The sequence below is a fragment of the Pseudoalteromonas sp. SG43-3 genome (assembly GCF_014164385.1).
Classification (GTDB): Bacteria; Pseudomonadota; Gammaproteobacteria; order Enterobacterales; family Alteromonadaceae; genus Pseudoalteromonas; species Pseudoalteromonas distincta.
This window is the reverse complement of record NZ_JACJFC010000006.1, coordinates 173,014-230,684: the sequence shown is the minus strand read 5'-3', so window position 1 is coordinate 230,684 and position 57,671 is coordinate 173,014. Positions and strand designations below refer to the sequence as shown.

The window sequence follows — 57,671 nt, the reverse complement described above, 5'->3', positions numbered from 1 at the left end:
ATTATAGCCAACTACAATTTGCCGCTTAAAACGGCGTTAGGGTTTTCTGGAGTCACGGATGAAATTTAAACTACCTTTTATTTTCCTCGTATTTATTTCAACATTCGCGTATTCGAATGAAATTGATGAATTCTGGAATACAGAAGCTGCATATAAAAACAAAGCTGAAAGTTATATTTCTCAACTGTACAGCAATAAGCCTGAACTTCTTGTTCTTGAATTTTCTATTAAACGCAACCCAACGAAAATTGAATCTGAATTAGAGCACTATGTATTTTTTAAGGCGCTCGACAAAGCGAGTATCGTTGATACTAAAGATCCTGCTATTCTAGAATGGGCTAAATCTAATGGTATAAGTGCTAAAGATATAACCATCTATGACGTAGTTTTCGAGTTGCCTAAAACTAATAATATCAGTCCAGTAATAATGTCAGTTGGGCAAGAGACTGGCTTTTTAAACAACAAATGGGCAGAGTTAATAAAACCTTAAAAGCACTTAAAATGCAACAAAAACAGTTACTCAGGTTCCGCTTCGCTTCACATTTTAACCAGCTATTTTTGTCCGCTTAAGTGGGCGTTGAGGCTGTAGAATTACTCTTTTTTAAGAAAACAGCCTGTTTTATGGTTTCCAAATGCATTACCTAATGCTTTTAAAGCGCTTAGAGTTGATTTGAGGAACTCGTTTTTTAATTGAATTTGGTTGTTGGAGTTATTCTACAGCCTCGTTAGTTGGCTTAAATTCACCCTGTAGTATGGAATAGATTTTTGGAGTTTTAAAAATGGAGTTTCTCATAGGTTTAATTCTTTTTTTATTCTTCTTTGTTCTAGTAAATTATGTACAAAGCATTGTTGGATTTTACCCTAAACTAGCAAAAGAGTACAAAACGGATTTATGTATTTCTGAACGTTCACTTTTTAAATCAAAAAGTATTAACCTGACAAATGTTGCGGACTTTTCTCAGGAGAAAAACAGTGAATATAGAAATTTTCTAAATATAAAACCATGTAAACAAGGTTTGTTTATAGGTCAAAATAAGATGTTGATTCTACTATTTCCCAATAAATTTTTAATTCCTTGGGGGCAAATCAACCTAATAAAAGAAAAAACTAATTTTTTAAAAAATCAATATCTTTATAAAGTAGAAAGTAAAAAAGAGCCTATTTATATCATTTCTAAATTCGATCTGTTTAAAAGCACAACTAACAAGAATTTAAAGCGGGACTGCTAACAGTTTGCTCAGTTTCGCTTCGCTACACATTTTAGCAAACTATTATCAGCCCCTTAAATGGGTGTTAAATGCAAAGGAATCTCCAGCAATGGATGCGCTCGAAAAATTAGCGGAGAGAAACCGCCAACATAATAAAATAAAAAAGGATGAAAAATTCTCAACGTATTTTCTTTTGTTAGGCTTATTGTCTTTTTACACAGATCTCATTTATTCTAAATTTGTTGTTGGTTTAGAGTTTCCTGAAAGCTTTGGGTATTTTCTGCAATCACTGGCTGGGAATTGTATATTCGCTTTTCCTGTTTTAGGTATGGGGAGTCTTTTACTTTTTCCTCGGTTACTGAAATTGTTTACTTTAATTGTTATTCAAACTTGGTTTACATATTTTTGGGTATTCCATGACTTAACTTGGGTTGGCTTTTTCCCTTTAGTAATTGTGTATATAACTTTTCAAATACAATTACCAAAAATAAAGCAACGTGCCGCAGAAGAAGATGGCATATAACAAGATAATTGGACTCCCAACTTCTACACTTAAGTAGAAATTATTTTTCGGAGTTCAATTATGAATAAGTTAAGAATTGGTGTCGATTTAGCTCATAAATTAATACAAGTTTGTAGTTCTACAAATAATAAAGTGCACTCAAATAATGAGATGACACTGCAACAATTTAGTGAGTACTTGGTATCGCTTAGTCCTTCAACGATTATTTTTGAGGCCTGTGCGAGTGCTAATTATTGGCATCAATTTGCAACTTCACTTGGTCATAATTCCTTACTAATATCTGCGCGATTAGTTATGTCTGTTCGTCAAAGTCAAAAAACAGATAAAAATGATGCTTTGGCTGTTTTACAAGCATCGCTGTTACCAGATGTTCACTTTATTACTGCAAAATCAATTAATGAACAGCAAGCGCAATCAATGCTCAAATTGAGAGAGCACAGTGTTAAACAAAAAGTAGCGCTTAAAAATCAACTCACAGGTTTACTGCGTGAATTTAATACTCACAGGTTTACTGCGTGAATTTAATATAAGCAGTGGTCGCTCAATAAGTCAGTTTGTAGGTACAGTCCAAGATACATTGGAAGATGCCGAGAATGGTTTTTGTGATGCATTTAGAAAAATGCTTAAAGTATCATTGGATTTATATTTAACGTTAACTGAAGCAATCGCGACCTATGATTTAGCATTGGCTAAATGGGTTGATGAAACACCAAGCTGTAAAAAACTAATGCGCCTAGAAGGGGTTGGGATTTTAAATGCCATTCATCTTTTTATTAATTTGTCGTAGGGTGAATTAGCCAGGTTTAAAGCGGGCAAAGATGCCGCTGCTTGTATAGGTTTGACACCGACTCAGCACAGCTCTGGTGGTAAAGTAAGTTTAGGTAGAATAAGTCGGCGTCGAAATACAACATTACGTAGTTTACTGATTACAGGTGCAATGGCTGTCATCCAACAAGTTGTTAAGCGAGAGCCAAAAACAAGTAAAGAGCGCTGGCTTAAAGCGTTAATAGAACGACGAGGAAAAAAGTGTGCAGCAGTCGCATTAGCCAATAAAACGGTTAGAACCGCTTTTTCTTTAATCAATAATAAAACAGAATATAAAGCTGTTTTATTATAAAAAATCAAACATCAGCTTTAGCTAAATTAACAACATGTTAGACGACACAGTATAGTCACAAGAGCGAAAAGCTCGTTAACAAGAAGAGTGTTCTAACACGCGAAATTATCTTGGAGTCGAGGTAGCGCCTCATTTAGAACTCGTACATAAGAAAGCGAATTTATTTAGTTAAAATAGTTGTTGATAAATGGGACTCCACATAAGGGATTATAGTGTCAATTCCTAATTTTAAACCATTTTAGGATCCCACATGACACCATCTCTCACCAGAGAATTAATGATTACTATAAGCTTTCTTATACAGGCAATAATAGCCACTTTTTTAGATTTCCCTGCCGCGGCTAGCCGATGATAAATAGCTTTAAATTTAGGGTTACATTGGATAGCTGACATCATTACCATATACATTGCGGTTCTAATTTTTTGCCGTCCACCTCGTATCATTCGTTTACTCTGATAGGCTCCACTTTCTCGATTAAATAATGGCAAACGACTCGGCTGTATCGAACCGGCTTTCCTTTAAATAAAAAGCGGAACATTACAGTGAATAAAGGGGTGAACAAACTGACCTTACGAGGTCAGATGAAAACGAATGCCTTTACTTTATTGTGTGGCAACTGTATTGCCTTGTTCATAAAATAGAAAAGTTGCAAAACACGATGCATTAAGAAGGGTAAGCCCTTTTACCCTAAATTAAAGCTACTCAACCAGCCGCAACCCCTTCTAAAACGTCAATTAAAACAATATCAAACACTTCTATATTTTGCGTAAAAATACAGTAATCAATTGAACCAAAATAGGAACTCAGCTATGGTTTGTTTATCAATAAAAATAAATAAAAAACGAGTTAATCTAAAGGCTCGTTATGTTGCTCATGAAGAATATGGGCTATTCTACTCAAAATAAGGATTTTTTATGAGTTTATTTAAATTAGTTAGTTTATTGATCAAGTTTAGCTGTTTGTTATTGCTTTTAAGTGCCCCAAAATATCTTCTCGCTGAAGATAAAGCCTACCCTCAATTTAGCGTTTATTCACCTAAATCTAAGTTAACAATAAACTTTGAACCTGTGGATATATTATTAGAATCGAATGTTCTTGATATGGGTCCATCCAGAAGAAAAAATGCTAAACTTGACGAACCTCCGATAGGTACTAAGTTAAGAAATGTTTTTCCCAGTGCTACCCATAATGAAAGTAACAGATTCACATATGAGTTGATAAAATCCCCTAAACAAAAAAGTTTAGTCAATGATGTTAAAAAATATTTAGAATCATTGCCCGAGAAAAACAACCTTAATTTATATTCAAAACAAGAGCAATTGGCCTATTGGCTTAATCTTTATAACATTACTTTAATTAACGAAATTGTTAAGCGGTATCCAATAGTTAGTTTAGAAAAAATATTAACTGGTCCTGACTCACTATTGGATAAAAAGCTAGTAAATATTGGTAGTCTTCAGTTGAGTCTCAGTGACATACAGTATGGGATTTTAGATAAAAACTATAGTAAAGAACCTTTAATTATTTATGGATTATATCAAGGGTATATCGGCAGCCCAAATATCAATAAAAAAGCCTTTTCAGGTAAAAATGTATATAAGTTATTAAAAAATAATGCAACAGATTTTGTCAATTCGAATAGAGGTACAAAAATTGATTCTCTAAATAGTTTAGAGGTCTCTAGTTATTATGCGAGAAATGCTGATTATTTTCCTAATTTTAGCAATGACCTCAAACTTCATCTGTTGCAATTTGCTGATGAAACAACCCATGAAATAATAAATAAGTCGGATAAAATTGAACCCATTATAAATAATTGGGCAATTGCTGATCTATTTGGAAGTAAAAGAGTCTTTGGTGGGGGCATGTCTACTAACTCAGCAGCATCAATAGGAATATCAAGAAATTATGCATTGACCGATAAAGTCACTAAAGACGCGAACACAGGTGGAAAGTTCAGACTTTCACCTAGAGAAATAACCAGGTTAAAGGAGTTAATGAAAGTAAGAGCTAAGAATTACGGTGAGACATCCGTAACGATAACAGACCTAGAATTACAAGATGAAAACTAAAATTTACAATATGAACAGTAGCTCAGTATGATGAGCAAAATTAGGATGACACCCATCCTAACTATTACGAAAAAGGCCAATAAAAACAGTATGAAGAGTGCATTGTTATAAATAATGAATCACGTAAAAAGCTTAACTATGTAGACAAAAGGGAAGAAAAAATAGACAGTTCAATCGGACGACAATAGCTGTTTATTAAAGAATGGCAAACGACTCAGCTGTATCGAACCGGCTTTCTTTTAAATAAAAAGCGGAACATTACAGTGAATAAAAGGATGAATAAATTGACCTTACGAGGTCAAATGAAAGTGAATGCCTTTACTTTATTGTGTGGCAACTGTATTGCCTTGTTCATAATATAGAAAAGCTGCAAAACACGATGCATTAAGAAGGGTAAGCCCTTTTACCCTAAATAAAAGCCACTCAAACACCCGTAATCCCTTCCAAAACGCCAATTAAAACAATATCAAAGACTTCAATATTGTGCGTAAAAATACAGTAATCAATTGAACCAAAATAGGAACTCAGCTATGGTTTGTTTATCAATAAAAACAAATTTAAAAACGAGTTAATCTACAGGCTCGTTATGTAACCAAGGAAGAATCGTGAAATTCTGGAGAAACTCGTCCACAGAACATTATCCAATGTGGAAAGCATTCTTGATGTACATCTGGGTAATACCTGGAGTTCCGATAGGAACCTTTTTAGGTGTTTATTTCTTAGAGGCTCGTAATAGGAGTGATGATGAATTATTACTTAGCTTACTTAACTATCGTTTAGATTTTACTTTGATTATTTTATTTGGTGTTGGTTTTATCCTTTGGGTTTGGTCTATTAGAGCTTTAAGTAAGCCTGTTTTTCAAATTCATCAAAATAGGTTGTACTTTTACGGTTATGGCTTTTTTAAAGATGACATTGCACTTGATTCACTTCAAGAAATACGCTCCTATAATCTTGGTCCGCTGGGTCACCTAATAGACTTTAAATCTAAAGTTGGTATTACCTTTAGATCTTTTGCTTTTCTATCAAACATTAATAAAAGTAAATTAGAAAAGTTTTTTGAGGAAAGTGGTATAAAGGTTACATAACAAGCCAACTAAGCAGGACTATAGCTAGGGAAAGTATGCAGAAAATTTTAGTTTTAGCGGTTTTTTTAGTTTCTGGTTTTGTGAAAGCAGAATCTGATCCTTGTGAGTCAACCCAATATCCAGTTAAATGGGAATCTGAATTAGTGCATCCCGAATCTTATGAGCTTCCAGCCATTTTCTACAAAACTAATTATTCAAAGGTAATTTTACCTGTATCAAAAGCGATAGACTTTGTTAAAAATAATATGGCAAACCATAAGGCATATTTAAAAGACGCTAAAGCTTACATACTTGAAAGCTTATCTAAATTGCCAAAAAAAAACTTATAGACCACTCAAACCTCTTAATTGCAACAGATGGCTTGCAAGGACGAGAGTTGAGTAAAGCTATTCATGTTATGGCTGGATATCAAGGGCTATTCGAGGGATTACTATTAAAAAATGAGGCGTCAGTTAGTATTAATGGTAATTGGGTAAATTCATCAAGCGTTACTTACATGGTAGGCAATAATCCTGCTCCCTTGGATGACTTGAGTTTTGTTCATAAGTTAATTGTTTCTAATTCAAACCAAGTAGTGTTTGAAAAATGTTGGCTAGATAGAAAATAGCCATATAACAAAACGCCCTGAGGTGGGCGACTAGTAAAATTGGCTATTAATTGTGGGAAGCTGAAAATAGTAAGTAATATTTAAAAACTTTATAACAAGGAACGTATATGAATATATTTGAAGACAAAACCGTAATTGAGTTTGAAATATCAGAAACAGGCCACCAAATTGTTGAAGCTAAAATTAACGGTAAATTGTTACGTTTTATTTTAGATACTGGCGCTGGAACGTCAGTTTTAGACAGGGGATGCCTAAGTGAGTTAAGCATTGAAGAAACACTCAATGTTGAGAATGCAGCAGGCTTGGGCACTTCGGATCACGCTATGGGTGATATAGAAGTTCATTCAATAGAGTTTGGAAATGCCTTGTTTGAAAGTCCTGACTTTGTGTCACTTAATCTTGACCATGTTCAGGTAGCGGGTGGTGAAAAGGGAGTACATGGTTTGTTAGGCTCTCCTTTTTTTACTCAATACCAAGCAGTTATCGATTTTTCAAAAAATAGGTTAGAGCTTTTTAATAAAAAAATTAAATATCTAACCTAAATTTTGTTAGTAGATTTTAACTAACGCACCATGTTTATGGATTTTACTATGGCATGGTGCGACAGCTGTTATTGTTTACAATTTGTATTTTAAAGCTACTTTTCTAATTCTCTTTTAGTAATTCTTTTCTTATAATTTCTGCCCCTGCGCTCAAGGCATTTAATTTGCCGTTAGCTATATGGTGAGGTAGTGGAGCCATGCCGCAGTTTGTACATGGGTAGAGTTTGTCGGCATCTACAAATTGGAGTGCTTTACGTAGCGTATTAGCTACTTCTTCTGGCGTTTCGATAGTATGATTTGCTACATCAATAGCGCCTACCATTACTTTTTTACCGCGAATGAGTTCTAGTAAATCCATTGGTACATGTGAGTTATGGCACTCTAATGAGATAATATCGATATTAGATTGCTGAAGCTTAGGGAATGCTTCTTCGTACTGGCGCCATTCGCTTCCTAGTGTTTTTTTCCAATCTGTATTGGCTTTAATGCCGTAGCCATAGCAAATATGCACGGCGGTTTCGCATTTGAGCCCTTCAATTGCGCGCTCTAAACAGGCAATTCCCCAGTCGTTTACTTCATCAAAAAATACATTAAACGCGGGCTCGTCAAATTGAATAATATCAACGCCTGCGGCTTCTAACTCTTTTGCTTCTTGATTTAGAATTATGGCAAATTCCCACGCTAGTTTTTCGCGGCTTTTATAATGATCGTCGTATAACGTGTCGATCATGGTCATTGGGCCTGGCAATGCCCATTTTATTGGTTGCTTGGTTTGCTGGCGTAAAAATTTAGCGTCTTCAACAAACACAGACTTTTGACGGCTCACAGGGCCAACAACAGTGGGTACGCTTGCATCGTATCGGTCACGAATTTTTACTGTTTTACGTTTTTCAAAGTCAACGCCATTTAGGTGCTCTATAAATGTAGTTACAAAATGCTGCCTTGTTTGCTCGCCATCGCTAACAATATCAATGCCTGCTTGTTGTTGGTCGAATAATGACAAGCGTAGGGCGTCGTGTTTGCCTTGGGTTAATTCGTCACCTTGTAATTTCCAAGGTGACCAAAGTGTTTCTGGCTCTGCAAGCCATAAAGGCTTAGGTAAACTGCCAGCGGTAGATGTAGGTAGTAATTTTTTCATAATAAATAATGCCGTATATTTTAGTTAATTATTAAACGTTACGTTAAGCGCGTTATTACTGGTTGTTACTATTAGTTGTTATGACAGATAACTAGTAGAGAATTGCTCAAGAACCGTTTGGTACGGCTTGATAAAATGCTCTTGTGCAAACTTGCCTTGCTCGTTTGCTAACTTGCCGCGCTCTTCTCGGTCATACACAATTTGAGTTAGTGAGTGATCCAAGTTTTTTAAGTTTGGTTTATATGATTTACCCGCTGTTGCGTTGGCATTATAAATCTCTGGTCTGTAGATTTTTTGAAACGTTTCCATCGTACTAATGGTGCTTATAAGCTCAAGATTGCTGTAATCATTAAGTAAATCACCAAAGAAAAACAATGCTAAAGGCGCGGCACTATTTGGTGGCATAAAATAACGTACCTGTAAGCCCATTTTTTTGAAGTATTGCTCAGTTAAAGACGATTCATTTGGTTCGTATTCAACGCCAAGTACCGGGTGTTGGTTTTCGGTGCGGTTGTAGGTTTTGTTATCTGACACACTTAGGCATATAACCGGTGGTTTTTTAAAGTTTTGTTTGTATGTATCTGAATTCACGAATGACTGAAATAGCTTGCCATGTAAAACCCCAAAGTCATCAGGAATACTAAATTGAGGCTTTCCTTTATTGTGCTCTTGTAGGAGTACGCTAAAGTCGTAGTCGCGCACATACGATGAAAAGTTGTTTCCTACAATGCCTTCAATGCGCTTATTAGTTTTATGATCAACAATATTTGTTTTTAATATTTCGATTGATGGGAAGCTTTCGCCGCCGTCTTCAATACCTATCTCAACAGAGACAATTTCAAGCTCAACAGCATAACGCTCACCTTTGGTGTTATCCCAGTGGGCTAGGGCATTAAAACGGTTGTTAATCATGTTTAAGGCGTTACGCAAGTTTGCTTTGCGGTATTCACCTCTGGCTAAATTAGCAAAGTTGGTTGTGATACGCGTATTAGTTGATGGATGATAATTTTCGTCGAGTGAAACGCTCTTAATATTAAATGTAAAATCTTTTTTCATCGTGTTTATATCCAATTTTATAATTTAAACCTGATTGATGCTCTGCGCTTTATTAGCCTTGCAACTTACTTAGCTGGTTTTGTTATTCAGCGGCTTTAAGTTGTTAGTAATAGTGTTTAGCGCTAAGGGATGAGTAATTTATACGTGGATTGGCATATGAAGAAAAACGGTTTAATTTCACATAAAACATGAGTCATATTCATTACACATTATTGTTAGATGCGATTACGTAGTAATTGACGAAAAAAAGGCATAAATCGATAAAAATAAAGGATGGATGTTTAGCCGTTTAGACTTCCTTTTCGTTGGTGTGTACTTTATTCATGTTAAACATGAGGAATATTCAAAGAGTTTTTTTATAGCTATATCAGTGTATTAGTTGGTTTTTAGCATATTGCATCGCTGTTTATAATAAATGTCATCACGGGTAAGTTCCATCTAGCTATATAAGTAGATACCTTAGCTAATCTAATCTCAAAAGATAAACCGACTTTTCTGAGTACGTATATAAATGCCTGTAAATTAATAAAAGGCTATATAATAGCAATGGTAGTACGTTAACTAAGTTATACTCGTTTTTCATCACCTCACCTATTGAGTATTCGTGGATATCAAAGGCACTTGTATTGCATCAACTATTGATGAGCATGGCCCTGTTTATGTATATCAAACAAAAAAGAATCTTATTCTCAGCTTTGACGGAAAAATTTATCAAAGCTGTATTAAATTAAATAATATTAACGGGTTAAGCTTAGCTTATACGCAAGCTATGATGGCTGCGCTTTTTTTTATACCGCACTTAAAAACCGCGATGATAATGGGACTTGGGGCGGGCTCTATAGCAAAAAGTCTTTATCATGCGTTTCCCGCGCTGACTATACATACAGTTGAATATCGTAAAGCCGTTGCTGATATGGCTATAAAATATTTTGAAGTCCCAGTATCAGAACGTTTGTTTATTCATATTGATGATGCGGCAAACTACATGAAAAACACGCAGATAAAAACGGATGTTATTTTTTCTGATTTATACAGCTCAGAAGGGATGGAGTCAGATCAGGTGCAATCATCCTACTTACGCGATTGTAAAAATGCGCTCACTTTTGATGGTGTTTTAGTACTTAATATTTGCCATACCAAAATTGGGCAGAGGGAAGTGTTTGATCAACTACTTGAGAAAGAATTTGCAGGAAAGATTCTTAGTTTTATTATTGAAGGCGGTAATAAAATTGTGTTCGCTTTTAACAATAAAATGCCTGCACTTAGTGAGGATGAATTACTGGTAAAAGCTCACGCGTTACAAAAATTAATAAACGTACCAATGACGCGCTATGCAGAGCTTTTATTTAATTAAAAATGGTTAGTTTGATGTACTGTTAAATGGCGCGTTTAAATCCATCCATCTATCTGTTGTTCATTTAAACTTGGTTAAACTAATCATTCTCTGAATAAAAATAATAAAGTACGTACCCGTACGGAAACACTCATACATGGATTACTGTAAAAATATAATCGCTAAGTTTATAAGCTCGATGCAAAAGCGGCCTGGATTATTGGCTGTGCTGGCGTTTTTGTCGGGCGTTGCTAGCTTTGCACTTGTAGATAGAAAAGAGTCTTTTTCGCAATTTATTGCGTTATTTTTACTTATTAGTTGGTTGTGGCTAATTATTGATAATTGGCTTCGTGATAAAGTAGAAGAAAAGTTTGGTGTGGCTTTATCTCCTAATGTAATGCGTTTTGCGCTACAAATGGTGCAACAAGAAAGCCTATTTTTTGCGTTGCCATTTTTTTTAGCGGTTACGCAGTGGGATCATCCTCAAGCAATTTTTACTTCCCTTATTGCTTTGTGTGCAGTTATATCGGTTATCGATCCCTTTTATTATAAAAAACTTGCCAGAAACCGCACGCTATTTAGCGTGTTTCATAACTTTGCTTTATTTGTTGTTTTGCTTGTTACGTTACCTATTTTGTTAAACCTTACAACGAGCCAAAGTTTAGCTGCCGCACTTGTAACTGCTGTAGTGATTACTCTTCCGAGTTTAAACAATTTAATGCCTAATGCTCGCTGGTGGCGTTTTCCTATTCTTGTATTGATTTTATGTGCTTTAAGCACAGCAGTGTGGCAATTAAGAAGCTATGTGCCTCCTGCAGCACTGCGATTAACCGATATTACGTTAGCTCATGAAGTTGATTTACAGCATAAAAAGCCAGTAGGGAGTATTAAACACTTAGATTCATATACTCTCCACCATCAAGGTTTATATAGTTGGACTGCTGTTAAAGCACCAAGAGGCTTAAACGAAAAAATATTTCATGTGTGGCTTCATAATAAAAAAGAAGTTGATCGGATCACGTTAAATATAAACGGCGGGAGAGAACTAGGTTATAGAGCGTGGACACACAAAGTAAACTTTCCTAAAGACTCTGTTGGTAAGTGGCAAGTAAAAGTAGTCACCGAATCAGGTCAGTTAATAGGTTTAACGAAATTTACTGTTACACCTTAATGATAGTAATAAGTTTGTAATCGAATAAATATTTGATAGGCTATTTTTACAGTGTTTATTGGATGAACGTTATGAGTTTTGCATTTGATCTGTTTATTTGGTTAATGGTAGAGACTATTTTAGGTTTTTTTATTTACTCAACAGGTTGTACTATTTTAAAAATAGTTACCTTTGGTAAGTTTAAATGTGATATTACCGATTACGTATCGTTTAAGGCGAATAAAGCTAAAAATGTTTATTTAATTTGTGTGCTCGGGTTTAGCTTTTACGTGCTATTAATTGGCTTTGTTGCCTACATGAGTCATTAAATTATAATTACATGAATAACAATACGTTATTTACAGCAGGCATTTTAAGCTTTATAGCATCACTTTTACATGTAGCCTGTGTTTTTGGAGGGCCTGATTGGTATCGCCTTTTGGGTGCTGGTGAGCAAATGGCTCAAATGGCAGAGCAGGGCAGTATGTATCCTACTTATGTAACTTTAGCTATTTCAGTTATTATTGCTATTTGGGGCTTTTATGCTCTCTCTGGTGCAGGCGCCATTTTAAAACTGCCATTTTTAAAAACTGCACTCGTATTAATAACCGCAGTGTATTTAATACGAGGTATTGCCGGTTTAATCATTCCTTTTTTAACTTCAAGCCAAATCGTTCATCAGAATTCTATTCAATTTTGGATTATAAGCTCGATAATCTGCTGCATTTATGGGTCATTTTACTTATTTGGTACCCTTAAATGGTGGCGAATAAAAAATGTATGAATGCTAGATTTCCTGATCTTTTAAATTCAAATTATTAAATACTGATAGCTTATTTTTATATTGCGAAATACTATGTGCGACTATTTTTTACGCGCATATATTTTGGCTTTAGGTATCTATAAATGAATAAAACGTTATTGAGTACTTTGCTTGCAGCTCTTATTTGTGCATCTCTTTTAGCTAAAGTGCAGGCCCAAGACGTTCATGCACTTGAGCCTGAATTAGGTGTTGGCGGAAATATTAAGCTAGATGAGGCAAGTACAGCTTATGTTGATGACGGTTTTGATTTTCATGTGCATCCACTTTGGGAAAGTCGATATGTAAGTGAGGGCCGTGACAATTTAGCGGGTAAAGGTATTGCCTCAATCGCAACTGAATTCAATTATAATGAAATAGCTATTATTCCGTGGGTTGCAACGGGTGTTGATAGCGATTATACCGAGTTTAACTTAAATGCTATTTATGCAACTCAGTTATTTAATACCGTTGATATGTTTATTGGTTACAACCATTTAAGATCGCGTGAAAATACCTCTAATGCTCTCGACAATGAGGTTAGCTTAGATTTTTCGTATTTTTACGATGATAAATTTCAGCTCACTAGCAGCGCATATTATTCGTTTGATTCTCAAGGCACATTTATAGAGCTTACGATAAATAAAGGCTACGAGATAAATGAAGCTGTTAATATCGATTTTCAAACGGGGCTAGGGTTTAATGCAGGTTATGTAAGTGATGGCCATAATGGTATTAACAACCTTAAGCTTACAGCTAACGTATCGTATCAAGTTATTAAGCAGCTTGAAGTATACGCATATACTAGCTACACCATGGCAATTAATAAAAATGCTGAGCGCTTTGTGGGTGATCAAACCTTAAAAAACGTGTTTTGGAGTGGTATTGGTCTGAGCTATCTATATCGTTAAAAGTTAGCAGCACAATAAAATGGTTGTGCTGCTTATTAAGAGTTTATCAATAAAAATTAGCCCTAAATTTACATAGCTTTATTAACGTTGGTTTTTAAATCACTCTTTTCTTTTTCGTGAGTGTGGCTTTTTATAGGGGCGGAAATTCCATTATCAATTTTTTGAATCGGTTGGCTTCGTACACACATTAAATCATCAGCCATATACTGGCAGCTGCCAATATATAAATCGTTATGGCCGCCTTCGTATTTACATGATTGAGATTTTACTTTATCTGCGCATGCTTTAACTGCAACACCATTTAACGGCCCTGAATGAGCATTTAAAAATGTGGGTGCTGCAAGTAAAGCCATACCAAACACGCTTAAACAACTACTTTTTATAAACATAACAACTCCTTTTTAATGCTTTTCAGGATCATTTCCTGGCGGTGGACCATTATGATCACCCGGTGGCCCACCTGCAGGCCTAACTGATTCTCCATGTAGGCACCCTATAAACATATTTTCACTAGGACTGGCTGCGTGGTAGTGATAACCCCTTACTTCATCTGTATTACCTCGGCATTCATCAAGTGACTCTTCTTTACCGCTTGTATCACGCATTGCATAAATACCATAACCGTCTATTGCATAACCTATAAGAGGTGCATGTCCACCTTCTGTAGCAGCTGAGTCAGTACAACCAGTGGTAGAGTGATAGTGATAACCTTGGTGTAAATTTATATGGCCACCACAATCATCAAATGCCGCAATGGTATAGCTCTCTAAAATTGCATTAATTGGAGCAGGCCCTGATAGCTCAGTACCGTCTAGTGCTATACCTACTGTTCTTAAGCGGCCAGTATCAGATGCTGGAATAGGTGTAACAGGAATTAAATACGTTAATGAAAAACTATCTTCTAAATACGAAAGTTCACACTCAATACAATTTTGTTTATATTGCTCTTCAACATCAGGGCGAGCTGCACCAGCGCAAGACTCTTTTGTAGCTGTATATCTAATTTCATTTGTTTTAGTGTCGTAAAGTACCCACTTTTCATCGCCGTAGTATTCATCAAGCTTCAGGACAAATTGGCCTGTTAAATCAACTAAATCACCAGTACCTTCTTTACTAAACCAACTGCCAGTTACATCAGCGCCATCGGTCGATGTGCGCGGGCAAAATGGACCCGGCTCTCTACCTGCAGGTGCTCCTGATGTAATTAACTCATAACACTTAGTTTTAGTTCCTTGCGCCGTTTCGCAATCAACAATGTTAGGCTCAGATAAAAAGGCCCCTTTTTTAAACATAGATAAATTTATTGTTTGATTCGTTTTTTGTACTTCACTAAGGGAGCTACTAACTTGCTTAGTATTTTTATTAGTTGGTGAGTCGTCGCAGCCACTTAGAGTTAAAACTGTTGCGGTAATAATGATTGCAAACGCGCTGTAATTATTTGAGCCCATTACTTGTATCCTTTTCAGTATAGGTTTTGGTGTACTTATACTGTGGCATATTACTGGCTAAATGTGCAAAAAGTATGGAGAACGACAAAATAAGCACATGATAAAAAACCTTTAACAGTGTGTGGTTGCTAAAGCGCAGTTTTAAATTTAATTATTAGTGTTCAAAATTAATAAAAACGGATATGTGTAATACACATAAGCTAAAAGTGTTAGTGTTTAGATGTTATTCAAATACATATGAGGATTACATATGAAGTTTTTAGTGTTCTTAGGGACAGTGCGTAACAGCACGCCACCAAAACCTGCTCGCTTAGGTGAGAGAGTGTCTAAAGCCTGCATGGAGTGCTTAAACGAGCAATTCTCCGAACATGAGTTTGAGCTTATAGATGCACTTGATTACCCAAGTGATCAAGTTTTTAAACCACATTTTGCCTATGCTCAAGGTAAGGCGCCTTCAATGCTAAATACTTTAGCTGATAAAATTAAAGCGGCTGATGGATATGTAATGGTTAGCCCTGAATATAATCACAGTATGAGCCCAGCTCTCGCTGACTTACTTAATCACTTTGGTAGCTCACTATTTTCATATAAGCCCAGTGCTATTGTTACTTACTCTGCTGGGCAGTGGGGTGGACTCAGAGCGGCAATTAGTATGCGCTCGTTTTTATCAGAGCTTGGCTGCTTACCTGTATCAGCAATGATCCACGTACCAAAAGCACAAGAAGTATTTAATGATAATGGCTCTGTGCAAGCTGGTGAAGAGCAGTCACCGTGGTTTAATTATTTTCACCGTACTTTTGGGCAGTTGGTTTGGTGGGCAAAAGCTGCAAAAGAGCATAGTGAAAATGTAGATCCTCATCAAATGATAAAAAGCTTTAAATCAAATCCATCGCAGCGTAATGCCCCTTAACGAATACTTTTAAAATATAACTAATTTAGCCCTTAACTGGGCTAAATTTGTTTCTTTTATAGAAACTTAAAATATATAAATGTTACTATTAACATCTACTTATAAAAAAGGATGTTATATCTTGAAATACCTTACTCTTTTAAGTGTATTAACACTTAGTGCTTGCAGCTCTGTACAAAACTTAACGGCGCTAGGCGAAGGGACTACTGCTAATATGAATTTAATAGCTCTTTCGGAGCAGAGCGCGCCACAAGGTGTTAGCGGTACATTTAAGTTTTATATTAAAACTGCAGGCTCTCAGTTCGGTGACGTATTTTTAAATACCGAAGCTGACTATCGTGATCGACGTGCTATTACAATTTCAATTGATTCAAAAGTAGCTGCTAAACTCACCGAAAAATACGGACAATCAGCCAACACATTTTTTATAGGTAAAACAATTGAAGTAACAGGTGAAGCGAAGCGGGTAACTATCGATTTTTTAAGTAAAGGCAGAAAAACCAATAAATATTACTATCAAACACATGTTGCTGTTAACTCAATAAATCAACTTCGCATTGTTGAGTAACATCAGCCAGCTTGTTGAGGCATCGGATTAATTACTAAGATACTTATTGGCTAAGGGTATGTTTTACAGTGGTACTGTTCTTATATACAGTACCACTGTAAATCTCAATGAATACTAAAATAATAAACTTACACTTAATCGAGCTGTTCGTGGCTCTATTGGATGAAAGTGGTTATCTTCAACGCCTTGTGCTGATTCGCCAGGTAAACGCGATGCATAATAGTAATCTATATCGTGGTCGGTGCTATTAAATAAGTTAAGTAATTCAAAGTTTACTTTCCAGTGAGTCTGCTCATAGCTAATTGCGCTATTTACTACTGTTAAAGGCTCCGAACGCTCGTCACCATCGCTAGTTAATGTACGTTTGCCAATATGGCGAACTCTAACTGATGACTGCCATTGCTCACTTAAGTGCCAATTTAAACCTGTACTTGCAACAACAGGAACAGCACCTTCTATATAATCATTATTGTCATTAATATCTAAACGTGAATGCGTGAACGAGGTTTCTGCGTCGATACTAAAGCTGTCGTTAATCCAATAATAAGCGCTTATTTCTAATCCGTAACGTTTAGATGCATCACTTGGTTCTGTGTTACCCGCATCGCCAACAAATAAAAGCTCTGAGTCGAGTGTTAGCCACCAAAGTGCAGCTGATAGATTAAACTTTTGCTCATCAGCAAATCGGACGCCTATTTCAGCGCCTTCACTTTTAACTAATAAGTCAACTTGCTCTGCTTGCTCACCGGTAACAGGGTCAATATTAATAGTAGATCCGCGCGCATCATTTGAATGAAAAGATTGTCCCCAATTAGCATATGCAGCTACTAAATTTGTAAAACGGTAATTTAAACTCCCTTTAAAACTTACTAAATCATCCTTTGCTTTTCCTGAATTTACGGCGGTAATACTAGTCACGTTTGTATCAAAATAGTCGTACCTAACGCCAACGGTTGCTTCAAGTTTTGGAGTAAGTAAAAGTTTAGACTCCCAAAAGCTTGAGTAGCTCGTTTGCTTTAGTTCATCTTGCCTAACCGTACTAAGTCGCTCTCTTGCTTGTGTGTTATAAAGCCCTACGTTATCTATGTCGTCGTGGCGAAGCTCAATACCTACGGTATGTTGTATGTTTATATCTGATGTTTTGGTTTCAAACTGGTAGCTTATATCTGTTCCATAAATATTTCGGCTATCTTGCTGATTAAACTGATCGCCATTAATTGGATCATTTAAAAAATAACTAAAATTAGAATACAGGTTTAAATCGTAATTAATTACATAAGCGCTGGCTTTTATATGCTCGCCCTGCCAGTTACTCGATAAGCTATAACGGCTAGAGCTACCGCCAAGTGTGGTGTCAAGAGAGCCTAATTGAGTAATTAAATTTTGTGATATAGCGCGCTGTGGAATTTGATCTGCTGAATTCCATGTATTGTCGTATGCCATGGCACTTATTGATAAGTCACCATCAAAAGCTTTACCAACATAGCGCAGTAGGGCATTCTTTTTATTTACATCTTCGTTTATATCATCCCATGGGCCGTCATAGCCTTGCCATTCTGCCGCTGCAATGAGCTTACCTGTTGCAATGTTAGTAGATCCCAGTACAACAGCGCGTCTATAATTATCTTCTCCTATACTGAGTTCAACTTGGTGATGTTTTAGGTTATCAGTAAGTTGAAATTGAGCACTACCAGCGGTTGAAAAGTCACCTTGGCTTGCGCTATATGAGCCTTTTTGATAGTTAATAGTTGAAATAGACTCAGGGATTATAAAGTTTAGGTCGGTGTAACCTTGTCCGTGGCCATGGCTGCGCATATTAATTGGCATGCCATCTATGCTGGTGGCAAAGTCGGTGCCGTGATCTAAATTAAACCCCCTAATAAAGTACTGATTAGCTTTACCAGAGCCGCTATGTTGAGTGACCGCCATACCTGGGATTAACTCTAACATTTCGGCGCTTCTTAACATTGGGCGCTGCTGAATTTCACCTTGACCAATAATACCGCTAGATGCGCTGATTGACTCACCAATTAACCCATCTCTGTGACCATAAACGGTTAATTTTTCTATGTTTGCATAGCTATAACCACTATACAAAGCGCCTAGCGCTAAAATTGCTAATGTTTTCATGACTAAAATCCCTATCTAATGTATTTGTTATTAATGCAGCTATGTTAAATACGGCTTAGATAATTTATTGGATGCAACATTTGTTGGTTATTTGTAACTATTTAGGGGTGAGTAAAGATGGGTAACTTAAAAACTACGCCGCACGCTATTGTAATCTTATTACATAAAACTAATAATCGAGTGCTTTAAATAACTGTATAACACTAACAAGACAGAGAGCCCGTATTGAAAGCCAAAGAAATCCGCAATTTTTACATTAACGAAGAGCAATCTGTTTATTTGCTTTCGCACCGCGATGCTAAAAAGCACCGTCAGTGGCTTAATATTTGTATTAAGCAGTTAACAGTGTTGGGCTATAAAAACGTTGAAATGATTGGCTCGGGTGCTTTTGGCTTTGTGTTTGCAGGAGATGACGATAACGGCTTACCTTGGGTATTTAAGTTTTCGCGTATTACTCTTGCTCAAAGTGTGCGTGACCGCCTAGAAGACGAAGCGTATATGCTTTCGCAAATTAATAACCCCTTAGTGCCTACCTTTTATGCTTTTGAACGTATTAAAAAACAAGGGATTTTAATGATGGCACGCGCCATTGGAGAGGACCTTGAAAAAGTATCGCTTAAAACAGGGCGCTTTAGTGCCGCGCAAATAATGGCGCTCGCGGTTAGGCTTCGTAATGTACTGGTTGATTTACGCAGTCATAAAAATGGCATTAGCCCACAACCTATAGTGCATGGCGATATAAAACCTTCAAACCTTGTATGGGATGCAAACACTGATGCGCTGTCGTTAGTGGATTGGGGGAGCTCTGTGTATGCACAGTTAGATAGTGATGGTAATCCTGTTGCGAGTAACTTTATGGATTTAATGTCGGGCGATTTAAGTACAACGAATGCGCGTATGGGCGATGTGTACTTTATTGGTGAAGCGCAAATGTCGGGGGAGCAATCATCCCCACGATTTGACGAACAAGGTGTAGCCGCTACGTTGTATGCGCTAGCGTCGGCGCAGTCATGTCGCTTTGGTGCACAAGCTATCCCAGCAAGCAGCTTAGGGCTTCCAAAAGAGCTGGCTAAAGTCATTGACGGTATGCTTTCTAAAAGTAAAGCTCAACGTGATGGTGCTGGTGATTACTTTATGCGCAACATTACAACTATGGCGAAAGCGTATTTACCTGAGTTTGCTAAAAAACCAAAAAAAGCAGATATCCCTTTTTGGTATGGCAACGACGAGCAGCCCGACACGGTGGTATATAGTTCACGAAAACAGTTTTTACGCCAAGCCGATCATAACCAGCAATTACTAGATATAAACGACGCGCAACTTGACCGCTATTATAAAGAGTTTTTATTTGATACAGGCGATACCGAAAAAGCATTTTTAGCATCAATAAGCCGATTAGCTAAGTACCCTGTAGTAGGTGGGCTTAGTTTTCATTGGAAGGATGAGTCAATGTTTGTTGAATCATCTTTAATTATGCATGACGAATCATTGGGTGATGCGTTTAGCGATGCGATTAATAACACGGTAATGCTTGCTCAAGCGATTAATCAAAAAGGGTTATTTAAGTGTTGTTTGTTTGATGCCCGTAAAACCATTCAGTTAGAGCGAGATGGCACCGGTGCATTTAAGTTTGATAGCCTACCAGAGCTTGAATACGAAGTTGTAAGCATGAAAGCTAACGACATAACCCGCCCACATTCATACTTTGAAGACGGTAAAGACCCTGATGAGCAACTACAGCTACCTAAAAAAGTTATTAAATGCGTATTTGAGCTTAACCAAATTCATCATACGGGGTGTATTATTTTTGAAGCACTGCCGGACAGAATGAAGATTCATCATTACTACCGTTTACTCGATTCGAGCAAAGAGGTTGAGTTTAAACGCCTTCTTAATAAACTTATGCAATATGCGGTAAATATTACGGACGTGGGTGTTGCGGGCTTTATGAAGTTGCCATATAAAAACACCCGTGAGTTTAGTTTATGTGAGCAGCAACAAGAGCATTACTTTCCTAAAAATCCTAAGCTTGTATCTTTATAGAAAGAACCCTTCACTAAAGAGTGTTAAATAAGAAGACAAAGATAAAAAGAGCACAAATTGGTTTAACTTGTACTCTTTGCCACTTAATTATTTAGGTAAGTATTACTAATTATTAAATACCTTACTAAAGGGCGACGTTGGTGATAGCTCAAATTGATGAGTTAGCTTTTGCGTTTTATTAGTCGCTGTAATTTGATAATGCTGCTTGTGCTCATTGTTACTAAATAGCTTAACGTTAAAGTTAACTTTGGTTAGTTTACTAGGCAAAGAGTAGCGCCCAGTAATGGTTACTTGGTCTATATTGTCGCTTTTATGTTTATGCGACGCTTCTGGGTTTAGCAAAAGTCCGTCAATAGTAAATTTATACTGATGATCCGCTAAATAAACGTTCTTTTTAACTCGTTTAGTTATTAGCTTTTTATGAGCGTTAAACTCAATTATTGACACTTTGCCATCCTTGTTTTCATCAACCCCTTTAAAAGCCGGCATAGGGATTGAAAGTACAATAAACACGTTATTATCAACAAAATTCAGCGTACCGTGCTCTGCAACTATTAAATGCGCGTTTGCTAATGTTGATGTGCTCAATAAGCCCAATGTGGTTACACTTAACAGATAATTTTTTATATAAGGCATAACTTACTCCTAATTAAACTTCGCCTTTAACGCAGCGTTGAAAAAACGGGTAAGTGTCTGTTGCGTAGTAGTGGTATATCCCATCAGGAAACTCAGGTGTTACGCCAACGCGGCCATTACATTCATCTAAATCACCAGAGCCTGCTACGTATTCCCAATCTTGTGCAAATGTACCTAATGGGTATATATCGGTAGAAGGGCGGTTTGCGCTTACAGATGTTATGTGTTGGTAGCTACCGGTCATTACGGTTAGCGCTGAAGTTGCATCATTTGAGTCTGCATAGCCGTAACGTGCATATATAGGAAAGCCATCTGCTGCCCAGCCTATTAAAGTCATAGTGGAGCTATTGCCACCTCGCAGTGTTACAAAGCCTTCAGGCATACCATGATAATGATATGTGCCATCGGGTTGTACGTGTGCATTGTTGTCGTCTGTTCCAAAACTAAACGTGTCTTGGCTTAAAGCTTCTATATTCCAATTACCGCTGTTGTCGCCTAAATCACAATCGGTGCCTGAATCATCGCAACTTCCGCCTGTGCCGGCGTCTATTTTAATGCCGTTAAGTACAACACCTATCATTCCACGAGGACCCCCAAGCATGGTTGCTTGTGTTGTTTCTACAGGCTCAAGTGTGTAGCTTTCATTTACTGATTGTTCAGAAATAGTATTTGGGTTATCGGCATTAGGGAATGTACCTACTTCGTGATCAGGTATGCCATTAGCGACTATGTCGCGTGTAGTTCCTGTGCATGACCAATCTGCCACGCTGGTGGCCTGTACTGATACTGACTCGTTATATTCACTGTAGCTATATTCACAAAGCACGCCTTGGGTTGAGCTACTCGTACCTGTACCGTTATCTAAGGTGGTTGGTGATGAATCTGTAGTTGTTGAGGTATCAACTATGCCTTCGCCATCTCCGCAAGCAACTAACGATGAAACAACTAGAGCCAAGGTGCTTAGTTTTATAGCATTTACCCTATTTCGATTATTATTAAGTGCGTGTAGTTTCATTGCTGCTTACCTGATCAATTAAGTTACTCAAACAATAATCAGCAATTGTGCAAATAATGATGACAAATTAGCAATGATGTAAATAGACGAAGTATTAAAGCTAAGTTGAGATTTAACTTTATTGGATTGTGTTTTATTTTAAAATTTCAAAAGTTAAACTAATGCAAAAATAGCTAATATAAAAGGTTACCTTAATGGCTAAAACAAAACCTGTAGTGACGTTACAAAGTCACGGTATTTACTCTAAGTGGGATAGCGAAAGTAAAGCACTGCCACAAATAGAGCAATTTACAACAAATGTAATAGCTGAGGTAGATGTTGAGTTTGGCTTAATCGTAAATATTAAAAAGGGTAAAGGCGAAAAGCTTCACTATTGTATATATCATCCAGATATTCCAGACAGTCACGGTGATGTAATGGACCCCTTTGAAGGCGATGTATACGTTAAAAACAGTGATTGGAACTTTTATTTAGGCGACACGCTTTGGTTGCCAATAGAGAATAAATTGGGTGATTGGCGTATGACGATTGAGCTAAATGGGAAAATTATTGCTGATAAAACTTTTAAGGTGGCATTAGAGGTAGAGCGTACTGAAACAGATTTTTGGAAAAACCGAGGGTATTGATTTCTATTTGTTAGCTATATGGTGTGGATGTAATAAAAATTAATAAAAGAGAGTTGTAGAGCCATTTAAAATAGCTCTACAAAATTAAATCAGCGTGTTTAGTTACCCCAAGGGTTACTAGAATTAGAGCGTTGTTTGCGATCACGAGCACGTTGCTTTGATGCTTTTTTTTCCATAATACGTTTTGCATCACTAAAACTTAACTCACATGGCTCACCAGGTTTATGATCAGCTGGGATCACGCGATCACGTGGCGGTAATTCGTATTGCACATCATCAGGTCTAGGTAAGTTTTTTAGGCGATAAAGGTAAAAGTTATCTACTTTTTCTTGTGCCCATTGTGTTTTACGTAAAAATTTAACCGCTGACTTTATATCAGGATTGTTTTTAAAGCAGTTAAGTTGTAAATAAGCGTGTAGGAGCTCCCACCCGTATTGTTCAACCAGCTCTTCAACCACTTGTTCTAATTTAACGCCTTGCAGTGGATTATTACTGAAAAGTTCTTGGTTGCTCATAGGTGTTGCCTCGTTATTAAAATACAAATTGCATTATAAATTTAATAACGAGGCTTTAACAGAGTAAATAGCTTAACTTTGACAATTAACTACAACACGACCGCGAATTTTGCCTTGCATAAGTAGCTCTGCGTTATCAATTACGTGTTCTAGTGATATTTCTGTCGAAATTTTATGTAAGTAATCAGCGTTTACTAATTTTGCTAAACGATCCCACGCTTCAATTCTGTCGGATTTAGGGCGCATTACGCTATCAATGCCTATTAGTGACACACCACGTAATATAAATGGGGCAACTGAGGCAGGTAAATCCATGCCTTGGGCAAGTCCGCAGGCGGTTACTACACCCCCATACTTTAATGATGCACAAATATTAGCAAGTGTATGGCTACCTACTGAATCTATTGCCGCTGCAAAGCGCTCTTTTTGCAAAGGCTTACCAGGATTTGAAAGCTCGTTTCTGTCAATTACCTGTTTAGCACCTAACTCTTTTAAATATTCACTTTGATCTAATCGACCCGTAGCTGCTGTTACGTTGTAGCCAAGCTGGTTTAATAAATAAATAGCAAAGCTGCCTACGCCACCATTGGCACCTGTTACAAGTATTTCGCCAGATTCAGGGTTTATTCCTTGTTTTTCCAGAGCTATAACACTTAGCATAGCGGTATAACCGGCTGTACCTATTTGCATCGCTTGTTTTGGAGAAATACCTGCAGGCAAGGGGATTAGCCAATCGCTATTAAGTGCCGCTTTTTGAGCAAGCCCGCCCCAATGTTTTTCGCCTACACCAAAGCCATTTAATATTACGGTATCGCCATTTTTAAATTCATCGCTGGTGGAATTTGTAACCGTACCCACTAAATCGATACCTGGCACCATAGGAAAACTGCGTACAACAGGGCCTTTACCCGTAATTGCTAAACCATCTTTATAGTTAAGTGTGCTGTATAGCACGTCGATAGAAACGTTTTCGTTTGGTAAATCACTGCTTTCGATAGTCGATAATGAGGCGCTGTAGTTATTATCTTCTTTATTAATAACAATGGCTTTAATTGGGTTATTCATAGGATATCCTTTTAGACCGATCGTCTTTTAATTGGTAAATAAAAACGCATTAGGTTAGTAATGCGCGTAAAAACATTTCTGTATATAAAGTAAGTGGGGTATTTGATTTTGTGAGCTTGGCGCGCATAACCGCACCTTCCCAGCCAATCCAAAAGTACTCACTCATCAATTTTGTATTTACATGACTTGCAATAGTGCCTTGTTGCTTAGCTTGGTTTAAGCAAACCTCTACATGGTTTTGCCAAGCGGTGTAGCTTTGCATTAATCTGGTTTTAAACTCATCACTTAAATGGTTAAGCTCTTGATTTAAGTTACCGACTAAACAGCCACGTTTGTAATCGTATTTTTTCATTCCTTTAATTGCGCTTTGGGTAAAATTAACGATTCGCTCAAGTGGGGGAATATCTTCTTGCTGTAGGTAATGGGTAAGCTTTGCAATAAAGTAACTGTCGTATGCATCAACGAGGGCAATGCCGTAGGCTTCTTTACTTTTAAAGTAATGATAAAAGGAGCCTTTAGGTACAGCCGCTTTTTTTAAAATAGTATCGAGCCCCGTGGCGCTAAAGCCAAATTCAGTTAAGGTTTCTAGGCCCGTGCGAATAAGTAACGCTTTGGTATCGGCGTTCTCTCTGGCTATTTTAGGTGGGCGACCACGGCGTATTGGTGTTGATGTATTTTTGTCCATGTACATATATTAGACCGATCGACTTTAAATAATCAAGCATAAATTTAAATTGTTTAAAAATACTTCAAGTTAGGGGCGGGCTACTAATTTAAGATTAATGAAATAAAAGTGTCACGATTACATTTTTGTTTGGAACTTAGTCAATATTAGTCGGTCACAAATAAAGCACATAAGTGCTTTTTAGCGATTATTGAGTCGCATTTTATTTAGCATAAAACCGGTCAAATTAAATGTTGTATGACCACTTACTTTTTTAAATGTTAATTCATTTTTGCATCAGCAGCTTAGTTAAAGTCAAACAATTTAATTGCTTTTACGATTTGAATTTTACATTTTTATTAACTATTCATTAAATGTAGATTTCACTAATGCTACACAATATACAAATAAAAAGGTGAGGATATTACCGATGAAGAGACAGAAAAGAGATCGTTTAGAAAGAGCTCATTCTCAAGGTTTTAAAGCAGGTTTAGCAGGTCGCTCAAAAGAGCTATGCCCTTATCAACAAGTAGATCCCAAATCAGAGTGGTTAGGAGGTTGGCGTGAAGCGATTGAAAACCGCAACATGTACAAAACCTAAAATCAATAATAGAATTTAAGCAAAAAGGCCTCCACGTTGGAGGCCTTTTTGTACGCATTTAAAAATTAAAACGCGCTAGTGTCTTGGAACAAGCCCACTTTTAAATCTTTTGCTTCGTAAATTACTCGGCCATCTACTTCTACAGTGCCATCTGCAACGCCCATGAACAATTTACGTTTAATTACGCGTTTCATTACAAGGCGGTAAGTTACTTTTTTATTAGTTGGTAAAATTTGGCCAGTAAATTTAACTTCACCCACACCTAGCGCACGGCCAAGACCAGGGCCACCAGACCAACCTAAGTAAAAACCAACTAGTTGCCACATAGCATCTAAGCCTAAACAACCTGGCATTACTGGGTCGCCTTTAAAATGACAATCGAAAAACCAAAGGCTAGGGTCAATATCAAGCTCAGCAACAATTTCGCCTTTCCCATGAATACCGCCATCAGCAGTAATAGAGGTAATGCGATCCATCATTAACATGTTGTCACTTGGTAAACGGCAGTTACCTTCACCAAACATTTCACCTTGACCACACAGGATCAACTCTTCTTTTGTATAGCTATTTTTAGGTTCCATAACACTTATCTTCGCTTAGAAATTGCCAAGTACTTTAGCGTACACTTGTACGCTAAACAACTCGGAGCAGTTAAAAAATCAAAATATTGCATATTAAATAATCAATCAATCAACGCGATTGGTTTTTGCACTATAAAACCGCGCAATTACAATCAGAAATCATTATAATTAACGCTGTCTTATAACCAGTTTAAAGGAAGTTTATGATCCTTTTTGTTAACTCACTAACTGTGATTGATTTTTCTTACTTATGTAACAAACGCGGCGCCGTTGGCGAGAGCTGGATTGTTGATTTAACTTTGCACGGTAAACTTAACGAAGAGTCTATGGTTTTAGACTTTGGTTTAGTTAAAAAGCAAATTAAAGGCATTATAGATGAGTGTATTGATCACCGTTTAGCAATTCCTACAGGGCTTAATGGTACTGTATCTGAATTTGACGAGCATAAAACACTCGACTGTACATTTGGTGAAAATATTCACTTAGCTATGAGCGCTCCTCATCAAGCTTATTGCATGATTAACGCAGATGAAGTAACTGTTGAATCGGTTACCGAATTTTTAATTGCGACTATTTTACCGAAGCTACCAGATAACATCGAAAAAATTGAGCTGTCTCTTAAGCCTGAACACAGCCAAAGTTTTTACTATCATTACAGCCATGGCCTTAAAAAGCATGACGGTAATTGCCAGCGTATTATTCATGGGCATCGTTCTCAAATTGGTATTAGCCTAGATGGTATTTCTATGCCGCGCTTGCAAAAAGAATGGTCTCAAAAGTGGGAAGATATTTACTTAGCCACCAGTGAAGATCAAATTAACGCTGCTGATTTAAAACACATAACAGCCAAAGCGGGTGATGTATGTTTTGCTTATACATCGGCACAAGGCTATTTTGAAATGGCTATAAGCGAGTCTCGTTGCGACATTTTGCCAGTAGATACCACTGTAGAATGTATTGCTGAACATGTAGCTGGCCAAATTAAAGCCCAATACCCAGAAAAAGCAGTGAAAGTAACGGCTTATGAAGGTGTTGGAAAAGGATCGATTAGTTATGTTTAAAACACTTTTAGCAACAGCGCTTGTTGCCTCTGCTAGCTTTAGTGCTATGGCGCTTGAGTTAAAAGGACATTTAACACAAGGCGGTTTAGTTACTGGAAAGCTAGAAAACGCTAAATCAGTAAGCTTAGATGGCAAAAGCTTAAAACTTTCACCAAAGGGTGACTTTGTATTTGGTTTTGGTCGTGACGCTGAAACTACTCATACTTTAAAATGGGTAGATAACAATGGTAAATCGCATTCACAGCCAATAGCTATCACAAAGCGCGAATATAAAATTGATAAAATTACCGGTGTAGCTAAAAAATATGTCTCTCCGCCAAAAGAAGTTAGTGCGCGTATAAGCCGCGAAGCAGTTGCTGTGCGAAAAGCCAGAGAAGTAGACTCTGATTTATTGTACTTTTTAGACCCGGTTTTGAAGCCCGCAAAAGGGCGCATATCGGGTGTTTATGGTAGTCAGCGCTATTTTAATGGCGAGCCTCGTCGTCCGCACTTTGGCTTAGATATCGCGAATAAAACGGGCTCTCCTGTTTACGCGCCTATTAGTGGTACCGTGGTATTTGCTGAACCTGATTTATACTACTCTGGCGGAACATTAATTATTGATCATGGCCATGGTATTACCTCAACTTACATTCACTTAAGTAAGCTTGATGTAAAAGTGGGTGATAAAATTGAGCAAGGTAACAAAGTGGCTGAAATTGGTGCAACTGGACGTGTAACTGGTCCTCACCTAGATTGGCGTTTTAACTGGAAAGGCGAACGCCTTGATCCTGCATTACTAATGCAAGATACATTAGCAAACAAAAAGTAGAGATTATGACTGACGTAAATCGCGATGCAATAATTGCTCAGCGTATTGAAGACTCAACCACATCGGTAACTAAAACCGTGTTTCCAGGGCGTACTAATCATCACAATACTTTATTTGGTGGTGATGCACTGGCGTGGATGGATGAAGTGGCATTTATAGCAGCGACTCGTTTTTGTCGAAAGCCTTTGGTAACTATATCTTCTGATAGAGTCGACTTTAAAGAAGCCATACCAGCAGGTACTTTTGCAGAGTTAATAGCTAAAGTAGTGCATGTAGGTAACACCAGCTTAAAAGTTGACGTAGATATATTATTAGAAACTATGCACAAAGACGATAAGCATTCAGCCATTAGTGGCAGCTTTACCTTTGTTGCAGTTGATGATAACCACAGACCGACTCCGGTAGTATGCGACAAAATGATTTATGGTTTTGATTAACTTAAAGCTTTGAATATGCGCTAAAGCAAATTTATATAAGCACCTTAATTGGTGCTTATATAACCCCATTAAAAGAACACATCATACTAAATATTCATAAAGTATAACCTCAACAACAGAGTGAGTATTAACTAAAAAAGTAATCAAACTGAAGGGAATTGATAGGGGTGAGAGTTGTTGGATTTGGATACTAAAAAGGTATGCTTTTAACATACCTTTTTGGTTATATTTAGCTTTTAATTACATTTATTAATACTTACATAAATACTTTTTAAAGTACCATTGCTGCAATCCAGCCAAATATCAGCAGCGGTATGTTAAAGTGAATAAACGTTGGAATAACAGAGTCTCTAATGTGGTCGTGCTGGCCATCGGCATTTAAACCCGATGTTGGGCCAAGCGTTGAGTCTGAAGCAGGAGAGCCTGCATCACCTAAAGCGCCCGCAGTACCAACAAGCGCAGCGGTAGCCATAACAGAAAAGCCAAGGTCTAAACATAAAGGAACAAACAAAGTTGCAATAATAGGCACTGTTGAAAACGAACTGCCAATTCCCATTGTAATTAATAACCCGACTAACAAAATAACACCGGCGGCCAAAGGTTTATTACCATCAAAAAGGGCGGCTGCGCTGTGTATTAAGCTTGCTACATCGCCAGTGGCTTGCATAACCGATGCAAAACCTTGTGCCGATATCATAATAAAGCCAATCATGGCCATCATCGCAACGCCTTTACTAAATACGTCGCCGTTTTCTTCCCACTTAACTACACCAAAAACACTAAATATCATTACACCTACTAAGCCACCTAAAATCATTGAGCCACTTAGGTTTTGTGCAACAAGTGAGGCAAGTACTGCAAAAAGCCCCACAATCATTACTTTTTTAGGGTTTTCTACCTCAGCAGATTTACTCACAGTTGTTAATGGGAGCTCGGTGTATTCGCGGCGTTTTTTGTAAGTAATAAATACCGCAATAAGCAATCCAATAAACATACCTAATGCAGGAATTATCATCGCCACAGGGACTTGGGTATTTACAATGTCTAGGCCGTTATCAACTAGGTTTTTGTGCAAAATCGAATATAAGTAAATACCCCCAAAACCATAAGGAAGCACCATGTAAGACGTTGCTAATCCAAATGTTAAAATACACGCTATAGCACGCCTGTCTAATCTTAACTGATTAAAAACAACAAGTAACGGCGGGATCAAAATAGGAATAAACGCTATGTGTACAGGGACTAAGTTTTGCGAAGAAATTGCACAACCTAAAATAATTAATAAAATGAAGTAACTTAAAAATGTTTCATTACCGCTGCCTTTTGCATTTACTTTAGCAAGTAGCTTATCAGCGAGAATGCGTGTTAAACCCGACTTAGAAATAGCAACGGCAAACGCGCCGAGCATAGCATAACTTAGTGCAATTTCAGCTCCAGCTGAAAGGCCAGAATTAAACGCATCAACACTTTCTTTTATGCCCAAGCCTGCAGTAAGACCTGCAACTAACGCGCTTATGATCATGGCAACAATGACGTTAACGCGAGCCAGAGATAGCCCGAGCATTAAAATAACGCCTATAACAACAGCATTCATAGTATTCTCTATTTGGAAATTTTAATTAATTTTATCAGATCTTTAGCCTGAGTTTTACGCTCTTTCGTAAAAGGTTTTTTACCATAGCGTACTTGGTTAAATAACTGCCTAAAAGTGTTTATAGATTGTGCAGAACGAGGAAGTTGATCAGCAAAAAAGTCTAACTGCTGACTCGGTGTTAAATTATCGGGTGTATTTATTTTTTGTTTTTTAGCCCATGCTTTTACTTCATAAAACTCTTTAACCATAGGCGCTAATTTAGACGGGCGTTTCGGCAAGTTTAAATAAATAAAATAACCTATAAAACAAAAACCAGCTGTTAGTAAAACCATTAATGGTACAAGCCAAATATTTTTACTACCAAAAATTGATTTTAAAAAATCATTTTGTTTTTCTTCGTCAAAACCAAGTACCCAGCTAGACCATTGATAATCGAGGTTTTCAAGTTCCAACCTTAACCAATTAATAGCGGGGAAATTACTTAAACTCACTAAACCAAAATCAAGGTTACTTTTAAATTCGTCATTCAGCTCTTTGTTTTGCGAAAGTGAGCCATTTAAACGCTCTGGTGCAACAACGGCGGTTGCATCAAAAATAACCCAACCCTCGTTTTGTAAATATACTTCTACCCATGCGTGTGCGTCGTATTGGCGAACAGTGAGCGTATTATTATCTTGATTTAATTCGCCACCTAAATAGCCACTTACTAGTCGAGCGGGTATACCTGCGGTTCTAAAAATGTACGCAGCGGCACTGGCATAGTGGCCACAAAAGCCACGTTGATTATCAAATATAAATTGATCTATGGTGTTATCGCCGCTCATAGGCGTGGGTGTTAATGTGTAAGTAAATCCCGTACCTGCAAAGTATTGTAATAAGCGGTTATAAAAATCGCGATCAGAGTGTGTATTTTGCTTTAAGTTTTTAGCAAGTAATGATGTTTTTATATTCTTTTTATAAGCGAGGTATTTGTAGCGTTTTTCTTCAAATTCGCCAAGCGGTAAAGCTGTGAAGTTAAAGCTATTTACATCGTATTGTAAGCTTTTAGCTTGGCGACTTTTTTTACGCAATAAACCTAGCGAATTACCTTCAACATTTGGTGAGTTACTACTGGAATACGCTAAACCATAGAGCCATTTTTGTGTCGCAGGCTCTGTAATAACTGAGTAGCTTGCAATAAGTTGCTCATCATTTTCGCTCTGCGTATTTGTTTTTACATTATTATATTTTAAAAAGTCAGACGTAAGCCACGCATTACCATTAAACTCATCATGGACTATTGCTCGCCAATAATAAGGCGCTACAGGTTTTTCTTCGTTAAATTTAGCTCTAAACACAAGTTCATCTGAGTTTGAAAGCTTTGCAATATCGAATGGATCGACTTGTTCAGAAAGCCCTGTTTTAGCAAGCTTAGGCCCAGGAAGCTGCCAAAAGGCGGGCATTTTTGGCAAAAAAAGCAGTAAAAATATAGCTAAAGGAAGCGCTAAAAGTAGCAGTTTACCGCTTTGTTTAGAGGCTATTTTTAAATTATGTTTGGACTCGAGTAAGCCAAGTACTGCAAAGTTTAATATGTATAAACCACTTACAGTTAAAGTTGTTAAAATGCTTTGGTTAAATAAATACACCGATGAGAGTGAAAAAAACGTAAGCGTTGTAATTACATGATAGTGTTTTTTGGTTTTAGCCTGTAGCAGTTTAAATAAACTAGCAAGTAGCAGCATGGCCACAAATAAAATAACCGTATCCGACATGCCTACTGTGTAGAGCATTAAACCCAGTGACATACCTGCGAGTATATTTGCCAGCCAAGCATTTGGCTTTGGTTTATTACTCAGCGTTATGTAAAAGTTCCATGCACAAATAAGTGAAAGTACACCTACAAAAACAAGCGGTAAATGTGATACAAAAAATACAATCAAACATGCATATATAAAAGACAGCGAATAATTTATTACTTTTTCGTTTTTAAGTATGTCCATTACGCATCACCATTAAATGAGCATAATACTTCTAAGCATTGCTGCTTATGATGCTGTCCGGTATTTGTATTTATTGTTTTATTCGGTAGCTTTAACATAAAAGGGGTGTTTTTCTCGGTTGCTTCACACACTAAAAAGCATAACTGGCTTAACCGTTGTTCTGTATCTCCATTCATTAACGTAAAATCGAAGAGTGCATTTGCTGTTTTAAAGTCTACAAATTCTTTAACTAACAACTGCTGTGTTTTTGCGTAATGCTTCCACGACACTCTTTGCAAGCCCATCTCAGGTAAATGTGGGATAAGAGACTCAAACTCTTCGCTACCAAATTGTGTAGAAATACCTTTATCGGCTTGCTCATCAAGCATAGAAACATGCGCATCACAGTGAACCTGTTCAAGTGACGGGTACACAAATACTTCTTCTTGTAATTGAATGTAGCTCCAAACAGTTATCAAACCAAAGGGATAGTTACTCGCTATTTTAATACGTTGCACTGAGTACTTACCGCGTGAGCTGTAGGGTAAGTTGAGTGTAAGTAACTGAGGTTTACTATCAACTTGGCCGGTATATTTGTGAGTTTGCTCACTCCCTTGATATGTTAAATTAATAGATTGGGTTACTGAAGGGCTTTGTAATTCAAAGATAATACTCGGTTTTTGAGGAGCGTAGCTATTAAATGCATCTTTAAATTTAACTGTTAAGCCTTTAGCGTTACTGTAGCCCATTAATACAGCAATAATCATTACCACAAACATAAGATAAGACATTATTAAAATTAAATTATTTTGATAATTAATGCCCATCACAAAGTTTAAAATAGCTACAACTATAAAATACCAACCAAGGGATGATGGCAATACATAAATTGTTCTGTGTTCAAGTGTAATTGAGTTTTTTAAATGTTTATTTTTTAATAACTTATTAAATACACTTTGCTTAAATGATTTAAATAAAGAAGGGCGCTTAGCTGTTTTTTTTGGCATAAAAGTTTATACCGGAACTAATACGTTTTTTAAAATATCGTTTACTTGCGCTTCACCTGACTCATTATGCAAACCTAATCGATGCTGACACACACTTGCAAATACGGCTTGAACATCTTCTGGCATTACAAAATCACGACCATCAATAAAGGCCCACGACCTAGCCGCTTTAGCCAGAGCCATACTAGCACGAGGTGATAACGATGATGCAAAAGCGTTGCTTGTGCGTGTGTAATTAACAAGCTCTATAATGTAGTCAATAACCGGGCTACTTAAAGTAATTTGGCTTATCTGGGATTGAATTGCCGCTAACTCTTGTTGGTTAATACGCTTAGGTAATTGGCTGTAATCTCGTTTTTGCATATTCAAAATTAAGCGTTTTTCGGCTTCTTTAGGTGGAAAACCTAAGCTAATGCGCATTAAAAATCTGTCTAATTGCGACTCAGGTAACGGGTAGGTACCTGATTGATAAAGCGGGTTTTGTGTTGCTATCACAAAAAATGGATTTGGCAGCGTATATTTTTTTCCATCAACTGTCACTTGTTGCTCTTCCATTGCTTCAAGCAACGCACTTTGTGTTTTGGGCCCTGCGCGGTTTATTTCATCAGCTAAAACAACTTGGCTAAAAATAGGGCCTTTATGAAATGTAAAACTGTGCTCAGTAGAATTAAACACGTTAGTACCCAAAATATCAGCAGGGAGAAGATCACTGGTAAATTGTATACGCTGATACGATAAGCCTAACACAGCTGACAATGCATGAGAAAGAGTGGTTTTTCCCATGCCAGGCAAATCTTCAATGAGTAAATGCCCTTCGCTAAATAAGCATGTAAGTGCCAGTTTTATTTGTTGTTGTTTACCAAATATAACACTCGAAAGATCGTCTATAATCGCAGTAACAGTACTATGCATGCTAACCTTATTATTATTCTATTATTTCAAGACGCTTCATTACAGTGTCTACTTTTTTTGTATTAAAAGGTTTTGCAATAAAACCTTTAGCGCCCATTTCCCACGTGTTTTGTACGTTTTCGAGACTATTGTGGCCCGAACACATAACAACATGAGTGTGCGGGTAAGCACTATTAATGTATTCCAATATCTCTGCACCGTTAGAGTCTGGTAAATCTACATCTACAAATATAACGCCTGGCGGTTTATTGTCCATAATAGGTTTGGCAGAGCTAAAATCAGCACTTTCTAATATATCTTCAAACCCTAAGTCAGTTAAAATTTGGTTTAGATAATCACGAATTTCCTTAACGTCATCAATAATGAGGATGGGCTCTAGCGGGCGAACAAATTCCATATGTAGGTTACTTCTATTTTGAATACATCTAAGTGCTTTAATACTAAGCTAACCCCATCATAAGCTCAAGAACGTTACTTAAAAAACACCAATAAATAAACTGTTTATAGGTTTGCCCAACAACGTATTTTTAAAGGATTATCTGCTCTCATATCTTCTACTAACTTATATTTTCATTAATTGTAATGAACAATAATGACGTATTCATAAGAAATTCCTTAATCCAATACAACATTCCATCAAAATTTGATGTAACAAATTTGCTACTTAACTTATTGATTCAAAAATATTTACATATGAATTAGATTTTTTGTAAACGTTTTGTAATAAAAAATCGTTGACCTTCTAAATTCATTCTGTGATTATGCTCAGCAGATGGGCTTATGCTCACAAGTGCAGTTTCATTAACCACTTAATGTTTTGCTCAGTCAGCCTCATCTATACACACTGAATTAATACCAATTTCATTAAATGAAAATGCAATTTAATAAAGTTGGCATCACACACCACACTAAATAAAGAGCTTATTATGTTGAATAATAAAAAGACTAAATTTGCAATTTCTCTCATAGCGGCAGCTATGGCTACATCGGCTCCAGCACAGGCTGATATTTCTGAATATTTAGATCGCGTTGACGTAGACTTTTTACTAATGCAAAACTTTCAGTCAATTCAGGCTAAAGATGGTGCATTTCGTCCAGAAGATGAAGAACAAGAATCAGGATTTGGCCGTATTAGAGCTAATCTAATGCTTAAATTTCATATTAACGAGTTCATCACTGCCGATATAGATATTGCAGAAGAGCCTAATGACTTTGGTGGCGAAGATCGTGACTTTTCATTTCACAACGATTTTGCAGGTGTTGAATTTGACTTACTAGGTCTATATGGCACACCAAAAGAAAACGCAAATTTAATACTGCGTTTGGGTAATATTGGTGGCTCACCATTTCAATTTAAAGGCTTTCAAGACGGCGCAGATAACCAAAGTAATGCACTTATTGGTAATGGTATTACCGATTACGCAACCGCAGAAAACGGCGCACAGCTAAGTTACAGCGAAACTTTCGATAGTGGTGTAGTACGTGCTTATAATGTTACAGGTCACATTACGACTTCAAGTTTCGGTGAAGCATTTCAAGAAGACAGAGGTTATAACTACCGACTTCAAGGTACTCTAGAATTTGAAGGTGGCTTTAAAGCAGGCTTAAACTTATTAAAAGCGAATCAAGGCGACCAGTTACGTTTTGAAAATGGCGTAGCAAGTCTTGATGGTGTAACCACAACAAACTATCGCTTTGGCGATGGTGAAAACTATAATTTCTCAGCGTCACCTTCAAACGAGCGTGACACTCACGTTGGCGCAATGCCAGGGCTTGAGCAATCAATCATCCAGCTTAACTTAGCTTATCAACCATCTGACGAAACTAGCTTAATTTTTATGGTTGGTAAATCGTCTGATGATTACACATTTGCAGATGCCGCTGGTAATGCAGTTGCCGGTATTACCTACTTTGGTACAAACGGCATAGCTGATGAAAATGGCACTACTTTTGATTCAAACAGTGTAATAGAAGGCGACTCATCGGTTGAGTACTTCGTGTTTGAAGCACAACAATATCTAATCCCTAAAAAGCTATATGTAGCGGCTCGTTATGCAGAAGCCGATAACACTTCCGACTTAATTGAACAAACAGACAACACAGTAGAGCGTATTCAAGTAGCCGCAGGTTACTGGTTTAACGATAAAACGCTTTTAAAAGTTGAGTATGTTAACCAAGAAGAAGGTGTTAATTCGGGCGGCCAAATCGGTAAAGGATTTGACGGCTTCACTTCTGAAATATCTGTTAAATTTTAAATCATTATCCAACTAGTCTAACTATTTAAACAAAGGACCTAAAAAGGCACTTTGCGGGCAGTTTTATGCGTTAAAACTGCCATAAATAGAATTGGTAATAGATTGAAATTTAATAGCACTTGTTAAAACATAACGTGTATGGGGAATACCCGATGAAAAATAAATTAATTATGCTCGCGTGTGGCTTTATAAGCATGGGCGCTGCGGCAAAAGAAACAATCACAATAGCGACTGTTAACAATGGTGACATGATCACCATGAAAGAATTAAGCAGTGACTTTACCAGCCAAAACCCGGATATAGATCTAAAATGGGTTACTCTAGAGGAAAACATTCTTCGCCAACGTGTCACAACCGATGTTGCAACAAAGGGCGGCCAATACGATGTTATGACCATAGGTACTTATGAAGTACCAATTTGGGGCAAGCAAAATTGGCTAAAAGAGCTGGATAATTTAGGTGAAAACTACGATTTAGACGATTTAATTCCGGCAATTCGAAGCGGTTTAACGATTAACGACAAGCTTTATGCTGCGCCATTTTATGGCGAAAGCTCAATGGTTATGTACCGCACTGACTTAATGGAAAAAGCAGGGCTGACAATGCCTAAAGCCCCAACATGGGACTTTATACGCAAAGCTGCTAAAGCGATAACAGATAAAAAACAAGGTGTTTATGGCCTTTGTCTACGTGGTAAAGCAGGTTGGGGCGAAAACGTTGCGCTTATTACATCCATGGCAAATTCGTTTGGTGCTCGTTGGTTTGATGAAAATTGGAAACCTCAGTTTAATACCCCAGAGTGGGAAAATACCCTTCAGTATTATGTCGATGTGATGAAAGAATCTGGTCCTGCTGGTTCATCTGCAAACGGTTTTAATGAAAACCTTGCACTTTTTCAAACCGGAAAATGTGGTATTTGGATTGATGCAACCGTTGCAGGCGCATTTGTTACTAACAAAAAAGATTCAGAAGTTGCCGATAAAGTAGGGTTTGCACTTGCGCCAGATAATGGTCTAGGTAAACGCGGTAACTGGTTATGGTCTTGGACTTTAGCCGTACCGGCAAGCAGCAAAAAACCAGATGCCGCAATGAAATTTATTAGCTGGGCAACATCTAAAGAATACACACAACTTGTAGCCGATAAAAAAGGTTGGGCAAAAGTACCGCCAGGTACACGTAAATCACTTTACAGTAATCAAAAGTACATGGACGCAGCACCGTTTGCGCAAATTACTTTAGATTCTATTCAATCTGCAGATCCTAAAAATCCGACAGTTAAACCAGTGCCTTATGTAGGTATTCAGTTTGTTGCTATTCCTGAGTTTCAAGGAATTGGTACAGCTGTTGGGCAACAATTTTCAGCAGCATTAACTGGCCAAATGACCGTTAAGCAAGCGCTTAGTACGTCTCAGCACCTCGTTGAGCGAACAATGCGTAAAGCTCGCTATCCTAAATAGCATGTAATGGGCGGGTAAGTACTCAAACTTACCCAATATTTTATGTCAATTCTATTTACTTGTTAGTTATAAACACTATCAAGGGTTTCTGATTTTCACTTGATAGTTAACAAGTAAATAGAATTGGCTTTTTTAAGGTCACCTTTATGGCAACAACTAACTCGCGCACGCTTGCTCGGTTTATGCTTCTTCCTAGTGTAATTTTATTACTTGCTTGGATGATAGTTCCGCTGTGTATGACACTGTATTTCTCATTTATTGATTACAACTTACTCGTTCCAGGGGATAAAGAGTTTGTAGGCTTTTTAAACTATGAATTTTTCCTAACTGATCCGGCTTTTTTTGAATCATTTTTTAACACGCTTTACCTAGTAACTGGGGTTTTACTTATCACTATTTGTGGTGGTATTGGCTTAGCTATTTTACTAGACCAAGCAATATGGGGACGAAATTACGTTGGCATTATGGTACTAGCCCCATTTTTTGTAATGCCAACTGTGTCGGCATTAGTATGGAAAAACATGCTAATGAACCCAGTTAATGGCTTATTTGCACATTTCGCGATTTGGCTTGGCTTTGAACCTATCGACTTTTTTGCTCAAATGCCGCTATTTTCAATCATCATAATTGTGTCTTGGCAGTGGTTACCATTTGCAGCACTAATACTGCTAACAGCAATACAATCATTAGACCGTGAACAATTAGAAGCGGCTGATTTAGACGGAGCTGGGCCATTTAGTAAGTTTTTTTACATCGTTTTGCCGCACTTATCGCGCGCTGTAACCGCTGTTATTTTAATCGAAACTATATTTTTACTGTCAATTTTTGCCGAAATATTAGTTACAACCAGCGGTGGTCCTGGTTATTCGTCGACCAATATAACGTACTTAATTTACACGCAATCACTACTTCAATTTGATGTAGGTGGCGGTTCGGCAGGGGGCATAGTTGCAGTAATAATTGCAAATATTGTCGCTATATTTTTAATGCGCTTAATTGGCAAAAACTTGGAGGGTTAATTATGACTATAAAAGATAGCCGTCGTTCCAAACTAATTTATACCATTGCTGCATGGACAATAAGCGGCATGATTTTCTTTCCAATTTTATGGACGTTAATCACTAGCTTTAAAACGGAAGCTGAAGCAATTTCAGCAAGTCCAAGCTTATATGCATTCGATTGGACGCTCGAAAATTACCGCGATGTACTGTCGCGCTCGCCATACTTTACCCATTTTTGGAACTCTGTAGTTATATCACTAGGTTCAAGTTTACTGGGGTTATTAATTGCGGTACCTGCTGCGTGGTCTATGGCGTTTGTGCAAACTAAAAAAACAAAGCACTTATTAATGTGGATGCTTTCAACCAAAATGTTACCACCAGTTGGCGTACTTATTCCTATCTATTTATTGTTTCGCGACTTTGCATTACTCGATACAAAATTAGGTTTGGTGATTGTAATGACACTCATTAACTTACCAATAATGGTATGGATGCTTTACACCTACTTTAGAGAAATACCAAACGAAATACTTGAAGCTTCTCGTATGGATGGCGCAACAATTGGTGAAGAAATATTCCATGTTTTATTGCCAATAGCCTTACCGGGTATAGCCTCAACGCTATTACTCAATGTTATTTTGTCGTGGAACGAAGCGTTTTGGACACTTATTTTAACCGCTGCAAATGCTGCACCGTTAACGGCATTTATTGCCAGTTACTCAAGCCCTGAGGGGTTATTTTACGCTAAGTTATCGGCAGCATCTGCCATGGCCATTGTGCCAATTTTAATACTTGGTTGGTTTAGTCAAAAACAATTAGTGCGTGGATTAAGTTTCGGCGCAGTAAAATAGGAGAATACACATGGGCAGCATCACACTAAAACAAGTCACTAAAAACTTTGATGAAGTTAACGTAATTAAACCGCTCGACTTAGAAATTAAAGACGGTGAGTTTATCGTATTTGTTGGGCCATCAGGCTGTGGTAAATCTACATTACTTCGTATGATCGCAGGTCTTGAAGATACCACCAGTGGTAATATAGAAATTGACGGCATTGACGCTACAAAAACACCGCCTGCAAAAAGAGGCTTAGCAATGGTGTTTCAATCCTATGCGTTATATCCGCATATGACAGTGCGTAACAATATTGCTTTTCCTTTAAAAAGAGCCAAAGTTAGCCCTACAGAAATCGAAAGTAAAATTGCTAACGCCGCTAAAATTCTTAATTTGACCGATTATTTAGACCGAAAGCCTGGGCAATTATCGGGCGGTCAGCGCCAGCGTGTAGCGATAGGGCGCGCAATTGTTCGTCAGCCTTCGGCATTTTTATTTGACGAACCACTTTCAAATCTTGATGCGTCACTACGTGTAAATATGCGTTTAGAAATATCTGAATTACATAAAAGTTTAGCTACAACAATGATTTATGTTACGCACGATCAGGTTGAAGCTATGACAATGGCAGATAGAATCGCGGTATTTAATGCCGGTATTATTGAACAGGTAGGCACACCTTTAGAGCTTTATAAAAACCCAGTAAACAAATTTGTAGCTGGTTTTATTGGCTCTCCAAAAATGAATTTTATAGATGCTCCACAAAATGAAAATGCGAATGTTAGTTGTATTGGTATACGACCAGAGCATATAACACTCTCTACTGAGCAAGGAACGTGGGCTGGTACTGTCGGTGTAATTGAACATTTAGGGTCGGAGAGCTTTTTACATATAAATATTGAAGGCAAAGGGACCGTAACAGTAAAAGCAGATGGTGATTGTCCGTTAAAATATGGCGACAGTATTTACCTAAGCGCACCGGATGATAAAGTATTAAAGTTTGATAATAACGGTTTAACAATTCGCTAAAGCCAATCTTTAATTACCTTAAATAGCACCTTTATAAGGGTGCTATTAACTAAATTCTAATTACATAATCCTATGAAACCTAGGTATTTTTTATTAAGGAATGGTATATTTAAAACTATAAATAACAAAAACGTTATTGATAAATAGATAATCCAAAATTAATAAAATAATTTATATAGCAGCACATATAATTAAAATTATGTAATGAAAATAAGGACTTAGTTTTCCTTCTATTTTAAGAGGTTTACGTGGTAAAGCTATCAAATACAGAAATTAGAAAGCTAGATGATGCAGCCAGAGCAGGGTGGTTATATTATGTTGGCGGTAACACACAAGATGAAATTGCCAAAAAGCTAAATATATCTCGTCAATCTGCACAAAGAATGGTCGCATTATCTGTGAGCCAAGGATTAATTAAAGTTAGACTTGACCACCCGATTGCTAAATGTATGGATTTGGCCGAAAAATTAAAAAGCCGTTTTGGGTTAGATTCGTGTGAAGTTGTACCGAGCGATCCATCTGAACCTTCATCTACATTAGGTTTGGCTCAAGCTGGCGCGGCAGAAATAGAACGTCATTTAAAATCAGAACAACCCAAAGTACTTGCTATGGGAACCGGTCGAGTTTTACGTTCATGTGTGGATGAGCTAAGAACCGTTGATTGTCCGCAACATAAAATTGTAGCCATGCTAGGTAATATGGCTTTGGATGGATCGGCTTCACCTTATGATGTTGTAGTAAGAATGGCCGAACACACCAATGCAAAACATTATCCAATGCCATTGCCAGTTTTACCAAGAAGCATTGAAGAAAAAGAACAGTTGCACGCACAACAAAATATTACCGGTAATTTAAAACTCGCTAAAGATGCCGATGTAACATTTGTGGGTATTGGTAGCTTAGGTGAAAAGTCGCCATTACATATAGATGGTTTTATTGATGCGCAAGAACTTAAAGAGTTACAAGATCTGGGTGCTGTTGGTGAAATGATTAGTTGGGTGTTTGATAAAAACGGTAAGCTTTTAGATTGCACAGTTAATCAGCGTGTAGCAAGTACGCCATTAAAAACAAATGCTAACAAACAGATTTATGCGATAGCTGCTGGTGAAGAAAAAGTGTTAGCCATTTTGGGCGCAGTAAGGTCAAACATGATCAGTGGATTAATTACTAACGAATATACAGCTGAGCGTTTACTTAGTATTGATTAAACAAATTGATAAATAAAGTATCTGTATTAGTAATACTAGTTATTGTAATAAAAACACTTAATGTCCGATACCGTCTAGTATTGGACATAGTAAGGGCGCATTTAGGCGCTCTTTCTATAAATACATTAACTACCTATAATTTATATTATGTTAAATAGCATAAATAAATACGTAACCAAGTTACTCACCTTCATTAATTAACGTATAAACGCGATATTTTGACTATTTAATAAGCATTAACCTACTTATCTTAATAGTTAATGTTTTTCCCATTTACGCTATTAGCTTCTTGAACATATAAAAATACCGCTTGGTTATTAATATATCCAAGCGGTATTAACAATAACTTCCTAGTAGATATTTCATCCAGTAAAATTCAAGATGTTGAATTTAATGGCTTTTTAACTATCCTACTGATGTACTTGCTGAGACTTTAGAATTTTTTATCATTCATGAATTCACTAATAAGCTCAGATACTTTATCTGGATACTCATCAACAACCCAATGTGCGGCTTTATCTATCCAAACCAATGATGAATTTTGAATTGCTTCTTCTAACATTGGCGCATATTTTGGCTTTTGAAATTTGTCTTCTTCACCCCATAATATAAGTGTTTCATGAGGTAAGCTTTTAAGATCGCCTGCAATAGCTTGTGTATATTCTTTATTGAGTCTGCGCATGTTACTAAATAAAGCGGCTTTTCCTTGCTCATTGCTCCATGGTTTTAAGTATATTTCCATTAACTCTTCAGTCATTACGCTAGAATCGTATACACCTTTAGGCATGAAATCTCTTAATGTATCAATAAATTCAGCTACACTTGTCTTTTCTTCTACACCAGGTTCTAGCAAAGGTTCAAATTCTGGTATTGGCCAAGAATCAAAACATACACTATCTATTAAAACTAATCCGTTTATTTTATCAGGATGATTTACCGCCATTAATTGAGCAACACCACCACCAATATCATGTGCAGCAATATTAACTTTAGAAATACCGAGTTCTTCCATAAACTTACACATTATTCTACATTGCGCATTTATAGATACATCGGTGTTAATTGGCATATCTGATTCACCAAAGTTTAGTAAATCAGGCGCTATTACTCGATGTTCTGATGCGAGTTTGGGCATCACATTTCGCCATAAAAATTTGTTAGTTGGTATGCCATGTATTAATAATAAAGGTGTGCCTTGTCCCATTTCTTGATAAGCAATTTGATGACCTTCTACTGTAACGTACTGTGTTTTGCTCATAATTTTGCCTCGTTAACTTTAAAAATTATAATGTTTAATAAACTATAAAATTAGAATATAACCTTATAAAGCAAATTCCATCCCAAGATGTGCATTTATTAATTATTAAAAAATATTAATGTTTTGAAAGTTAAACCCTTGTGATACGTGGGCTCTAGGCTAAATAAATTTACTAACTTTATAATATTACAGCGTTTAATAATTGAGATTATTAACCGCTTTAAAAAGTGTGAAACGATGACTCGTATACATGCAACAATTACAAAAGCGTAGTTTGTAATAATTTAAAGTAATTATTCTTATTAAAGGATTTTTACAAATTTAAATATATTAAAGGTTCATATACACAAAAGCACTAAATAAATATTAGTCTTTAAAAAATTATAATTTAATTTTTTAATAAGCTATAAATAAAAATAGTTAACCGCCCTACTGTTTCTATTTATCATTCCAAGAAAGTTCTAATATTTTCAATTAATACGCTTTGCTTAACTGGCTTTAACAAAAGACCGTTAAACCCAAGCTTCACGTACTTATTATTACTATTTTCGTTTTCACTAAATGTATGAGCTATAATTTTTGTTGCTGATGCGTCAGCATGCTTCCTGATTTTTAGCATTGCATCAGTGCCTGTAAATTGCGGCATTACTATATCCATTAAAATAATATCGTAAATATTTTGAGAAACCATCAATAGCGCCTCTATAGCACTTGATGCGAAATCTATTAAAATATTTTCTTCATTAAGCATTTTTCTTATTACTATTTCTATTAGTAAGTCATCATCTACTAAAAGTAGTCGTTTAGTTTTATTTATTGGCGTTACTTTAAACTCGATAACTTCTGCCATATTTTCATTAATGTTTTTCATTTATTACCCCAGCGGCTTATCTTTTTAAAATACGTGTTATTTGGTTTATTAAAACACCTTGTTTCACCGGCTTTAATAACATGTCATCAAAGCCCTGATTTACATATTTAGATTCTGTATCGGGTGTCGATGTATGCGCAATTATTTTAGTTTTAGAATTATCACTGTGTTTTTTAATTTTTAACATAGCGTCAGTTCCCGACAATTCTGGCATTACTATATCCATTAGAATAATGTCGTAACTATTTTGCGAAACCATCAACATAGCCTCTATCGCACTGCATGCGTAATCTATAATGATATTCTGATCTTTTAGCATTGCCCTAATCACAATTTCTACAAGTGGATCGTCATCAACAAGTAGTAGCGTGTTTTGGTGATTTTTAGTCACTAAACTCGCTTTTACTAAATCAGTATTTAATGAGCTACTTGGTACTTTTTGCACATTGTCTTTATCTTGCTTCGTTACTTTGTTTACCAGCATAGAAAGCGTTATCGTTGATTTATTCGCGTTACTACTTACAGTTATCGCTTTACCACCTAACATTTTAAATATTGAGATAAAAAACTTTAACTCTAATGAAACGTCTTTATCATCTATGAGACGTGCTATATCATCACCCGATATACTTTTAAGCTCAGTTATAAAGTAACTACTGTCGATTAAATTGCTTAATGAAAAGTCTAGGTGTAAGTAATTACGGTTACTTTCATTTTTAATCTGAGCGTTAATAGATAGCGTTGTATTATTTGACGAATCCAAAACCTCTGTCACTAACTGAATAACCAATTGAGAAATTAACTTTTCATCGCTTACCACGGTTAACCCAGGCGTAATATTATTTTTAAGAACTATTTTTTTGTTTTCAGCTTCTTTAGTTAAAATCGAAATATTATTATTGATCATATGATTCAGGTTAACGTTTTTGGCCTGCAGTTTTAACTTACCTATTTCCGATTTATTTATATTTACGAGTTGTTGAATTACACTTTCGAGCTGGTCGCATGCATCAGAAATATTCCCCACATTGTTTTTAAATTCGTTAAAGCTTATTGGATCTTTAGATATTTCAACTAATGACTTTAAAGATGATAAAGGCGTTTTTAATTGACGGCTAAGCCTTGTAACAAATTTTTCTTTTAATTGATTTGTCTGTTTTGATTTTTCAAGAACATCAGCGAGTAAACATTCTTTTTGATGTGGCTCTGTATCATCTCTAAAGTAGCAAACGAAACCATTAAAATCTGTATGTCTTTGTAATACAGTTATCCACTTCCCGTCTGTAAAACCTATATCTATTAATTGGTTACGATCATCATCAAGCTTATGATGTTCATGGTAGTGATTTATAATATTATTCTGCTGCGCAATACTTACCAGCTGGCTATACGATAGCTGACTATTTTGTTTATTCACTTGTGCAAATAAAAGGTTAAATGCATTGTTGGTGATCACAGGAAATTCGTGGCTATTAAAAATAGCAAACCCATGCGGCAGTGCATCAAGAGAACTTGAAAAAAGCTCTTCTCTATTGAGTATTAACTGATTTTTTTGTTTTATTTCGTTGTGTAAACGTCTTGGCAAACGTAAAAAATAATACACAAAGGCAAATACACAAAAAGAGATTAACCCTAATCTAATTAAACTATATTTAGTTATTTGTGGGCGTACTATTTTATTCATAGGTTGCACATGTAAGCGCCATGTAGGTGGAAAACGACTACTTAAAGCGCTAATACTATTTTTAATTATACTCGGGCTAACTTCTCCTTGTTTTCCTAAAGTAAACTGTGGTGTTACTATAAAAACGTTATAATTTTCAGTGTTTAATTTGCCAATAACGGCTTTTAAAAACTTACTTAAATCAAATGCTGTAAGTGTATAAATAGATCCTTGTTTAATTTTTATTTCAGAAATTAAGAAGGCCGTATCTGCAACAGTAAATACTTCTACTGCTTGTTTATTCGCTCTATTATTGAATTTTTCTAACCAGTTTTTAAATCCATACGCGGCTAAATCAAAATTATTTTTTGACCAAAGTGCAAGTTGGTTATACTCAGAATCAAACACAATATACCCTTTATAAGTTAAGCTTTGTGAAACCTGACTCTGTACTAAATCATTAAGCTGCTCTTTTGTATAGCTATTTTGGCTTTGTAAAAAGCCTGCGATAACTAAATCTTTTTGCGATATATATAATCCTTGATTATCAAATCGCTCTAAAGCATTAAATAACGTTTTACGTAATTGCTGAGTTTGTTCATTGTAATTACTTTGCAGCTCCTTTTTTTCTATAGTATAAAGCAGTAATGCAGTGAATGAGCATAATACTAATGCAATTAAGAATGCCACGGGCGCTAAACTAAATACATGAATATACTTTTCCCCATAATTTTTTTTCACAGGATTAGTACTTTGATTACTTACTGAATCTGAATTTTTATTTAACTGTGTCTGCAATAATTGAGCAAATGAAATAAACTGATTTTTTTGTGAACCTATTAATGTTTTAGGTGCTAAATCAGCCATCAGCACTACGCCAATTAATTTATTAGTGACACTATAAATTGGATATTGTGCATAAAAGCGAATTAATTTGTGCGTGTTGTTTGATACATCATCAAAAAAAGTATCTTCAAATAAATATAGTTTTTCTTGTGTGCAGCGTAGTTGATAGCTTAATAACTCATTTTCGACACTTTCTTTATCGTTGCAGGTTATTAACTGCTCTGAATAAACCTCTCTAAAATCGATAAATTTAACAATTGGAACATCATAAAACTGTTTTAGTAGCGTTAGCGTTTCTTTAATTTCTGTTGATATTTCATCAGTTGGTGTATCTGCTAAATTAGCATGTGAGGTAAATATATTTGAGGCGTTCATTGACGTTCTCCTTCCCCTTTTGGGGGAGTATGTATCCACGTTGTCCTGTTTTGGCCGCTATGTACTGGCAGTAAAACTTTAAATGGTGGCGTTAAACTACTAAGAGCAGGTTCGCCTGTGGTGATATTAATTACTTGTTCTGCATTAACTAAATTAAGTGATGTTTTGCAATATGTAATACCTGGCTCAATCCCTATTGAGCTCAGTGTTTCACTAATGATAAGGTTATTTACTAAATCGATACCGACCAGCTCAAATGTGGTTTGTAAAATAGTGAAAACAAGTGTTTCTACAATGTTTTCATCATCTTCTAAGCGTGTCCCTTCTGGGCAGCATATTGTGCCAAGCTCTATATCAACGTTTGTGCCTATACCTACTAATGAAAGCGCATTAAGGGCTGTATTTAAAAGCGGTTCTACCTGAGGTAAATATAAATCAAGTATGTCACCTTGCGATTCGTACCCTGTTTGGCATGTATCACACGATTGTGATAAACCTTGATCGCTTGTACCTAAAAGTGGATTTCCTAAAGCTGTTACTCCAACTAAACAACTGCTGTCGGCTGGTTGCTTATCTATTTCAAAGCTTTCACAAGGTGAGCCTGTTACTACTTTTTGGGATACATAACGAGATAGAATTTGTTCACTATTAGCAGGGCATTGTTGTGGCGTGCTTCTTAATAACTGACCAATAACGCTGTTACCTAACTGCCCTATTGCGTAATTTGGACCTTGCTGCAGCGCATTTATATAACTTACATTACCGGTATTATTTAACTTGCTGACACCTTGGCTGTCGGTTGCTTCGTCGCTTAAGCCCTTTAAACACGGGTTACCTTGGCAATTTGGAGCATCGTAATAAACAGCTTCTCGCGAGGTAAACCTATCATCTCTTATGCCTATTAATGCCCTGTACGTGTTGTTTGCTCCACGATCTGTATAAAAAATAAGTGGTGCTTGATGCTCATCAAAACTTACTGCAATACCGAGTGGTCTATTGTTAACATCAACTACAGTAATTTGATTATCTACCTTAGTTTGATGGCGCTTGATAAGGGCATCCCTTACTAAAATCACCCCACCAATTGAGCCAATAATTAAAATAGTTATAATTAATATAAGCTCAATAGTAAGTATGTACCCTTGTTGATAATGCTTTTTCATATCAGGCTCCTATAACACTTCTACAAGCATTTTAAGTACGTTCATTACTTGTAATGCTGCGGGAAAAAACACCAATACTAAAAACATCGGAAAACAAATTAAGATAATGGGAAAGGTTGTGTGCATCGCTTTTTTGTTTACCTTTTTAGCGAGTAAAATGTTCTTTTTTAAAGCTAGGCCTTCAAGTTGAGCCTCTACTGCTTGGATAAGTGGCGTACCAAGTTTTGACCCTATTAACATTAAGTTTGCGAGTTTTTTAATTCCTAATACGCCGGTTCTTTCAAAAAGTGAATTAAATGCAAATTCACGATCTTTACCTGCACTTAGTTCGAATAAAAATAACTTTAGCTCTTTGTATAATGGGTGTTTTTGACTCAATCCATGATCAACCGCCAGTGCAAATGAACGTTCTAGCGAAAACCCGGCGCGCATGTAAACCAGTAACACCCGTAAAAAAAACTCTAAGCTGTTATTTATAGTGGTTTGACGTTGATTTTTACGTAATAAAAACCAGCATTCGGGTGCAAAAAAACACATAAAACACAATAATAATTTAATCGATTGGCTCAGCTCATACCCTGTTAGCTCTATAACCGTAAATGCACTAAAAGTAGCAGCCACTTTAAAGCAGTACAGGCTTATTAATATTTTATTAATTTGAATCCCTGCTTGTCTTAGTTGACGTTTAGAGATGATAATTAGCGGATACCAGTTAATGTTTTTAGTATCGGGTTTATCTAATTCGACTTTAAGCGATTGCCTATGAATATGGATAAATGAGCCCATACTTACTAAAAGCCCGATAAGTAAAAGTATATCAATCATAATGCTACCCTTAAGCTAAGGCGTAGCCATAAAAAGCCAAATAGCTGACAAAGAAGCGCAACCGTTATAAATGCAATCCCATTAGGATCGTTTAATAATGGTTCAAACCAGGTTGGATCGGTATAGCTAAATAAAGGAATTAGTGCGTAAGGTAAAAAACCACTAAACACAGCAGCGTATTTAGTACCGGAAAGCTTAGCTTTCAGCTGTTGGCGGTCGAGAGTTATTAGCGACATCATGTTGCATACGCTTTTTAGCATGTCGGTCAAATCGCACTGGCTTTGTGTATGTGTAATGATGCTATGAGCAAACAATCTTACGGTTTCGCAGTTGTATCTTTCAATTAATGGGGCAAACGACGTTTCGGCATCACTACCCATGCTCATGCGTTGTAATAGTAAGGTGCTTTGTTTTTTTATATATGGGTCTGCATGTTCATCAGCAAACTGCATTGATTGCTGTAGCGATAGCCCTGTGCTTAAACAAGATTGTACGGTTTCAATAAATTCTAAAAAGTGATGCTCAAATTTTGCTAATTTATAATGAGCCAAGTCAATCACAGTTATAAAACAGGTTACAAAAACCACGATTGAAATAATAAACGCGCTGGTTGATGCCTCTGGGTAATATAATTTAGCTAAAAACCAGGAGCTACTAGAGAGCGAGCACGCCATGCTTATAAACCAGGCGTTACTAATATTTAAACCAAGCACTCGTAGTGACAAAGTAAGGACGTCTTTTTCTTCTAAAATATCTACTTTTTTAGCGCTCTGGTTACTTTTATTTTTAGCATACAAAGAAACCAACACAATAGCTGCAAGTACAAAAGTAATAACCGCAGCAATAGCTAATAAATAATCAAGTTTAGTCATTGTTAGCCTCCGGGTTATTGTGCAGTAATGCTTTTAATTCTTTTGCATTTGCGCCTTGGCCTTTCATAAACTCAATAACACTTGAGTTATCTATTAAATCACTTTGTACTGGTTCTGCTTCGTTAATACTATAAAGGGGGCCGAAATGTGCGCCGCCATTAACACGCTTAATTTCACCAATACTTTTTAGAGTTCGGGTACCATTAGTTGAGCGAGAAACATGCACTATAAGTTGAATACTAGACGATATTAACGAGCTTGTATGGGTATCACTCAGTTGTGCATTGTGTAACTGCACTAAAGTAGATAAACGAATAACAGCATCATTTGCGCTGTTAGCATGTATGGTCGTCATCGAACCTTGGTGACCACAGTTCATTGCTTGGAGCATATCGATTACTTCGCCAGAGCGTACCTCACCTACAAGTATTCTATCTGCGCGCATTCTTAGGGCTGCTTTTACTAAATCTCTTAGGCTTACTGCACCTATACCATCGCTGTTTGTGTCGTGGGCTTCTAATTGCACAACGTGGTTGTGATGCAAATTAAGCTCAGCACTTTCTTCAATGGTTACAACACGTTCGTTTGGATTAATTGAGTTAGCAAGTACGTTTAATAATGAGGTTTTACCTGCACCTGCATTGCCACACACTAAAATATTAACGCCTGTTTTAACTGCGCTTTTTAAAAATGATAAGATGTTTTTATCTAAAAAATGATTATTAACTAAAAAGTCATCGTTTATTTTTTTATGATTAAACTTACGAATCGATACAATCGCGGCGCTGGTACACGCAGGCGGTACAATAATATGAACTCGGCTACCATCTTTTAGTTTGCCATCAACAATCGGCATAAGCGCATTGACTTGTCGGCCACAACCATCAAGTAAGCGATCAACAAATCGGCGTAAATGGCGTTCGTCATCAAACTTACTGGCAGTGCAAAGTAGTTTGCCTTGCTTATCAATCCATATATCTTGCGTGTCGTTTATTAAAATATCACTTACCTGATCGTCCAGCATAAACTGTGCAATAGGACCGAGACCCTGAATTTCATCAAATACAGCCTGAACAACCTGCTCTTTTTGATGCTGATTAAATGAAGATTGATTGAATTGTGGGATTTCACTGCACAATGCAGAGATTTTTTCGAGAACATTACTTGATAAAAGCGCGGTTGGTTCTTGTTCGTACTCTTCGATAACGGCATCATGCAATAGCTTTTTAAGCTCTTCAAAGGTACTTAAACTGGTTTGAACTTCTTCATGTTTGCTTGATAAATTAAACATAAAAACTCACTTAGCTACATATACAGCTTCATTTTTAACGCCTTTAACCACTTCGATTGTGCGACTGGTTTGTAAGCGTGAAAAGTTTTGCAAACGACCTTGTTCAATGTCATAAGCGCTATGCACAATAATTGAAACTTTGTCAGCGTTATCTATACCCGCCAACGAATAAACATCTTTTGGAAGTACCGCGAGGACTAATGAAACACCGCCCGCAGCAGAATTAGACTCTTTAGCTAAATTATCCATTACGCCACTTTTAGCAGCTTGCGATTTAGGACCTTTTGAAACACCAATAAGCTGTACATCACGGGCAACGGTTCTTACTAAGCGATTAGTTTTAGCGACTATGTCGAGTCGGTCACCTTTGTGTATGCGCGAAAGCGGAATATCCAAGGTGTTTAGTTTTAAAGTATATAAAACACGCCCTGCCGGTATGGCTTCTGATAAATTTTGGCTTTTCGCTCTGATAAAATCTGTGTCAAATAATGGTTGTTCAACCATTTTATTAGTTGCTAATTTTTGACCAATTAATGCACGTGGGTTTTGAACGCTCAGTGCAATATTTGAATAGTTACTTGGATCTATACTCTTTTGCTCAACATCGTGAACGGTTACTGTTTGACCGGCCGACATATTTTTGTTTACTACCCAAGCTGTTACGCTATTTTCATCGTTTACCTGTCTAATACCCAAAGCCGAAGCTAACATGCCAGAGGTGATGAGTAATGTGAGAGCCGCTGTGGTTGCGCCTTTGTTACTTTTACTTTTCATAATATTCCTCCGGAGTAACTTTCACTGCCACAATTTTGTGGCAGTGAGCCTTAAGCTTGGTATTCAAACCTGGTTACCTTGTGTTAGTTACCTTGTGAACCGCCTGCTGCTGTACGTGTTGCAGCATCGCCACTTGGTGTAGCATTAACAAGTGCGGCACTTTCACTAAAGTCTGATGCAACAAAAGTGAATGAACTACCATCGCCTGCGTACACGTCAACTGAATCTACAAACCCAGAGCCAGACACTTCAGCTGTGCCTTCGGCGTTAATCATCCCGTCAAATACATAGCTTTGGTCAAGTGAGCCAATTGCTTCAGCTACATCTTCAAGCTCGCTGGTTACAGAGTCACGTAATGTAGATAAACCAATTACAAGTGCTGCTACCATTGATGTAGAAAGAATGATTAGCTCTGACGTTAGTACAAAACCTTTTTGCTTTTTGCCATTTAAGTTATGTTTAATAGTTTTCATAATCGTAGCCTTTAAATTAAAAGAGCTTATGCTCACTTTATATATAGCGAGGACCATGCCAATTGAAAATGGCTATTAAATACAGGTGGTTATAGTTTTTATGTGTGTGTTTTTTAGCTTTTTTTATTTTTGATTTGCAAAATGCAAATCAATATTAAAATGAGACTTGTGAGATTACGTATAAAACGTAGGATGAGCGAAAGCTTTACTCCTATTTTTAATAAATAATAAAGTGGTTTTGGCTCCTTAATAATGCCAAATTGTAGGCATAAAAAAAGGCCCTGAGGCCTTAAGAGTAGCAATTACCTAAAACGGAGAGTTTTCCGCGCCTAGCAAGTGCTTTTTGATGCGTGGGTTCTGCACGTAAAACTTGCTCATAGTAGCCACAGGCCAATAAATTATTAGCATTCGCTTCTTCAATTAACCCTTTATGGTAAAAATAGGCGGTGCTATTTAAACCAAACTTAACCGAAAGCTCTAAATAGTTTGAAGCTATAACGTAACTGCCCTGAGCATAATGTATAGAGGCAATTTGCAGGTATGGTGAAGCATGTGTACCAAAAACATCTACGCCGTATTGGGCAATGCTTTTCGCTTTAGCTAAATTGCCTTGCTCAATTGCTAAAGTGACTCCTAAAGTAATTGCGTTTAACGGCGGGTTAGCTTTATTAAGCAGAGTATTTATAACTTGTTGAGACTGATTAGCACGGCCACTTTTATAAAGTACATATGCCGATATTGAAAGTATTGCCGTGTTATCGGGGTGTTCAAGCATTAACTGATTCACCTCATGCACAAGGTTCAAACAGTCACTTGCATTAATACCTTCGCACTTTAATGGTTGGGCATTTAATTGGTATTTTTTAACTATGTCACCCAGCGCGTTGTAAGGATTTACTGTTGGCTTGTAATCAATATGAGCGCAACCCGATAAAGTAAGCAGTAAAATTATATAAAGTATTTTCATAGCCCTTGCTCCTGTATATAGCTAAGTATCTGGGTGTCTATATTTGCCTGTTCCCACGAACGTAAGGTATTAATTGGCTCACGCACCAGGTTTGGAGTTACAACAATTATAAGCTCGCGGTTGTTTTCACTTTTACTGGTTGTTTCGCTTAACTTTCCTAGCATGCTATTGCCGTTGCCATCAGGTACAAAGTCGTGGCTTGCATTGTTATCGGTGCTAATTAAGCCACCAATAATAAGAGGTTGTCCGTCTTTTAAACGCGTTGATGTTTGCATGCTGCGTGTATTAAATGCACTACTGTTCAAACTGCTGCCTGTGCTTTGTGCAATTTCGGCGGTTAACGTGGTATCGGGTAGCGAAATTACTGGGTTTAGATCAAGTGTGATTCTGTCTTTGTCGTCAACCATGGCGCGTACATTTAATTCAACTCCAAATGATTTAAATTCTGTGCCGCTAAACACCGACCCACTACTACCTTGCTGCCCGCTTGTAATTCCTGAAGGGCTATAACTTGTAGGTACGGGTACTTCTCCACCGACCTTAAATACGGCACTTTCACCAGCTAAAACCGTGATTGTAGGGCGAGAAAGCGTTCGAGAAATACCTTCTTGTTCAAGTAATGAAAACAACATATCAATGGCAAACTGTGAGGTAGAAAGCTGTAAGTTATTAGTTAATTGACCGCCAATTAATTGCAGCGCATTTTCTATTGTTGCAGAGCCAGATTCGCGTTCAGTCATACCGTCACGACCAAACAATCCCGCTTCTTTTTCATACCCATTAGAGAGCACGCTAATATCTGGGCGCCATTGCTTTAATCTACGTTGATTTACTTCGTATAATTGCACCGACACACGCACTTGAGGTAAATCTTCAACTTCAATGCTCGACAAAACTTTACCGCCAGCCACTGAAAGAAGCGTTGCTCTGGCAATATTAGAACTTACATTACTTAAGTTTAACCCTGATGTAGCATCGTTTATTAACCCACCCGACTCGTTGGCAAGCACTTCAATACCTGAACTTTTATCCTGCGTTGCGCCGCCCATTAAATTATTAGGATCAAGAGGAGATCCCTGAGTTTGTAATGCTTGCTCTGGTTCGAATAATTTATTAATTGTATTTAATAAGCGCACTAGCTTTATTTGATTTTTTACAGAGCCTGACAGTAAAAATACATCGCTATCATCATTTGATAGCTCATCAACCGAGATGCGTTTAATGGTCACTTTATCTGCGCCCATTGATTTAATTACTTCGCTAATACGTTCTTCTTTTGGCTTGGGTGCTTGAGTTACTTTTATTAAATTAATAATAGCGACTTTGCTTGAGTTTTGAGAGGTACCACCGTTTGCGTTACCCAATCCTTGCAAGCATTGAGCAAGTGAATTAAACATACCTTGGTTAGGATTTGAGGTAATAACGGGTTGTGATGCTTGTGAGCTACTGGCATAAAGGTAGTTTTTTGCAGCTTCATAAGCGGCATGACGATAATTTATAGTCGGTACTTCACCACGTAATACAACAGCATGGCGATCAGGCGCTATGGTTAGCTGCACGTCAGGATGAATATCGTTGAGGGCATTTTCAAGCACGCTGTAATCTTCGGTTACGCCAAGTAAAAATGTTTCAGAGCTTTTATCGTCGTACCATACCATCATCGATGTACGGCCCAACTTTTTAGCTAAAATTAGTAGCTCACGGCCATTAACCACGTTCACATCAAGTGTTGTTTCGTGGCCTAGTGCAATGCGAGAAATATCACGGGTAAACACAAAGCGAGTATGCGTCCATTTAACCAAGTGCGATACTTTTTGTACCCGCTCACCATTTGCATTTTCTATATAATCTAAATGACTTTCGCTGCCCATGGCGGTAAAAGATATTAGTAATAGTATAAAAATAAACTTTAACATAAGCTTTTCCCTCAATTTGCTTATTGAATAGGTAGCAAGTATGAGACCAAGGGTTTTTATTTTTATTATCAGTAGATTGAAGTTTATAAATGTGGTTTTTATTATTTTGATTCGCAAATTGCAAATCAACAATTCATGAAGAGATTAGCAAAGGAGTAAGAGCAGAGAGGTATGGCGCAAAGCGAGTAAAATAAGCTCTGCGCTAGTTTTAATTAATGCAAAGCGGCTGTAAACGGGATGCTTTCACAGATTTTTGCTTCAGCTATAAGTAGCTCTTCTAGGCGAACATCAACTTCTTCTTTTTCAAAGTATTCGTAAGCGAGTTCTACAAATAGGTTTTTATGTTTTTCTTCTGACTTGGCAATCGCAACATAAAAGTCTTTTTCTTTACCCTCAGGAAGTGCTTGTGCAACTAAAGAAAAACGCTCGTGACCACGTGCTTCAATTACACCGCCAACCAGTAATCGGTCCATTAAAAAACCATCACGACCATGTCTAAACAGTGCACGTATTTGTTTTATGTACGGGTCTTTTTTGTCGTCACCTAAGTTTACATCGCGCTCTAAAAGTAACTTAAGCACTTGTTTAAAGTGTATTAATTCTTCTAATGCTAAGTCGGTCATGGCTTTTACTAATTTACGTTTGTCTGGGTAATGCGAAAGCATAGACATAGCCATACCCGATGCTTTTTTTTCTGCAGCGGCATGATCTTGTAAAAAAGTATTAAAGTCAGCAAGGACAACTTCGGTCCATTCAAATGGGGTGTGGTATTTTAATTCAAACATGTTCTGTACAACTTAAATAATAATGCGGGGATTTTAACGTATTTGTTTTAAAAAATCTTGTAAGGCAGCAATTTATCTATGCGCCCTTTAGCCGTAGACTCAACTTTTAACGGGTGTTTAATATCGTTCCATGCGGTGACTTTGCCGCCCATATTCATTTTTTCAAAATCAGCTTTGTCACTTTTTAATGCTAAATAATCGCATAGTTTTTTGTAGCTATCAGGCTTTGCTATATCAATGGATAAAAAATCGTTGTCACGATTCTTAAAGTACGTGTGAGCATCGTTCAAATGTGTTTCGTAGCAGTGAGCTAAGTAACTATCGTCGCTAATATTATTAAGCGAAAGCTCACTAAACGTATTTAAATAACAGCGCTTTATATGAATATTAAAGCCCCCGTCGCCGCGCGTTAAATTAGTGTGCATACGCGTTAAAAGCTGTTTTATTGATACAAGCCATGCACCAAGTTCGCGCTCTAAATAAATAAACTTAGAGTCTGGGTAATGAATATCAAGCGCTTTAAAGTCATTAAATATGGGAGTGTCGGCAATTGCGCTGGCATTTTGAAAACAGGCATTAGTATACGCGGTATGCGCTGTTGTAATGCCAAGTTCTAAAAATGCATGGCACACACTAGTTGTGCCGGTACGTGGTAAACCTATTATAAATATTTTGCTCATTAACTTTTCTTTAATTAGCCGCGTGTTACTAGTAATACAAAGGCGCTGATAATCATGACTAAAAATGTAGTAATAGTACCAATTTGGCGATATTTAAGGCTTTTTTCTACTATGCCTAAATTTTGAAACACACGCCCTACTAATAACGCACCACCTAATATATGGCAGTAATGGCTAGCAAGCCCTTGGTACTCTGCTAAAAAAAGCAAAATTAAAGCAAATGGCACGTATTCCATAAAATTTGCGTGGGCACGCACAGCACGTTGTAGCGTTGCATTACCGTTATCACCAAGCGATATTTGCTCCGCACGGCGCACTTTTATTACGTTAAAGCTTAAATAAATGTAAAAGAATGCGAGTAATGCAGCATAAGTTGAAATGATCACGGCGTTTTCCTGTTATTTTTATCGCATAAATATGCGCTCTATTATTGTGGGCGTGATAATAACACATAAATTTGAGCAGCATTATCAGAAGTTTAATAATTGCCTATGCTAAGCTAGAGGTATTAAGTTAGTAGAAAATACATAAGGATTTTATGTTTGTACCTCGTAAAGTAGCCGACAGTTACCGTGAAATGATTAACAGTATTGGCTTTTACCCTTCGATGCTTTCAGTTGGCTTTTTGGTATTTGCCATTATTACAATGTCGGTTGAATATTTAGCCCCTGTTGAGCAGTTAAAATCGTTTATATCGGTTGTACTTGTAGATAGCGCCGAAAACGCGCGGACTATTTTAAGCACTTTAGCGGGGAGTATTATTTCGCTTACCGTGTTTAGTTTTTCGATGGTAATGGTGGTTTTAAATTCAGCCAGCGCGAGTTTATCGCCCCGCGTAGTGCCAGGGCTTATTACGCGCAAATCACACCAAATGGTTTTGGGGTTTTATTTAGGCAGCATAATTTACTCTATTATTATGCTTATAAATATTAATAAGCTTGATGGTGGCAGTACGGCAATTCCTTCAATAGGTGTGTTGTTTGCACTTGTTTTTGGATTGA

58 protein-coding genes and 2 pseudogenes (1 of these 60 running past the window's edge) are annotated in these 57,671 nt (G+C 36.9%); 29 read left to right on the top strand and 31 right to left on the bottom strand.

What is annotated here, in order from left to right:
- Positions 1-58 precede the first annotated feature (58 nt).
- From H5157_RS07815 to H5157_RS07800, 4 genes and pseudogenes are all read left to right on the top strand, one after another.
- Positions 59-490, top strand: coding sequence for a hypothetical protein (locus H5157_RS07815; protein ID WP_024600383.1), 432 nt, complete (start codon positions 59-61; stop codon positions 488-490).
- 289 nt (positions 491-779) lie between these two features.
- Positions 780-1,229 (top strand): hypothetical protein, encoded by a 450-nt coding sequence (locus H5157_RS07810; RefSeq protein ID WP_182715381.1) that lies wholly within the window; start codon positions 780-782, stop codon positions 1,227-1,229.
- Between the two features lie 88 nt (positions 1,230-1,317).
- A complete protein-coding gene (locus H5157_RS07805) occupies positions 1,318-1,731 on the top strand; it encodes a hypothetical protein (protein ID WP_182724498.1) in 414 nt (137 codons plus the stop codon).
- Between the two features lie 60 nt (positions 1,732-1,791).
- A pseudogene (locus tag H5157_RS07800) lies at positions 1,792-2,848 on the top strand (IS110 family transposase).
- A 228-nt stretch (positions 2,849-3,076) separates the two neighbouring features.
- Here the strand turns inward: H5157_RS07800 and H5157_RS07795 are convergent.
- Positions 3,077-3,325, bottom strand: a pseudogene (locus H5157_RS07795) (transposase); the annotation flags it as partial.
- 438 nt (positions 3,326-3,763) lie between these two features.
- Between H5157_RS07795 and H5157_RS07790 the strand changes: the two are divergent.
- The 5 genes from H5157_RS07790 to H5157_RS07770 all read left to right on the top strand — a co-directional run bounded on the left by H5157_RS07790 (position 3,764) and on the right by H5157_RS07770 (position 7,158).
- On the top strand, positions 3,764-4,921 hold the full coding sequence (locus H5157_RS07790; RefSeq protein WP_182724497.1) for a DUF547 domain-containing protein: 1,158 nt from the start codon (positions 3,764-3,766) through the stop codon (positions 4,919-4,921).
- Positions 4,922-5,526: 605 nt separating this feature from the next.
- Positions 5,527-6,009, top strand: coding sequence for a hypothetical protein (locus H5157_RS07785; RefSeq protein ID WP_024591717.1), 483 nt, complete (start codon positions 5,527-5,529; stop codon positions 6,007-6,009).
- Between the two features lie 35 nt (positions 6,010-6,044).
- Positions 6,045-6,338, top strand: coding sequence for a hypothetical protein (locus H5157_RS07780; RefSeq protein WP_182724496.1), 294 nt, complete (start codon positions 6,045-6,047; stop codon positions 6,336-6,338).
- 47 nt (positions 6,339-6,385) lie between these two features.
- Positions 6,386-6,616, top strand: a complete 231-nt coding sequence (locus H5157_RS07775) for a hypothetical protein (protein ID WP_220496824.1) — start codon at positions 6,386-6,388, stop codon at positions 6,614-6,616.
- Positions 6,617-6,723: 107 nt separating this feature from the next.
- Positions 6,724-7,158, top strand: a complete 435-nt coding sequence (locus tag H5157_RS07770) for a retropepsin-like aspartic protease (RefSeq protein WP_182724494.1) — start codon at positions 6,724-6,726, stop codon at positions 7,156-7,158.
- Positions 7,159-7,261: 103 nt separating this feature from the next.
- On the opposite strand, the gene H5157_RS07765 is transcribed toward H5157_RS07770, so the two are convergent.
- Complete coding sequence (locus tag H5157_RS07765; protein ID WP_182724493.1) at positions 7,262-8,296, bottom strand: methionine synthase; 1,035 nt, start codon at positions 8,294-8,296, stop codon at positions 7,262-7,264.
- A gap of 78 nt (positions 8,297-8,374) precedes the next feature.
- Entirely contained in the window at positions 8,375-9,352 is a 978-nt protein-coding gene (locus H5157_RS07760; RefSeq protein WP_024599076.1) for a DUF1852 domain-containing protein, read from the bottom strand.
- 604 nt (positions 9,353-9,956) lie between these two features.
- Here H5157_RS07760 and H5157_RS07755 point away from each other — a divergent pair.
- The 5 genes from H5157_RS07755 (at position 9,957) to H5157_RS07735 (ending at position 13,545) form a co-directional block, all read left to right on the top strand.
- On the top strand, positions 9,957-10,706 hold the full coding sequence (locus H5157_RS07755; protein WP_182724492.1) for an ATP-binding protein: 750 nt from the start codon (positions 9,957-9,959) through the stop codon (positions 10,704-10,706).
- Between the two features lie 136 nt (positions 10,707-10,842).
- On the top strand, positions 10,843-11,856 hold the full coding sequence (locus tag H5157_RS07750; protein ID WP_182724491.1) for a DUF5924 family protein: 1,014 nt from the start codon (positions 10,843-10,845) through the stop codon (positions 11,854-11,856).
- A 71-nt stretch (positions 11,857-11,927) separates the two neighbouring features.
- Complete coding sequence (locus tag H5157_RS07745; RefSeq protein ID WP_076926026.1) at positions 11,928-12,164, top strand: hypothetical protein; 237 nt, start codon at positions 11,928-11,930, stop codon at positions 12,162-12,164.
- 11 nt (positions 12,165-12,175) lie between these two features.
- Positions 12,176-12,619 carry a hypothetical protein gene (locus tag H5157_RS07740; RefSeq protein ID WP_182724490.1) on the top strand — a complete coding sequence of 148 codons (444 nt, stop codon included), beginning with the start codon at positions 12,176-12,178 and terminating at the stop codon, positions 12,617-12,619.
- 122 nt (positions 12,620-12,741) lie between these two features.
- Positions 12,742-13,545 (top strand): hypothetical protein, encoded by an 804-nt coding sequence (locus H5157_RS07735; protein ID WP_182724489.1) that lies wholly within the window; start codon positions 12,742-12,744, stop codon positions 13,543-13,545.
- Positions 13,546-13,613: 68 nt separating this feature from the next.
- Here H5157_RS07735 and H5157_RS07730 read toward each other — a convergent pair whose 3' ends face one another.
- Both H5157_RS07730 and H5157_RS07725 read right to left on the bottom strand, forming a co-directional pair.
- On the bottom strand, positions 13,614-13,934 hold the full coding sequence (locus H5157_RS07730) for a hypothetical protein (RefSeq protein ID WP_182724488.1): 321 nt from the start codon (positions 13,932-13,934) through the stop codon (positions 13,614-13,616).
- A gap of 12 nt (positions 13,935-13,946) precedes the next feature.
- Positions 13,947-14,993: a YHYH protein gene (locus H5157_RS07725; protein WP_182724487.1), complete on the bottom strand. Its 1,047-nt coding sequence runs from the start codon at positions 14,991-14,993 to the stop codon at positions 13,947-13,949.
- A 250-nt stretch (positions 14,994-15,243) separates the two neighbouring features.
- On the opposite strand from H5157_RS07725, the gene H5157_RS07720 reads away from it, so the two are divergent.
- Entirely contained in the window at positions 15,244-15,903 is a 660-nt protein-coding gene (locus tag H5157_RS07720) for an NADPH-dependent FMN reductase (RefSeq protein ID WP_182724486.1), read from the top strand.
- 121 nt (positions 15,904-16,024) lie between these two features.
- The gene (locus tag H5157_RS07715; protein WP_182724485.1) at positions 16,025-16,471 is read left to right on the top strand and encodes a hypothetical protein; all 447 of its coding nucleotides are present in this window, start codon (positions 16,025-16,027) and stop codon (positions 16,469-16,471) included.
- 114 nt (positions 16,472-16,585) lie between these two features.
- Here the strand turns inward: H5157_RS07715 and H5157_RS07710 are convergent, their stop codons facing one another.
- Positions 16,586-18,601: a TonB-dependent receptor gene (locus tag H5157_RS07710; RefSeq protein ID WP_182724484.1), complete on the bottom strand. Its 2,016-nt coding sequence runs from the start codon at positions 18,599-18,601 to the stop codon at positions 16,586-16,588.
- Positions 18,602-18,826: 225 nt separating this feature from the next.
- Here H5157_RS07710 and H5157_RS07705 point away from each other — a divergent pair, with 225 nt between their 5' ends.
- Positions 18,827-20,644, top strand: coding sequence for a protein kinase domain-containing protein (locus H5157_RS07705; RefSeq protein ID WP_182724483.1), 1,818 nt, complete (start codon positions 18,827-18,829; stop codon positions 20,642-20,644).
- A 105-nt stretch (positions 20,645-20,749) separates the two neighbouring features.
- Here H5157_RS07705 and H5157_RS07700 read toward each other — a convergent pair whose 3' ends face one another.
- Together H5157_RS07700 and H5157_RS07695 are read right to left on the bottom strand one after the other, a co-directional pair.
- Positions 20,750-21,280, bottom strand: coding sequence for a hypothetical protein (locus H5157_RS07700; RefSeq protein ID WP_182724482.1), 531 nt, complete (start codon positions 21,278-21,280; stop codon positions 20,750-20,752).
- Between the two features lie 13 nt (positions 21,281-21,293).
- Positions 21,294-22,295 (bottom strand): YHYH protein, encoded by a 1,002-nt coding sequence (locus tag H5157_RS07695; protein WP_182724481.1) that lies wholly within the window; start codon positions 22,293-22,295, stop codon positions 21,294-21,296.
- Positions 22,296-22,489: 194 nt separating this feature from the next.
- Here H5157_RS07695 and H5157_RS07690 point away from each other — a divergent pair, with 194 nt between their 5' ends.
- Positions 22,490-22,921 carry a DUF3859 domain-containing protein gene (locus tag H5157_RS07690; RefSeq protein ID WP_182724480.1) on the top strand — a complete coding sequence of 144 codons (432 nt, stop codon included), beginning with the start codon at positions 22,490-22,492 and terminating at the stop codon, positions 22,919-22,921.
- 98 nt (positions 22,922-23,019) lie between these two features.
- Here the strand turns inward: H5157_RS07690 and H5157_RS07685 are convergent, their stop codons facing one another.
- The 3 genes from H5157_RS07685 to H5157_RS07675 form a co-directional block, all read right to left on the bottom strand.
- Complete coding sequence (locus tag H5157_RS07685; protein ID WP_002960902.1) at positions 23,020-23,436, bottom strand: VF530 family DNA-binding protein; 417 nt, start codon at positions 23,434-23,436, stop codon at positions 23,020-23,022.
- 72 nt (positions 23,437-23,508) lie between these two features.
- A complete protein-coding gene (locus tag H5157_RS07680; protein ID WP_182724479.1) occupies positions 23,509-24,501 on the bottom strand; it encodes an MDR family oxidoreductase in 993 nt (330 codons plus the stop codon).
- A 49-nt stretch (positions 24,502-24,550) separates the two neighbouring features.
- Positions 24,551-25,186 carry a TetR/AcrR family transcriptional regulator gene (locus H5157_RS07675; RefSeq protein ID WP_182724478.1) on the bottom strand — a complete coding sequence of 212 codons (636 nt, stop codon included), beginning with the start codon at positions 25,184-25,186 and terminating at the stop codon, positions 24,551-24,553.
- A gap of 409 nt (positions 25,187-25,595) precedes the next feature.
- Between H5157_RS07675 and rmf the strand changes: the two genes are divergently transcribed.
- Entirely contained in the window at positions 25,596-25,766 is a 171-nt protein-coding gene (gene rmf, locus H5157_RS07670; protein WP_002960897.1) for a ribosome modulation factor, read from the top strand.
- A gap of 65 nt (positions 25,767-25,831) precedes the next feature.
- Here the strand turns inward: rmf and fabA are convergent, their stop codons facing one another.
- Positions 25,832-26,347, bottom strand: a complete 516-nt coding sequence (gene fabA / locus H5157_RS07665; RefSeq protein WP_002960896.1) for a bifunctional 3-hydroxydecanoyl-ACP dehydratase/trans-2-decenoyl-ACP isomerase — start codon at positions 26,345-26,347, stop codon at positions 25,832-25,834.
- Between the two features lie 203 nt (positions 26,348-26,550).
- Between fabA and H5157_RS07660 the strand changes: the two genes are divergently transcribed.
- The 3 genes from H5157_RS07660 to H5157_RS07650 are packed head-to-tail and all read left to right on the top strand — an operon-like array spanning position 26,551 to position 28,656.
- On the top strand, positions 26,551-27,408 hold the full coding sequence (locus H5157_RS07660; RefSeq protein ID WP_182724477.1) for a 6-carboxytetrahydropterin synthase: 858 nt from the start codon (positions 26,551-26,553) through the stop codon (positions 27,406-27,408).
- Positions 27,401-28,219, top strand: a complete 819-nt coding sequence (locus H5157_RS07655; protein ID WP_182724476.1) for a M23 family metallopeptidase — start codon at positions 27,401-27,403, stop codon at positions 28,217-28,219. Before H5157_RS07660 ends, H5157_RS07655 begins: the two co-directional genes overlap by 8 nt.
- Positions 28,220-28,224: 5 nt before the next feature.
- The gene (locus tag H5157_RS07650) at positions 28,225-28,656 is read left to right on the top strand and encodes an acyl-CoA thioesterase (protein ID WP_002960891.1); all 432 of its coding nucleotides are present in this window, start codon (positions 28,225-28,227) and stop codon (positions 28,654-28,656) included.
- 271 nt (positions 28,657-28,927) lie between these two features.
- On the opposite strand, the gene H5157_RS07645 is transcribed toward H5157_RS07650, so the two are convergent.
- Genes H5157_RS07645 through H5157_RS07625 form a run of 5 tightly spaced genes read right to left on the bottom strand, consistent with a single transcriptional unit; the run spans position 28,928 to position 34,524 of the window.
- On the bottom strand, positions 28,928-30,250 hold the full coding sequence (locus H5157_RS07645; protein WP_182724475.1) for a Na+/H+ antiporter family protein: 1,323 nt from the start codon (positions 30,248-30,250) through the stop codon (positions 28,928-28,930).
- Between the two features lie 8 nt (positions 30,251-30,258).
- Positions 30,259-32,229 carry a DUF3488 and transglutaminase-like domain-containing protein gene (locus H5157_RS07640; RefSeq protein ID WP_182724474.1) on the bottom strand — a complete coding sequence of 657 codons (1,971 nt, stop codon included), beginning with the start codon at positions 32,227-32,229 and terminating at the stop codon, positions 30,259-30,261.
- Positions 32,229-33,215, bottom strand: coding sequence for a DUF58 domain-containing protein (locus tag H5157_RS07635; RefSeq protein WP_182724473.1), 987 nt, complete (start codon positions 33,213-33,215; stop codon positions 32,229-32,231). Before H5157_RS07635 ends, H5157_RS07640 begins: the two co-directional genes overlap by 1 nt.
- Positions 33,216-33,221: 6 nt before the next feature.
- Positions 33,222-34,127, bottom strand: a complete 906-nt coding sequence (locus tag H5157_RS07630; protein ID WP_182715475.1) for a MoxR family ATPase — start codon at positions 34,125-34,127, stop codon at positions 33,222-33,224.
- Positions 34,128-34,140: 13 nt separating this feature from the next.
- The gene (locus H5157_RS07625; protein ID WP_002960883.1) at positions 34,141-34,524 is read right to left on the bottom strand and encodes a response regulator; all 384 of its coding nucleotides are present in this window, start codon (positions 34,522-34,524) and stop codon (positions 34,141-34,143) included.
- Between the two features lie 529 nt (positions 34,525-35,053).
- On the opposite strand from H5157_RS07625, the gene H5157_RS07620 reads away from it, so the two are divergent.
- The 6 genes from H5157_RS07620 to H5157_RS07595 all read left to right on the top strand — a co-directional run bounded on the left by H5157_RS07620 (position 35,054) and on the right by H5157_RS07595 (position 41,911).
- Positions 35,054-36,382 carry a hypothetical protein gene (locus H5157_RS07620; protein WP_182724472.1) on the top strand — a complete coding sequence of 443 codons (1,329 nt, stop codon included), beginning with the start codon at positions 35,054-35,056 and terminating at the stop codon, positions 36,380-36,382.
- Between the two features lie 152 nt (positions 36,383-36,534).
- Complete coding sequence (locus H5157_RS07615; protein ID WP_182724471.1) at positions 36,535-37,839, top strand: sugar ABC transporter substrate-binding protein; 1,305 nt, start codon at positions 36,535-36,537, stop codon at positions 37,837-37,839.
- Between the two features lie 146 nt (positions 37,840-37,985).
- On the top strand, positions 37,986-38,858 hold the full coding sequence (locus H5157_RS07610; RefSeq protein ID WP_182724470.1) for a carbohydrate ABC transporter permease: 873 nt from the start codon (positions 37,986-37,988) through the stop codon (positions 38,856-38,858).
- Between the two features lie 2 nt (positions 38,859-38,860).
- Positions 38,861-39,691 carry a carbohydrate ABC transporter permease gene (locus tag H5157_RS07605; protein WP_024589367.1) on the top strand — a complete coding sequence of 277 codons (831 nt, stop codon included), beginning with the start codon at positions 38,861-38,863 and terminating at the stop codon, positions 39,689-39,691.
- A gap of 10 nt (positions 39,692-39,701) precedes the next feature.
- The gene (locus tag H5157_RS07600; RefSeq protein WP_182693430.1) at positions 39,702-40,703 is read left to right on the top strand and encodes an ABC transporter ATP-binding protein; all 1,002 of its coding nucleotides are present in this window, start codon (positions 39,702-39,704) and stop codon (positions 40,701-40,703) included.
- 248 nt (positions 40,704-40,951) lie between these two features.
- Positions 40,952-41,911, top strand: a complete 960-nt coding sequence (locus tag H5157_RS07595) for a sugar-binding transcriptional regulator (protein ID WP_002960874.1) — start codon at positions 40,952-40,954, stop codon at positions 41,909-41,911.
- Between the two features lie 433 nt (positions 41,912-42,344).
- Here H5157_RS07595 and H5157_RS07590 read toward each other — a convergent pair whose 3' ends face one another.
- From H5157_RS07590 to H5157_RS07525, 14 genes are all read right to left on the bottom strand, one after another.
- Complete coding sequence (locus H5157_RS07590) at positions 42,345-43,169, bottom strand: alpha/beta fold hydrolase (protein WP_182724469.1); 825 nt, start codon at positions 43,167-43,169, stop codon at positions 42,345-42,347.
- A gap of 445 nt (positions 43,170-43,614) precedes the next feature.
- Positions 43,615-44,040 carry a response regulator gene (locus tag H5157_RS07585; RefSeq protein WP_182715478.1) on the bottom strand — a complete coding sequence of 142 codons (426 nt, stop codon included), beginning with the start codon at positions 44,038-44,040 and terminating at the stop codon, positions 43,615-43,617.
- A 16-nt stretch (positions 44,041-44,056) separates the two neighbouring features.
- Complete coding sequence (locus tag H5157_RS07580) at positions 44,057-46,924, bottom strand: hybrid sensor histidine kinase/response regulator (RefSeq protein WP_182715479.1); 2,868 nt, start codon at positions 46,922-46,924, stop codon at positions 44,057-44,059.
- Positions 46,921-48,087 carry a hypothetical protein gene (locus H5157_RS07575; protein WP_182724468.1) on the bottom strand — a complete coding sequence of 389 codons (1,167 nt, stop codon included), beginning with the start codon at positions 48,085-48,087 and terminating at the stop codon, positions 46,921-46,923. The genes H5157_RS07580 and H5157_RS07575 overlap by 4 nt, the downstream gene beginning before the upstream one ends.
- Before the next feature lie 9 nt (positions 48,088-48,096).
- Positions 48,097-48,912: a type II secretion system F family protein gene (locus tag H5157_RS07570; RefSeq protein ID WP_169043649.1), complete on the bottom strand. Its 816-nt coding sequence runs from the start codon at positions 48,910-48,912 to the stop codon at positions 48,097-48,099.
- Positions 48,909-49,784, bottom strand: coding sequence for a type II secretion system F family protein (locus H5157_RS07565; RefSeq protein ID WP_182724467.1), 876 nt, complete (start codon positions 49,782-49,784; stop codon positions 48,909-48,911). The genes H5157_RS07570 and H5157_RS07565 overlap by 4 nt, the downstream gene beginning before the upstream one ends.
- Positions 49,777-51,075, bottom strand: coding sequence for a CpaF family protein (locus H5157_RS07560; protein WP_182724466.1), 1,299 nt, complete (start codon positions 51,073-51,075; stop codon positions 49,777-49,779). Before H5157_RS07560 ends, H5157_RS07565 begins: the two co-directional genes overlap by 8 nt.
- Positions 51,076-51,081: 6 nt before the next feature.
- Positions 51,082-51,849: a hypothetical protein gene (locus H5157_RS07555; RefSeq protein WP_007586678.1), complete on the bottom strand. Its 768-nt coding sequence runs from the start codon at positions 51,847-51,849 to the stop codon at positions 51,082-51,084.
- Between the two features lie 83 nt (positions 51,850-51,932).
- The gene (locus H5157_RS07550) at positions 51,933-52,322 is read right to left on the bottom strand and encodes a hypothetical protein (RefSeq protein WP_076925982.1); all 390 of its coding nucleotides are present in this window, start codon (positions 52,320-52,322) and stop codon (positions 51,933-51,935) included.
- 289 nt (positions 52,323-52,611) lie between these two features.
- The gene (locus H5157_RS07545) at positions 52,612-53,289 is read right to left on the bottom strand and encodes a lipopolysaccharide assembly protein LapB (protein ID WP_182724465.1); all 678 of its coding nucleotides are present in this window, start codon (positions 53,287-53,289) and stop codon (positions 52,612-52,614) included.
- Positions 53,286-55,205, bottom strand: a complete 1,920-nt coding sequence (locus H5157_RS07540) for a pilus assembly protein N-terminal domain-containing protein (RefSeq protein WP_182724464.1) — start codon at positions 55,203-55,205, stop codon at positions 53,286-53,288. The genes H5157_RS07545 and H5157_RS07540 overlap by 4 nt, the downstream gene beginning before the upstream one ends.
- Positions 55,206-55,417: 212 nt before the next feature.
- On the bottom strand, positions 55,418-55,990 hold the full coding sequence (locus H5157_RS07535; protein WP_007586685.1) for a tRNA-(ms[2]io[6]A)-hydroxylase: 573 nt from the start codon (positions 55,988-55,990) through the stop codon (positions 55,418-55,420).
- Positions 55,991-56,037: 47 nt separating this feature from the next.
- Positions 56,038-56,670, bottom strand: coding sequence for a sulfotransferase (locus H5157_RS07530; protein ID WP_182724463.1), 633 nt, complete (start codon positions 56,668-56,670; stop codon positions 56,038-56,040).
- Between the two features lie 14 nt (positions 56,671-56,684).
- Entirely contained in the window at positions 56,685-57,056 is a 372-nt protein-coding gene (locus H5157_RS07525) for an MAPEG family protein (RefSeq protein WP_002962524.1), read from the bottom strand.
- A 152-nt stretch (positions 57,057-57,208) separates the two neighbouring features.
- Here H5157_RS07525 and H5157_RS07520 point away from each other — a divergent pair, with 152 nt between their 5' ends.
- On the top strand, positions 57,209-57,671 hold the 5' end (the start) of the coding sequence (locus H5157_RS07520; RefSeq protein ID WP_182695943.1) for a DUF2254 domain-containing protein. It continues 890 nt past the right edge of the window; the window shows 463 of its 1,353 coding nt (coding positions 1-463); it begins with the start codon at positions 57,209-57,211; its stop codon lies off the right edge, out of view.

Coding starts and splice junctions, on each gene's coding strand:
- H5157_RS07625 (WP_002960883.1), bottom strand. CDS start 34,524: ATGGAATTTGTTCGCCCGCTAGAGCCCATCCTCATTATTGATGACGTT.
- H5157_RS07635 (WP_182724473.1), bottom strand. CDS start 33,215: ATGCCAAAAAAAACAGCTAAGCGCCCTTCTTTATTTAAATCATTTAAG.
- H5157_RS07700 (WP_182724482.1), bottom strand. CDS start 21,280: ATGCCTTATATAAAAAATTATCTGTTAAGTGTAACCACATTGGGCTTA.
- H5157_RS07730 (WP_182724488.1), bottom strand. CDS start 13,934: ATGTTTATAAAAAGTAGTTGTTTAAGCGTGTTTGGTATGGCTTTACTT.
- H5157_RS07575 (WP_182724468.1), bottom strand. CDS start 48,087: ATGAAAAAGCATTATCAACAAGGGTACATACTTACTATTGAGCTTATA.
- H5157_RS07765 (WP_182724493.1), bottom strand. CDS start 8,296: ATGAAAAAATTACTACCTACATCTACCGCTGGCAGTTTACCTAAGCCT.
- H5157_RS07815 (WP_024600383.1), top strand. CDS start 59: ATGAAATTTAAACTACCTTTTATTTTCCTCGTATTTATTTCAACATTC.
- H5157_RS07710 (WP_182724484.1), bottom strand. CDS start 18,601: ATGAAAACATTAGCAATTTTAGCGCTAGGCGCTTTGTATAGTGGTTAT.
- H5157_RS07545 (WP_182724465.1), bottom strand. CDS start 53,289: ATGAAAATACTTTATATAATTTTACTGCTTACTTTATCGGGTTGCGCT.
- H5157_RS07645 (WP_182724475.1), bottom strand. CDS start 30,250: ATGAATGCTGTTGTTATAGGCGTTATTTTAATGCTCGGGCTATCTCTG.
- H5157_RS07770 (WP_182724494.1), top strand. CDS start 6,724: ATGAATATATTTGAAGACAAAACCGTAATTGAGTTTGAAATATCAGAA.
- H5157_RS07610 (WP_182724470.1), top strand. CDS start 37,986: ATGGCAACAACTAACTCGCGCACGCTTGCTCGGTTTATGCTTCTTCCT.
- H5157_RS07740 (WP_182724490.1), top strand. CDS start 12,176: ATGAATAACAATACGTTATTTACAGCAGGCATTTTAAGCTTTATAGCA.
- H5157_RS07745 (WP_076926026.1), top strand. CDS start 11,928: ATGAGTTTTGCATTTGATCTGTTTATTTGGTTAATGGTAGAGACTATT.
- fabA (WP_002960896.1), bottom strand. CDS start 26,347: ATGGAACCTAAAAATAGCTATACAAAAGAAGAGTTGATCCTGTGTGGT.
- H5157_RS07600 (WP_182693430.1), top strand. CDS start 39,702: ATGGGCAGCATCACACTAAAACAAGTCACTAAAAACTTTGATGAAGTT.
- H5157_RS07805 (WP_182724498.1), top strand. CDS start 1,318: ATGGATGCGCTCGAAAAATTAGCGGAGAGAAACCGCCAACATAATAAA.
- H5157_RS07530 (WP_182724463.1), bottom strand. CDS start 56,670: ATGAGCAAAATATTTATAATAGGTTTACCACGTACCGGCACAACTAGT.
- H5157_RS07585 (WP_182715478.1), bottom strand. CDS start 44,040: ATGAAAAACATTAATGAAAATATGGCAGAAGTTATCGAGTTTAAAGTA.
- H5157_RS07760 (WP_024599076.1), bottom strand. CDS start 9,352: ATGAAAAAAGATTTTACATTTAATATTAAGAGCGTTTCACTCGACGAA.
- H5157_RS07565 (WP_182724467.1), bottom strand. CDS start 49,784: ATGACTAAACTTGATTATTTATTAGCTATTGCTGCGGTTATTACTTTT.
- H5157_RS07725 (WP_182724487.1), bottom strand. CDS start 14,993: ATGGGCTCAAATAATTACAGCGCGTTTGCAATCATTATTACCGCAACA.
- H5157_RS07660 (WP_182724477.1), top strand. CDS start 26,551: ATGATCCTTTTTGTTAACTCACTAACTGTGATTGATTTTTCTTACTTA.
- H5157_RS07695 (WP_182724481.1), bottom strand. CDS start 22,295: ATGAAACTACACGCACTTAATAATAATCGAAATAGGGTAAATGCTATA.
- H5157_RS07780 (WP_182724496.1), top strand. CDS start 6,045: ATGCAGAAAATTTTAGTTTTAGCGGTTTTTTTAGTTTCTGGTTTTGTG.
- H5157_RS07570 (WP_169043649.1), bottom strand. CDS start 48,912: ATGATTGATATACTTTTACTTATCGGGCTTTTAGTAAGTATGGGCTCA.
- H5157_RS07605 (WP_024589367.1), top strand. CDS start 38,861: ATGACTATAAAAGATAGCCGTCGTTCCAAACTAATTTATACCATTGCT.
- H5157_RS07680 (WP_182724479.1), bottom strand. CDS start 24,501: ATGAATAACCCAATTAAAGCCATTGTTATTAATAAAGAAGATAATAAC.
- H5157_RS07620 (WP_182724472.1), top strand. CDS start 35,054: ATGTTGAATAATAAAAAGACTAAATTTGCAATTTCTCTCATAGCGGCA.
- H5157_RS07540 (WP_182724464.1), bottom strand. CDS start 55,205: ATGTTAAAGTTTATTTTTATACTATTACTAATATCTTTTACCGCCATG.
- H5157_RS07750 (WP_182724491.1), top strand. CDS start 10,843: ATGGATTACTGTAAAAATATAATCGCTAAGTTTATAAGCTCGATGCAA.
- H5157_RS07590 (WP_182724469.1), bottom strand. CDS start 43,169: ATGAGCAAAACACAGTACGTTACAGTAGAAGGTCATCAAATTGCTTAT.
- H5157_RS07630 (WP_182715475.1), bottom strand. CDS start 34,127: ATGCATAGTACTGTTACTGCGATTATAGACGATCTTTCGAGTGTTATA.
- H5157_RS07735 (WP_182724489.1), top strand. CDS start 12,742: ATGAATAAAACGTTATTGAGTACTTTGCTTGCAGCTCTTATTTGTGCA.
- H5157_RS07720 (WP_182724486.1), top strand. CDS start 15,244: ATGAAGTTTTTAGTGTTCTTAGGGACAGTGCGTAACAGCACGCCACCA.
- H5157_RS07790 (WP_182724497.1), top strand. CDS start 3,764: ATGAGTTTATTTAAATTAGTTAGTTTATTGATCAAGTTTAGCTGTTTG.
- H5157_RS07550 (WP_076925982.1), bottom strand. CDS start 52,322: ATGAAAACTATTAAACATAACTTAAATGGCAAAAAGCAAAAAGGTTTT.
- H5157_RS07655 (WP_182724476.1), top strand. CDS start 27,401: ATGTTTAAAACACTTTTAGCAACAGCGCTTGTTGCCTCTGCTAGCTTT.
- rmf (WP_002960897.1), top strand. CDS start 25,596: ATGAAGAGACAGAAAAGAGATCGTTTAGAAAGAGCTCATTCTCAAGGT.
- H5157_RS07640 (WP_182724474.1), bottom strand. CDS start 32,229: ATGGACATACTTAAAAACGAAAAAGTAATAAATTATTCGCTGTCTTTT.
- H5157_RS07560 (WP_182724466.1), bottom strand. CDS start 51,075: ATGTTTAATTTATCAAGCAAACATGAAGAAGTTCAAACCAGTTTAAGT.
- H5157_RS07580 (WP_182715479.1), bottom strand. CDS start 46,924: ATGAACGCCTCAAATATATTTACCTCACATGCTAATTTAGCAGATACA.
- H5157_RS07650 (WP_002960891.1), top strand. CDS start 28,225: ATGACTGACGTAAATCGCGATGCAATAATTGCTCAGCGTATTGAAGAC.
- H5157_RS07675 (WP_182724478.1), bottom strand. CDS start 25,186: ATGGACAAAAATACATCAACACCAATACGCCGTGGTCGCCCACCTAAA.
- H5157_RS07535 (WP_007586685.1), bottom strand. CDS start 55,990: ATGTTTGAATTAAAATACCACACCCCATTTGAATGGACCGAAGTTGTC.
- H5157_RS07690 (WP_182724480.1), top strand. CDS start 22,490: ATGGCTAAAACAAAACCTGTAGTGACGTTACAAAGTCACGGTATTTAC.
- H5157_RS07810 (WP_182715381.1), top strand. CDS start 780: ATGGAGTTTCTCATAGGTTTAATTCTTTTTTTATTCTTCTTTGTTCTA.
- H5157_RS07615 (WP_182724471.1), top strand. CDS start 36,535: ATGAAAAATAAATTAATTATGCTCGCGTGTGGCTTTATAAGCATGGGC.
- H5157_RS07685 (WP_002960902.1), bottom strand. CDS start 23,436: ATGAGCAACCAAGAACTTTTCAGTAATAATCCACTGCAAGGCGTTAAA.
- H5157_RS07555 (WP_007586678.1), bottom strand. CDS start 51,849: ATGAAAAGTAAAAGTAACAAAGGCGCAACCACAGCGGCTCTCACATTA.